Genomic DNA, 55254 nt, shown 5'->3' with positions numbered 1-55254 from the left:
TCGATCGCCCGCTCCGGGTTCTTGGTCAGCAGCTCCTCGTAGCCGACCGCCTTGAGACCACCCGGGTAACCCGAGTGACGGTAGGCGATCTTGGTCTGCCGCTTGTTGCCGGTCAGCGCCACCTTGCCGGCGTTGATGACGATGACGAAGTCGCCGGTGTCAACGTGCGGGGCGAACGTCGGCTTGTGCTTACCGCGCAGCAGCGTGGCGGCGTGCGTGGCCAGACGGCCGAGCACGACGTCCGACGCGTCGATCACGTGCCACACGCGCTCGATTTCACCCGGCTTCGGGCTGTACGTACCCACAGGTCTACCTTGTCTTCCACGTCGTCGGTTCTGGGGTGCGCTCTCATGGCGGCGCTAAAGGGGCGCACGACCACCTAGCGTACCCGAACAGTGGGGACGCCTTGTCATCGCACAACAGCGGTCCACGATACCGGGCCGCTGTTGTGCGAGTCAAAACGGCCTCAGACCCCTTCGAGGACCCCTCCGGGCCGGCCGGGTGACCTGCGGAGGTAGACGAACCATGTGACGGCGAAGCAGACCGCGTAGAAGGCGAGGAATGCGAGGTATGCGCCGTCGCCGGTCTTGTACGCGAGGAACGACTGCCGGAAGGCGAGGTTGACCAGCACGCCCCCGGCCGCGCCGATCGCGCCGGCGACGCCGATGAGCGCGGTGGCGAGCCGCCGGGACTGGTTCTCGTCCGTGGGGTACTTGGCGCGGAAGATCGCCGGGATCATCTTGTAGGTCGATCCGTTGCCGATGCCGCTGAAGACGAACAGCGCGATGAACCCGGTCAGGAACAGCGGCAGGGAGTGCTGCCGCGACGCGGTGAGCACCAGGGTGGCGCCGAGGGCCATGCCGACGAAGTTCCAGAAGGTGATCCTGGCGCCGCCGAAGCGGTCGGCGAGGGCGCCGCCGACGGGGCGGATGAGCGAGCCGAGCAGCGGGCCGAGGAACGTGAGATAGGCCGCCTTCACCGGGGTGTCGAAGTCGGACTTGAACTGCACGAGGAGCACCTGGCCGAACGCGAAGCCGAAGCCGATGAAGGAGCCGAAGGTGCCGATGTACAGCAGTGACATGATCCACGCGTGGCGGTCCTTGATGACGTCACGCATGGCGTGCCGGTCGTTCGCGGCGTGCGCGAGGTTGTCCATGTACAGCGCCGCGAGGGCCGCCGCGATCACGATGAGCGGCAGGTAGATCAGGACGATGAGGCGCGGGTGGGCGGCGCCGGCGGTGGCGAGGACGAGCAGGCCGACGAGCTGGACGGCGGGGACGCCGATGTTGCCGCCGCCGGCGTTGACGCCGAGCGCCCAGCCCTTGAGCCGCTGCGGGTAGAAGGCGTTGATGTTGGCCATCGAGGAGGCGAAGTTGCCGCCGCCGACGCCGGCGACCGACGCGACGATCAGCAGGGTGGTGAAGGAGACACCGGGCTCCAGGACGATGCCGGCCAGGACGCTCGGCACCAGCAGCATGAGGGCGCTGAAGATGGTCCAGTTGCGGCCGCCGAAGGTCGCGACGGCGAACGTGTAGGGCAGCCGCAGCACCGCGCCGACGAGGGTCGGGGCGCTGGTGAGCAGGAACTTCTGCGCCGGGTCGAAGCCGTACTTCGGGCCGAGGAAGAGCACGAAGACCGACCAGAGGCTCCAGATGGAGAAGCCGATGTGCTCCGACAGGATGGAGACGATGAGGTTGCGCCGGGCGATCTTCGCGCCGCCGTCCTCCCAGAAGGTGCGGTCTTCTGGCCGCCAGTCGGTGATCCAGCGGCCGCCGCGGCGGGGGGCCGGGGGCTGTGCGCCAGGCTCGGTGGTTTCCACGGCGAGAGTCATGACGGCGAAGTTACGAAGGCCACGTTTCCGTCGCGCGTACCGCTTCTTGTCCTCGCCGCAACGTTTCGCCCACGGCGGCGGTCCCGCGATTGTGAGAACCGCCGCCGCTGCGTCGCGTACAGGAGCGGCTATGCCTTCGTGAAGGTCCAGGTGCCGGTGTCGGGGCCGCCCTGGGGCGGGCCGAGCTTGAGGGTGGTGCCGCCCGAGCAGTCGTAGCTGCTCTTCTTCAGGACGGGCTGGGCGTCGACGGCGCCGCCGGTGTCCGCGGTGCCGGTGCCGGCGAAGTCGGCGATGGAGGCCTTGTCGGCCACCCGGACCGCGGCGGGGCTGGTCAGGTCGACGGTGACGGTGAGGGTGCTGAAGTCGACGGTGCCGACGGGCTCCCACGTGCCGGTCGCCGCCGACGGGGTCTTGACGGTGCCGTTGACCTTGCCGCCGTAGCCGAAGCTGCCCTTGACGTCGCCGCCGGAGACGGTGAACGCGAAGGTGACCGGCTTCATGGAGCCGAAGTCGACCGTGGCCTTGCCGGCGCTGTCGACGGTCAGCGTGGTGCCGCCACCGCCGGTGAAGGTCCCGGTGACGGGGCCGCTGAGCTTGCCGTCGAGCCCGGTCGCCTTCCAGGTGCCGACGAGGCACGGGGCCGCGGCGCCGGTCCCGGACGTGCCGCCCGGGGCTCCGGACGTGGCGCCGGACGAGCCGCCCGGAGCCGCCGAGGCACCGGCCGAGGTCTTGCCGCTGCTGCCGGCGCTGGGGGTGCCGGCGTTGCCGCTGCAGCCGGCGAGCCCGACGCCCAGCGCCGTCATGGCCACGATGGTGACCTTGGCGGTCGAGCGCATCTGGTTCCTCCTCATATCGGGGTCGGTTACTGTCTACCCCCGCGAGCAGATCGCCGAACCCTACCGTTGGACGATCCGGCACAGCCTTCACCAGACTGTGGCAGCGCCGTAACGTCCTGCTCAACGGTCTAGTGAGGCGCTCTTAGCAGGCGCGAAACATTCGGGACCCTGGAGCGAAACCGCCCGGCGTCAGCCTTTTGGCCATGAAGGTCGTCGTTGTCGGTCACGGCATGGTCGGGCACCGGTTCCTGGAGGCGCTACGCGCCCGGGACACCGGGAACACCTGGGAGATCACGGTGCTCGCCGAGGAGCGCCGCTCCGCGTACGACCGGGTGCGGCTGTCGGCGTTCTTCGACGGCGTGTCCGCCGAGGAGCTCACCTATGCCGTGCCGGACGGCGTCGACCTGCACCTCGGCGAGCCGGTCCTGGCGATCGACCGGGCCGCCCGCAAGGTCACCACCGCGCAGGCCATGTACTCCTACGACGCGCTGGTCCTGGCGACGGGCTCGTCGGCGTTCGTGCCGCCGATCACCGGCGTCGACCAGCCGGGCGTCTTCGTCTACCGCACCCTCGACGACCTGGAGGCGATCCGGGCGCACGCCCAGGGGCGTGAGGTCGGCGCGGTCATCGGCGGCGGCCTGCTCGGCCTGGAGGCGGCGAACGCGCTGCGCCTGCTGGGCCTGCGCACCCACGTGATCGAGTTCGCGCCGCGGCTGATGCCGGTGCAGGTCGACGAGGCCGGCGGCGCGGTCCTGCGCAAGTACGTGGAGGACCTCGGCGTCCGGGTGCACCTGGGTGCCGCGACCACCGCGATCCGCCAGACCCAGACGGTCAACGCGACGCTCGCGCTGACCCTGTCCGACGGCGCGCACATCCCGGCCGACATCGTCGTGGTGGCGGCCGGCATCCGGCCCCGCGACGAGCTGGCCCGCACGATGGGCCTCCCGACGGGGGCGCGCGGCGGGGTGGTCGTCGACGAGACGTGCCGCACCGAGGACCCGGCCGTGTACGCGATCGGCGAGTGCGCGGAGATCGACGGCCGCTGCTACGGCCTCGTCGCGCCCGGCTACGCGATGGCGGAGGTCGTCGCGGACCGGCTCCTCGGCGGCGAGGCGTCGTTCCCGGGCGCGGACACGTCGACGAAGCTGAAACTGCTCGGCGTCGACGTCGCCAGCTTCGGCGACGCGCTGCGCACCGACCTGCTCGACGTCGTCTACCTCGACCCGGCGAGCGGCACGTACGCGAAGCTGATCCTGTCCGACGACGCACAGACGCTGCTCGGCGGCATCCTCGTCGGCGACGCGAGCTCGTACCCGGCGCTGCGGGCCAGCGTCGGCGGTCCGCTGCCCGCGTCGCCCCTGGCGCTGCTCGCCGGTGACGCGCCCCGAGCGGCGCTGTCCGAGGACGCGCAGATCTGCTCCTGCAACGCCGTCACCAAGGGGCAGATCACCACGGCGATCCACGAGCAGGGCTGCACGGACGTGGCGGCGCTGAAGGCGTGCACCCGCGCCGGCACCAGCTGCGGCTCGTGCGTGCCGCTGCTGAAGCAGCTGCTCGCCGAGGGCGGCGTCGCGCCCAGCAAGGCGCTGTGCGAGCACTTCACCCAGTCGCGGGCGGAGCTCTTCGACATCATCCGGGTCCGCGGCATCCGCACGTTCTCGCAGCTCGTCGCCGAGCACGGCACGGGCCGCGGCTGCGACATCTGCAAGCCGACGGTCGCCTCGATCCTCGCGTCGCTGCACAACGACTACGTCCTGGACGGCGAGCAGGCGGCGCTGCAGGACACCAACGACCACTTCCTGGCCAACATCCAGCGCAACGGCACCTACTCGGTGGTCCCGCGGATCCCCGGCGGGGAGATCACGCCCGACAAGCTGATCGTCATCGGCGAGGTCGCCCGCGACTTCAACCTGTACACGAAGATCACCGGCGGGCAGCGGATCGACCTGCTCGGCGCCCGCGTCGAGCAGCTGCCGGCGATCTGGCACCGGCTCGTCGCCGCCGGCTTCGAGTCCGGGCACGCCTACGGCAAGGCGCTGCGGACCGTGAAGTCGTGCGTCGGGTCGACGTGGTGCCGGTACGGCGTGCAGGACTCCGTCGGGCTCGCCGTCGAGCTGGAGCTGCGGTACCGCGGGCTGCGCGCGCCGCACAAGCTGAAGTCGGCCGTGTCGGGCTGCGCGCGGGAGTGTGCGGAGGCGAAGGGCAAGGACTTCGGCATCATCGCCACCGACAACGGCTGGAACCTGTACGTCGGCGGCAACGGCGGCTTCCGGCCCCGCCACGCCGACCTGATCGCGAGCGACCTCACCACCGAGGAGCTGATCCGGCTCGTCGACCGGTTCCTGATGTTCTACATCCGCACCGCCGACCGGCTGCAGCGCACGTCGGCGTGGATCGAGGCGATGGACGGCGGCCTGGACTACCTGAAGGCCGTCATCGTCGAGGACTCCCTCGGCATCGCCGGCGAGCTCGAGTCGATGATGGCGCACCACGTCGGCTCCTACGTCGACGAGTGGCGGGCGACGATCGACGACCCTGAGCGGCTCGCCCGGTTCGTGTCGTTCGTCAACGCGCCGGACACCCCCGACCCGACGATCACGTTCGCTTCCGAACGCGGCCAGCCCGTCCCCGTCGTCCTTGGAGTGCGCTCATGAAGTGGACCGTCGTGTGCCCCTATCCGCGCCTGGAGCCCGAGCGTGGTGTCGCCGCGCTCGTCGGCGGTGCTCAGGTCGCGGTGTTCCGCGTGTACGACGGTGCCGTGCACGCGATCGGCAACCTGGACCCGATCAGCGGGGCCGCCGTGCTGTCGCGCGGGATCGTGGGCAGCCGCGGTGACGTGCCGACCGTCGCGTCGCCGATGCACAAGCAGGTGTTCGACCTGCGCAGCGGCGAATGCCTCGACCAGCCTGGGGTGCGCGTGCCCGTCTACCCGGTGCGCGTCCGCGACGGCCTCGTCGAAGTGGCCGCCCCCGAGCTCGCCACGGCCGAGGCGGTCACGTGAGCGGGGCGGAGCGCCGCGAACCATGGGCGCAGTGTCTTGGGTCAGGCCGGCGCTGGAGCGCAGCGGAGGCGACGGCATGACCGGGGCGGAGCGGAGTGGAGGGCCGCGAACCATGGGCGCAGTGCCTTGGGTCAGGCCGGCGCTGGAGCGCAGCGGAGGCGACGGCATGACCGGGGCGGAGCGGAGCGGAGCGCCGCGAACCATGGGCGCAGTGCTGGCTCAGGCCGGCGCCGGAGCGCCGGCGGAGGCGACGGCATGAGCGCAATGAGCACGCTGGAGGCCGAACCGATGTCGGGTGAGGATCTTCCGCTGGCGGGGTTCACGGTCGCGGTGACCGCCGACCGGCGGCGCGACGAGCTCAGCGCCCTGCTGGAGCGCCGCGGCGCCCGGGTCGTGATCGCGCCGGCGCTGCGGATCGTGCCGGTCGCCGACGACACCGAGCTGAAGGCCGCGACCGTGTCGTGCGTCGACGTCGCGCCGGAGATCGTGATCGCGACGACCGGCATCGGCCTGCGCGGCTGGCTCGAGGCCGCCGAGGGCTGGGGGCTCGCCGAGGCGCTGCGGACCCGGCTCAACAACGCGTTCCTCATCGCCCGCGGCCCCAAGGCGAAGGGCGCCGTCCGCGCCGCCGGCATGCTCGAGGCCTGGTCACCGGAGACGGAGAGCTGCGACGAGGTCCTCGACTTCCTCCTCGGCGGCGGGTTCCCGGGCGGGATCGCGGGCCGGCGGATCGCGCTGCAGCTGCACGGAGAGCCGCACCCCGAGTTCACGACCGCGTTGCGCGACGCCGGGGCGATCGTGGTGGAGATCCCGGTGTACCGGTGGGCCCCGCCCGTCGATCCGGCGCCGCTGCGGCGGCTCGTCGACCTGATCTGCTCGCGGCTGGTCGACTCGGTCACGTTCACGTCCGCGCCCGCCGTCAGCTCGCTGCTGCGGGTGGCCGGCACCGACGCCCCCGACGTCCTGGAGGCGCTGCGGACCGACGTCCTGGCCGCGTGCGTCGGCCCGGTCACCGCCGCGCCGCTGCAGCGCCTCGGCGTGCCGGTGGCCGCGCCGCAGCGGGCCCGCCTGGGCGCGCTCGTGCGCATCCTCGTCGACGAGCTGCCCAAGCGCGCCCCGACGCTGCACGTCGCGGGTGCCGCGGTCACGCTGCGCGGGCACGCCGCGATCATCGACGGCACGCTGAAGCCGCTCGCCCCCGGCCCCATGGCGGTGCTGCGGGCGCTCGCCGCGTCGCCCGGGCGGGTCCTGTCCCGGGCCGCGCTGCTGCGTGAGCTGCCCCGCGGCGCCGACGAGCACGCCGTCGAGATGGCCGTCGCCCGCCTGCGCGCCGCCCTCGGCGGCCCCGCGTTCGTGCAGACGGTCGTCAAACGCGGCTACCGCCTCCGCGTCGACTGAGGCGGACGGCCGGCGACAGCCCTCTACTGCAGGTAGTGCTCGACCTCTTCGACCGCGTGCGGCTCGACGTCGTCGGGGGCGACGCCCTGCAGCCTCGCCGCCCGGCGGCGGCGCAGCAGGTCCCACAGCTGGTCGAGCTGCTCCTCGATGGCGCGGAGCCGCTCGTGCTCCTCGTCCTCGGAGATCTTGCCCGCCTGCAGCTGGGTCCTCAGCTTGTGCTCGTCGTCCACAAGCGCCGAGATCTGGTGGATCAACGTCTTCTCGTCCATCCCGCCATCATGCCCGGTCGGGCCGGCGTCATCGGAGGGTGAGTGACGACCACCCGAACTGGTCGATGGGTCCGGTGCCGGCGCCGATCCGCCAGTCCGCGGCGTCGCTGATCGCCCTGCCGACGAAGCCCTTCGACCAGGTGATCGCCTCGACCGGGTCGTCGCCCATGGCGAGCCGCGCGGCGACCGCCGTCGCGAACGTCGCGCCGGAGCCGTCGGTGTTGCGGCTGGCGACCCGCGGGCTGTGCAGCAGCCGCGCCGCGCCGTCGGCCCACATCATGTCGACCGCGTCGTCGCCGACGGCGAAGTCACCCCCGGTGATCACCACGTACCGCGGACCACCCGACGACAGCTGCGCCGCCGCCTTCGCCATGTCGGCGGGCGTCACGACCGCCCAGCCGAGCAGCAGCGACGCCTCCTCCCGGTTGGGGGTGGCGACCATCGCGTGCGGCAGGAGCCGCTCCACCGCCGCGGCCAGGCCCTTCCTGGACCCGCCGCCGGCGGTCTCCAGGACCGGGTCGACGACGAGGTTCGGCAGCGCGCCCGACCGGGCCCGCGCGGCGACCGCGATCGCCGAGTCCGGGTTGGGGAACATGCCCGTCTTGACCGCCGCGACCGGCAGGTCCTCCAGGACGCTGGCGAGCTGCCCGGACACCACGGTCGTCGGCTGCGGGTACACGTCGGTGGTGCCGCGCGTGTTCCGCGACACCACCGCCGTCACGACCGACGCCCCGTGCATCCGCATCGCGGCGAGGGTGCGCAGGTCAGCCTGTATTCCGGAGCCGCCGGACGAGTCGGACGCGCCGACGGTGAGCACAACAGAGGGGTTCACCGGGACATGTGAGCACGCGGTGACCCAGCGCCACGGACAACGCGTCCGTCGGAACGTCAGCCGCGCCCCTCCCACACCGGCTCGGGCACCTCCACGACCTCACCGTCGGCCCGGAAGAGCACGAACCGGTCGAACGACCGGCTGAACCAGCGGTCGTGCGTCACGGCGATCACCGTCCCGTCGAAGGTGCGCAGCCCCTCCTCCAGGGCCTCGGCGCTGGCCAGGTCCAGGTTGTCCGTCGGCTCGTCGAGCAGCAGCAGCGTCGCCCCGGACAGCTCCAGCAGCAGCACCAGGAACCTGGCCTGCTGCCCACCTGACAGCGTGCCGAAGCGCTGGTCGGCCTGCGCCGCCAGCTCGTACCGCGACAGCGCCGGCATCGCCTGCGGCCTCGGCAGCCCGGTCCGCCAGTCGTCACCCCGCCACAGGATCTCCACGAGCGTCTTGTCGAGCAGCTCCGGACGGTCGTGCGTCTGCGAGAAGTGGCCCGGGCGCACCCGGGCGCCGAGCCGCACCTGCCCGCCGTGCGCGACCGGCGCGATCTGTACGCCGATCGGGGTCTGTGCCGGGTCCGGGTCGGTGCCGCCGCGGGCGAGCAGCCGCAGGAAGTGCGACTTGCCGGTGCCGTTGCCGCCGAGGACCGCGACCCGGTCGCCGTACCAGATCTCCAGGTCGAACGGGTACGTCAGGCCGTCCAGTTCGAGCTGCTCGCACATGACGGCGCGCTTGCCGGTACGCCCGCCGGACAGCCGCATGCGAATGTCCTGGTCCTTCGGCGGGGTCGGCGGCGGCCCCGCCTCCTCGAACTTCTTCAGCCGGGTCTGCGCCGCCTGGTACCGCGAGGCGAGCCCGTCGTTGTAGGCGGCCTTCGTCTTGTACATGAGGACCAGGTCCTTGAGCTTCTGGTGCTCCTCGTCCCAGCGGCGGCGCAGCTCGTCGAGGCGCTCGTGCCGGGCGACCCGCGCCTCGTGCCACGACGCGAACCCGCCCGGGTGCACCCACGCCGAGCCGCCCTCGACCGCGACGACCCGGTCCGCGGACCTGGCGAGCAGCTCACGGTCGTGCGACACGTAGAGGACGGACTTCGACGACTCGCGCAGCCGCTCCTCCAGCCAGCGTTTCCCCGGTACGTCCAGGAAGTTGTCGGGCTCGTCGAGCAGCAGCACCTCGTCGTCGCCGCGCAGCAGCAGCTCCAGGGCGAACCGCTTCTGCTGCCCGCCGGACAGGGTCCGCACCGGCCGGTCCCGGGTCTCGTCCCACGGCTTGTTCAACGCGGCGACACTCACCGTGTCGAAGAGGACCTCGGCGTCGTACCCACCGGCCTCACCCCACGCGGCGAGCGCGTTCGCGTACCGCAGCTGCGCCTTCTCGGTGCCCTCGGCGTGCATGGCAACCTCGGCGGTGTGCAGCCGCTCCCCCGCCGTGCGCAGGTGCACCGGCGCGAGTTGCAGCGCCAGGTCGTACAGGGTGCGGTCGTCGCCGATCATGCCGATGAACTGGCGCATCACGCCGAGCCCGCCGGAGCGCGCGATCGCGCCGGTCCGCACCGGCAGGTCACCGGCCACCATCTTCAGCAAAGTCGTCTTGCCCGCACCGTTCGGCCCGACGAGCGCGACCTTGGCGCCCTCACCGACCCTGAACGACACCTCGGCGAACAGCTCACGACCGTCCGCGAGCGTGTGCCCGACCCCTGCCACGTCCACGTATCCCACGAGTCAGGAATTCTGCGCCGCGCTCGCCGGTCCGTCGCCCGCTTTTCTGACTTCGAAGATCCGGAAGCCCTTGTGGTTGGCGTGCCGGACGGCGCTGAACCCCTGCTCCTCCAGCCACCGCTGGAGCGAGTCCGCGCCGAGGTTCTTGGCCACGACCAGCCACGCGACGCCGTCCGGGGCCAGCCTGGGCAGCCAGCGCAGCAGCAGCGCGTGCAGCTCCGGCTTGCCGATCCGGATCGGCGGGTTGGACCAGATCTGCGTGAATCCGACACTGTCCGGCACGTCGCCGGGCAGCGTGGTGATCACGTTCGGGCCCGTGTTCTCCCGCGCGAGCTCCAGGGCCCGCTGGTTGACGTCGACGGCGTAGATCGTCGCCCGCGGGGCGCGGCTGGACAGGACCGCGGCGATCGGGCCGTAGCCGCAGCCGAGATCCAGCAGCGGCCCGGTCTCCGCCGCGTCCGGCAGCGGGGCGCGCTGCAGCAGCACGGCGGTGCCCGGGTCCAGACGGTGCGCGGAGAACACCCCGGCCGACGCCACCAGGCGAAAGTCCTGGTCGTCGACGGTGAACTCGACGGTGTGCCGGGTCTCGGCGGCCGCCGGCTCCGCGGTGAAGTAGTGCTCGCCGGACACGATGCCCCTCCTTCGACCGGTGACGCAACGCATTGTCCCCAAGGAGGTGAACGGCCCTGCTCGCGACCCACTCGTTCGGATTGTGCGGCACATCGCCGACGCGCCACCTCCTTGGAGTCTCGGCTACCCTGTGCGACATGACTTCTGGGAACGAGCAGCGCCGGAAGCGGCGCTCCGACTCGTTCCGCCGGGACGAGGCGGACGAGGCCGACAACTGGTTGGCCGGTCTGCGCGGCAGCGGACCTGACCCGTTCACGGCGCCGCCACCGCCGTCGTTCGACGAGCCGGCCTTCGACGACCTCCGCGGTGGACGGGATGGTCGTTCGCGTCCGGACGATTCGCCGAGCGGGTCGTTCCGGGCACCGCGGGACGACTCCCCGAGCGGGTCGTTCCGCGCACCTCGCGACGACTCCCCCAGCGGGTCGTTCCGCGCACCCCGCGACTCCGGCGGCGGTCCGGTCCGTTCCCCTCGTGACGACTCTCCCAGCGGGGTCTTCCGGGCGTCTGCGGTGCCGCCGCCGGCTGGTCCCCGGGCTCCGGAGGGCGGGCGACGCCGGGCGCCGGGCGACGACTCCCCCAGCGGGACGTTCCGCGCACCCCGCGACTCCGGCGGAAGCCCGGCCCGCTCCCCTCGCGACGACTCGCCCAGCGGGTCCTTCCGCGCACCTCGCGACTCCGGCGGAGGCCCGGCCCGCTCCCCTCGCGACGACTCGCCGAGCGGGTCCTTCCGCACGCCCCGCGACGATTCACCCAGCGGGTCCTTCCGCGCACCCCGCGACGACTCGCCCAGCGGGTCCTTCCGCACGCCCCGCGACGATTCACCCAGCGGGACGTTCCGGGCATCTCGCGGCGAACCGTCGTCGTTCCGGCCGTTGCGTGACGACTCGGCCGGCGGGGCGTTCCGGCCGGTGCGTGACGAGCCCACCGGGCCGCGGGCCGGGCGCGGCGACTCGCCGAGCGGGGCGGTCCCCCGGCCGGCCACCGTGCCACCGCCGGCACGCGCCGCGATCGAGCCGCCACCCCCCGTGGAGAGCACCGAGTCGCGCGGCGGCCGGCGCCGGGCCCGCGCCGACGACGAGCCCGCCGGCCGGCGCGCCGCGGAGCGTCGCCCTTCGGAGTCGTACGAGCACGGGCCCGCCCTCGAGCCGATCATCAAGCCGCTCGCGGACTACACGCCGCCGCGGACCTCGACCGAGCCGCCGCCGCTCGTGCCGATCTTCCCGACGATGCGCCCCGACAGCAGCCCCACCAGCGGCTCCGGCGGCTCCCGTGGCCCGGTCAGCGGCCCCCCGAGCAGCCCGACCAGCGGCTCGGGTGGCGGCCGTCGTGCCCGCCGCGCCGCGGAGGAGGCCGAAGCGTCGACGGGCGCCCGCCGCCGGTTCGACGATCCGGACAGCACCGGCCGGCGCGCCGCCGGCGGGGTGGCAGAGCGCCCTGCTGCCGGTCGGCGGGCCAGGGACGGCGACCCCGAAACGACCGCGGGACGCCGGGGGGTCGACACCGGTACATCGGCCGCCGCGGCGATGGAGACCGGCCCTGGCCGGCGGTCCCGCGCCGCCGAGGACCCGGCCGCGTTCCGGCGCGACGACACCGGCACGTCCCGGCGGGGGCGCGGTGGCTTCGAGCCCACGGGCACCGAGCCCGGCGTCGGCCGGCAACGCTCCGGCCCGGGCGTCGTCGGCGGCCCGTCCACGGGGTCGGGCTACGGTCCCGGCTACACCGAGCCGGGCACCGGCACTGGCACTGGCACCGGCCGCCGCGGCGGCTTCTACACCGGCGCCCCCGTCGGCGCGGATCGTGACGACACCTCCGGCCTCCGCCGCGACGACACGGCCGGCCTCCGCCGCGACGAGACCTCCGGGTTCCGGCGCGACGACACGGCCGGCCTGCGGCGCGACGATGCGGCCGGGTTCCGGCGGGACGACACCGGCGTGCGGGGGCGTGGGTTCGACGACCTGCCGCCGCGGCGCGACGACACCGGCACCGCCCGGCGGCGCGGCTTCGAGCCCACCGGCCCCGGCTATGACCGGACCGGCACCGGCTACGAGCCGGCGAGCGCCGCGTTCGAGGCGAGCGGCACCGCGACCCGCCGCCGCCCCAGCGCCGACGAGGCACCGCACCAGCGCCGCCCGCTCGACGACGGCCTGCCGTTCGACGAGCCGTCGGGCGCCGGCCGCCGCGGCCGCGGTCCCGGCGGCCCGGACCGCGGGACGGGTGAGTACACCACCGGCGGCACCAAGCGGGCGCTGCGGGGGGAGCCACCCGGCAACCGGCCGGCGGGTCGCCCCGACAGCAGGCGCCCCGGCGGAGCCCGCTCCACCCCGGCCGAGCCGGCCCGCGGCGTCGAGCACCGCCCGCACCGCTGGATCGCCGCGCTGAGCGTCATCGGCGTGATCGTGCTGCTCGCCGCGTGCGGCCTGGGCTCCTGGTTCATCTTCAAGGACGAGAAGAACGGCCCCGAGTCGGCCCGCTCGACCGCCAACGCCGGCCCGAAGAAGCGCGACATCAGCAGCCGGCAGGTCGACCCCAACCCGCTGACCGAGGCCGAGGTCTTCCCGCAGAACAACATCATCGCGGTGCCGGACGAGCCGCCGTACCTGATCCTGAAGACCCAGGCATCCCCTGACTGCAAGACCGCGGCCACCGACCAGCTGGCGACCCTGCTCGCCGGCGCCGGCTGCTCCGAGGTCGTCCGGGCGACGATGAAGTCGCCCAACGAGGACTACCTGATCACCGCCGGCATCTTCAACCTCGACACCGAGAAGTCCGCCGCCACCGCCTTCGAGGGCGTCAAGCCCATCGTCGACGGGCAGAAGGGCCGCTTCGCCGGCATGAGCGTCGGCGCGGGGACCGGCACCGACGCGATCGTCCGCGCCCCCACCCAGCTCGGCTGGAACTACCGGGGGCACTTCATCGCCTTCGTCGTGATCGCCAGGGTCGACGGCAAGGACTTCGCGCCCGACGACCCGTACCCCAACCAGATCACGTACGACATCGTCGAGACCTACCTGGAGAACGGCATCATCGGCAACCGCGCCATCATCCAGCCGGAAGCCACCCCAGCCGCGTCCCTTCCCGCCTCGGCCCCGCCCCCGTCATGAGCGAGCAGCGGATCCGGTCGTGATGGCGACCAGACCCGCGATTCGATCACGATGCGACGGCCGGTCGTCGTCCTGCAGTCGGCGCTGCGGCGGTCAGTCGACGGTCATTCAGCGTCACGGCGGTCCGTCAACCGGACCGTCGGCGGCGTTCAGTCGGCGTCGCGGCGGCGGCGGGTCTGCTCCGAGCGCAGGCGTAGCTCCGACGGGTCGTCGGGGTACCTGACCTCGACCAGCGCCAGGCCGTGCGCCGGCGCGACCGTCACCTCGTCGGCGCGGACCCGCCGGCTGAGCAGCCCGGCGGGCCACGACGGGTCGCGGCGGCCGTCGCCCACGAAGAGCTGGGCGCCGACGAGGCTGCGCACCATCTGCTGGCAGAAGGCATCGGCCTGCACGGTCGCCACCAGGATGCCGTCCGGGTCGCGGCGCCAGTCGAGGCGGTTGACGGCCCGGATCGTCGTGGCGTGTTCCTTGCGGCGGCAGAACGCGGCGAAGTCGTGCTCGCCGACCAGGCCGGCGGCGGCGGCGTTCAGGGCGTCGAGGTCCAGCGGCCGGGGCCAGGCGACCGTATCGTGCCGGCGCAGCGGCTCGGCGCCCGCCACGGCGTCGGTGACGCGGTACTCGTACCGGCGCGACAGGGCCGAGAAGCGGGCGTCGAACTCCGGCGGGACCTCGGCGGCCGCGTGGACGCGCACGTCGAGCGGGAGCAGGCCGGCGAGCTTGCGCAGCAGCGTGGACGACAGGGCCGCCCAGCGCTCGGCGGGGACGTCGACGTGGCAGACCTGGCCGGTGGCGTGGACGCCGGCGTCGGTCCGGCCCGCGACCGTCAGCCCTTCGACCGTGCCGAAGAGGCGGGTCAGCACCGTGGTCAGCTCGCCGGCGACGGTGCGGCGGGTCGGCTGGACCGCCCAGCCGGAGAAGTCGGTCCCGTCATACGCCACGTCGAGGCGGACACGGATCAACGCACATCCTCCAAAAGAACCAGCCCGGCACCCCGTCGCGCGGGGTGCCGGGCCGTCGATTTCAGGCCGGTGGTTAGGCCTTCTTCTCGTCGTCCTCGTCCGCGGCCGGCTCGTCCGCCGACTCCGCCGCGGCGGACTCGTCGGAGGCGGTCGCCGACGCGGCCGCGGGGGCCTCGTCGGTGTCCTCGCCGGCCAGAACCGCGATCGAGTCGGCCTTGGCGGCCTTCCGGGCGGCGGCCTTGCGCGGCGCCGGCGCGGCGGCGACCTCGAGCTCCTCGACCAGCTCGATGATCGCCATGGGGGCGGCGTCACCCTTGCGCGGGCCGGTCTTCACGATCCGGGTGTAGCCACCCGGACGGGTCGCGAACCGCGGCGCGATCTGGTCGAACAGCTGGAACACCACGTCCTTGTCGCGCACCACGGCGAGCGCTTGACGGCGCGCGTGCAGATCGCCGCGCTTGGCCTTGGTGATGAGCTGCTCGGCGAGCGGGCGAAGCCGCTTGGCCTTCGTCTCGGTGGTCTGGATGCGACCGTGCTTGAACAGTGAGGTGGCGAGGTTCGCCAGCATCAGCCGCTCATGCGCGGGGCTGCCGCCGAGGCGGGGACCCTTGGTGGGCGTGGGCATTGGGGCTCCTCAATCAACAGCAGCTGGTTAGAGCTGCTCGGTCTCGCGGTAGTCGTCGGTGTCGTCGTAGGAAACATCGGCGAACGAGTCCACGACGTGTGCCGGGTCGAACGTCGGGGCGGAGTCCTTGAGACCCAGACCCATCCCGGCGAGCTTCATCTTGACCTCGTCGATCGACTTCTGACCGAAATTCCTTATATCGAGGAGGTCTGCTTCCGTGCGGCTGATCAGCTCCCCGACGGAGTTGATGCCCTCGCGCTTGAGGCAGTTGTACGAGCGGACGGTGAGGTCGAGCTCCTCGATCGGCAGTGCCAGGTCGGCAGCGAGCTGCGCGTCCTGCGGCGACGGGCCGATGTCGATGCCTTCGGCGTCCGTGTCGAGCTCACGGGCGAGGCCGAAGAGTTCGACGAGGGTCGAGCCGGCCGAGGCCAGCGCGGTGCGGGGAGTCAGCGACGCCTTGGTCTCGACGTCGATGATGAGCCGGTCGAAGTCGGTGCGCTGCTCGACGCGGGTGGCTTCGACGCGGTACGTGACCTTCAGCACCGGGGAGTAGATGGAGTCGATCGGGATACGACCGATCTCCTGGCCCTGCTGCTTGTTCTGGTTCGCGGTCACGTAGCCGCGACCCCGCTCGACGGTCAGCTCCATGTCGAGCCGGCCCTTGCCGTTGAGCGTGGCCAGCTTCAGGTCGGGGTTGTGCACGGAGACGCCGGCCGGGGGCTGGATGTCGCCCGCCGTGACGTCACCGGGGCCCTGCTTGCGCAGGTACATCGAGACCGGCTCGTCGTGCTCGGAGCTGACGCAGAGCTCCTTGACGTTCATGACGAGCTCGACGACGTCCTCTTTGACACCGGGGATCGTGGTGAACTCGTGGAGCACACCGTCGATCTTGATGCTGGTCACCGCGGCACCCGGGATGGAGCTGAGCAGGGTGCGGCGCAGTGAGTTGCCGAGGGTGTAGCCGAAGCCGGGCTCGAGCGGCTCGATGGTGAACTTGGACCGGGTCTCGCTGATCAGTTCTTCGGCGAGGCTCGGACGCTGGGAGATGAGCACTTCTGGTTCCTCCAGTTCGTTGCGCGCCCGCTATTTGACGCGCTCCGAGAAGCGCACACTGTCCGGTGCGCTTCGAGGAGGCGGAGCGACGCCCCGCCTCCGCGACATGCTGCTTACTTGCTGTAGAGCTCGACGATCAGCTGCTCCTGGACCTGGGTGTCGATGACCTGCCGCGCGGGCAGGCTGTGCACCAGGACCTTGAGCTCGCTGGGGATGAACTCGAGCCACGCCGGGACGGTCTTGCTGCCCGCGAGGCCCTGCGCGATCTGGAACGGGGTGAGCTCCCGCGACTTCTGCCGCACCTGCACGATGTCGTGCTCGCGGAGCCGGTACGACGGGATGTCGACCTTCTTGCCGTTGACCTGGATGTGGCCGTGGCTCACCAGCTGGCGGGCCGCGTCACGCGAGGTGGCGAGGCCGGCGCGGTAGACCACGTTGTCGAGGCGCGACTCAAGGATCTTGAGCAGCTCCTCACCGGTCTTGCCGGGCTTGGCCACAGCCTCGTCGAAGTAGCCGGCGAACTGCCGCTCGAGGACGCCGTAGATGCGGCGGGCCTTCTGCTTCTCGCGCAGCTGGAGCAGGTACTCGGTCTCCTTCGGCCGGCCGCGGCCGTGCTGGCCGGGCGGGAAGGGACGCGACTCGAACGGGCACTTCGGCCCGTCGCACTTGCTGCCCTTGAGGAACAGCTTCATCTTCTCGCGACGGCAGCGGCGGCAGTCAGCCCCGGTGTAACGAGCCATCGTCAGACCCTCCTGCGCTTCGGCGGACGGCAACCGTTGTGCGGCTGCGGCGTGACGTCACTGATCTGCCCGACCTCGAGGCCGACGGCCTGCAGGGAGCGGATCGCGGTTTCCCGGCCGGAGCCGGGGCCCTTGACGAACACGTCGACCTTCCGCATGCCGTGCTCCATCGCGCGGCGAGCGGCGGCCTCGGCGGCCAGCTGCGCGGCGAACGGAGTCGACTTGCGGGAGCCCTTGAAGCCCACCTGGCCGGCGGAGGCCCAGGAGATGACAGCACCGGTCGGGTCGGTGATCGACACGATGGTGTTGTTGAAGGTGCTCTTGATGTGCGCCTGCCCGTGGGCGACGTTCTTGCGTTCCTTGCGCCGGACCTTCTTGACAGCGGTCGCGCCGGCGCGAGCCTTCGGCGGCATTCTCTATGCGCTCCTAGATTGTTTTCTCTACCGACCAGCTACTACTTCTTGCCCGGCTTCTTCTTGCCGGCGACCGTGCGCTTCGGACCCTTGCGGGTGCGGGCGTTGGTCCGGGTGCGCTGACCGCGCACGGGCAGGCCCTTGCGGTGCCGGATGCCCTGGTAGCAGCCGATCTCGACCTTGCGGCGGATGTCCGCGGCGACCTCGCGGCGCAGGTCACCCTCAACCTTGAAGTTGGCCTCGATGTAGTCGCGCAGCTGCACGATCTCTTCATCGGTGAGGTCACGAGCCCGCTTGTTGCCGTCGATACCGGTGGCGGCGAGCAGCTCGATGGATCGGGTGCGCCCGATGCCATAGATGTAGGTGAGTGCGATCTCGGTGCGCTTCTCGCGCGGGAGATCAACACCAACGAGACGTGCCATAGGTGGGCGTGCTCCTTGCGTGTGCGGAGGTCTGAGCCCGCTCCACTCCCGTCTGCCCACAGACGGGCCCCGGCCTCCGACCGGGGGTGCAGCCCACGCGCTCCGCACGCATCGCGCGCGGTGGCCCGGGGCTGGAACGGGCTAAAACATGGTGGTGCAGTGGATCCGCGGCGCTGGGACTCAGCCCTGGCGCTGCTTGTGGCGCGGGTCAGTGCTGCAGATGACCATGACCCGGCCATGCCGCCGGATGATCCGGCAGTTGTTGCAGATCCGCTTGACGCTCGGCTTGACCTTCACGGTTTGCCTAACTCTCGCTGCGCACCCCTACATGGGAGCGACAGTCCCGACCGTTTCCTGGGAACCGACACCGATTTACTTGTAGCGGTAGACGATGCGCCCGCGAGTCAGGTCATAGGGCGACAGCTCGACGACCACTCGGTCCTCGGGCAGGATGCGGATGTAGTGCTGCCGCATCTTCCCGCTGATGTGCGCCAAGACCTTGTGGCCATTGGCGAGCTCCACCCGGAACATCGCGTTCGGGAGTGGCTCGATCACTCGGCCCTCGATCTCGATGGCCCCGTCTTTCTTCGGCATGTCCTCCGCTACCTGACGATCGGGTTGGGTGTCGACGCTCGCATCCTTTTCACGGGCCCTGTTGGAGGACCCGCGCCAGCCGCGGCTCAGGCCTGCCACTAGAAGCGCGTGGGGGCATGCCTGAGTGGACGCTTTGCGCCAATGGGCGAGTCTACGCGCGGTGAGCGCGATGCACCAAATCGGGGTCTCAATCCCCGCGCCGCTGCCGCCTTCGCTCCCGCTTCAGCTCCCGGGCGGCGTCCGGCCCGCCCGCGAGATAGGTGCTCACCGACGTCGCGAGCAGCACCGCGCCGAGCGGCCCGGCGACCCACATCGGCCAGAAGTACACCGCGTCGCCCTTGGAGATGCTGACCAGCGCCCAGATCACCACGTTGACGGTGACGGCGATCAGCCACCCGCTCCAGATCCCGAGCAGCCAGTGCGGCTGCCGCCCGAACTGGCCCTTGGTCCCGGACCCGGCCGGCGCGGGCGCCGCCGCATACCCGCTCGACGGCGCCACCGCGCTGCTGTCCACGGGCCGGAAGCCGGGCAGGTCGCTGAGGATCACGTCGAGGTCGCCATACGTCCGCGCGGCATAGGTGTCCTTCAGCCGCTCGTCGTATTCGCCGAGGGACAGCCGCCCCTCGTCGACCGCGGCCTTGAGCCGCTCGGCCACGAACTGCCGGTCGACGTCGGCCGCGCGCAGGTGCTCCCGCCGGTCCACCGCCATTGCCACCCTCCCCGAGACGCGTTCCCCGGGAAGAAGCATCCCATCCGCGCACGCCGTTCTTCCACCCTGGGCCGCCACGGTACGACTGCCGCTCACCCTCGCCGTCTCCGTGATCCGGAAGACTTGTTGCTGCTCTGGCGACAAGAAGTCTTCCGGATCATGAGAGACCCGACGGCTAGGCGCTGACCTGCTGGCGGGCGGTGACGAGCTCGCCGAGGCGGGAGCGGCCGCCGTCGGGGGCGGTGAGGACCCAGACGCCGTCGTCGCAGATGGCCATCGTGTGCTCGACGTGGGCGGCGATGGAGCCGTCGACCGTCACCACGGTCCAGCCGTCGTCGAGCTCGGCGACCTTCGGCTTGCCCTTCGTGATCATCGGCTCGATGGCCAGGGCCATGCCGGGGCGCAGCGCGGGGCCCTTGCCGGGGCGGCCCGAGTTCTCCACGAAGGGGTCCTGGTGCATGGCGCTGCCGATGCCGTGGCCGCCGTAGCCGTCGACGATGCCGTAGCGGCCGGCCTTGCGGACGGCGGACTGGATCGCGAAGGAGATGTCGGTCAGGCGGCCCTTGCCGGAGCGGACGCCGCGGGCGGCGGCGGCGATGCCGGCCCACATCGCGTCCTCGGCGACGGTGACGAGCCGGCGCAGGTCGTTGCTGATCTCGCCGACGCCGACCGTGATGGCCGCGTCGCCGTGCCAGCCGTCCAGCTCGGCGCCGCAGTCGATCGAGATCAGGTCGCCGGCCCGCAGGATCTGCCGGGCGCTGGGGATGGCGTGGACCACCTGGTCGTTGACCGAGGAGCAGATCGAGGCCGGGTAGCCGTGGTAGCCCTTGAAGGACGGGATGGCGCCGGCGGCCCGGATCGTCTCCTCCGCGATCGCGTCCAGGTCGGCGGTGCTGACGCCGGGCGCGACCGCGGCCCGCATGCGGGCCAGGGCGTCGGCGACGACGAGACCCGCGCGGCGCATGTGGCCGATCTGCTCAGGGGTCTTGAGCTCGATCTCGACCTGGTGCGCCACGGGTCAGCCGCCGTAGGAGCGCAGAGCGTCGATCGCGCGGACCGTGATGTCCTCGACCGGCCCGGTGGCGTCGATGCCCACCAGCTTGCCCTGCGCGCCGTAGTAGTCGACGAGGGGCGAGGTGTCCCGGGCGTAGACCTTCAGCCGCTCGGCGATCGTCTCGGCCTTGTCGTCGTCGCGCTGGAAGAGCTCGCCGCCGCACCGGTCGCACACGCCCTCGTGGGTCGGCGCGTCGAACTCGACGTGCCAGATCTTGCCGCAGCCGCGGCAGGTCCGGCGGCCGGAGAGCCGCCGGATGACCTCTTCGTTCTCCACGACGAGCTCGAGCACGATGTCGAGCCCGGTGCCGAGGTCGGCGAGGAGCTTGTCGAGGGCGTTGGCCTGCGGGACGGTGCGCGGGAAGCCGTCGAGGAGGAAGCCGTCGGCAGCGTCGCCCTCCGACAGGCGGTCGGACACCATGTTGATGGTGACCTCGTCGGGGACGAGCTGGCCGGCGTCCATGTAGCGCTTCGCCTCGACGCCGAGCGGGGTGCCCTGCCCGACGTTGGCCCGGAAGATGTCGCCGGTCGAGATTTTGGGCACGGCGAGGTGCGCGGCGATGAACTCGGCCTGGGTCCCCTTGCCCGCCCCGGGGGGACCTACCAGCACCAGCCTCACTACCGGAGGAACCCTTCGTAGTTGCGCTGCATGAGCTGGCTCTCGATCTGCTTCACCGTTTCGAGGCCCACACCAACAATAATGAGCACCGCGGTGCCGCCGAACGGGAAGTTCTGCAGAGCCTGTCCGCCACCGACGACCCCGATGAGCAGGTTGGGCAGGATCGAGATGATGCCCAGGTAGAGCGCGCCGGGGAGGGTGATGCGGCTGAGGATGAAGTCAAGGTACTCGGCGGTCGGCTTGCCCGGCCGGATGCCGGGGACGAATCCGCCGTACTTGCGCATGTTGTCCGCGACCTCGGTGGGGTTGAACGTGATCGACACGTAGAAGTACGTGAAGAAGATGATCAACAGGAAGTAGAGGATGATGTGCGCCGGCTTGTCCTGGGCGACGATGTTGCGCTGGATCCACAGGACGGTCTTGTTGGTCGTGTCCGCCCCGGCGAACCTGGTGATCAGGTCCGGCAGGTAGAGCAGCGACGAGGCGAAGATGACCGGGATGACGCCCGCCTGGTTGACCTTCAGCGGGATGTAGGTCGACGTCCCGCCGTACATGCGGCGGCCGATCATGCGCTTCGCGTATTGCACCGGGATGCGACGCTGAGCCTGCTCCAGGAAGACGACGAAGGCGATGACGACGACCGCGAGGCCCACGATGACGAAGAACGTGGTCTTGTCGTCCTGGAAGATCGAGAGGCCCTCGTTGGGGAGCCGGGCGGCGATCGAGGTGAAGATCAGGACGGACATGCCGTTGCCGACGCCGCGGTCGGTGACCAGCTCGCCGAACCACATGACCATGCCGGTGCCGGCGGTCATCGTGATGACCAGCGCGGTCAGGATCAGCCAGTGCGGGATCTTGCCGGTGTCCGGGATGACCGGGAACTGGGTCTGGTCGCACGCGCCGTTGAAGAGCTGGCCCGACTGCGCCAGGGCGATGATCGCCGAGGCCTGCAGGACACCGAGCCCGAGGGTGAGGTAGCGCGTGTACTGGGTGATCTTCGCCTGGCCGGACTGGCCTTCCTTGCGCAGCTGCTCCAGGCGCGGGATCACGACCGTCAGCAGCTGCAGGATGATGCTCGCGGTGATGTACGGCATGATGCCGAGCGCGAAGACTGAAAGTTGCAGCAGCGCGCCACCGGAGAACAGGTTGAGCAGCGTCGCCACGTTGCTCTTGTCACCGCTCTCGACGATGTCGAGGCACTTCTGCACGTTGCCGAACGACACGCCGGGGCTGGGGAGCGTGGCACCCACCCGGTACAGCGCGATCATGAGCAATGTGAACAAGATTTTGTTGCGCAGGTCAGGCGTGCGAAACGCGCTGGCAAAGGCGGAGAGCAACGTTCTTCCTCCTGCGCAAGGCGGCCGGTCGGCCGACGAGGTGGGGTCCTGGTGGTGCGTTTGGTGCGAGTGGTGCGACTGAACGGCTGAGCAGAGTGTGGTACTGCGCAACGGACTCTAACAGGATGCCCGCAGCACATCACGCCCCGGCGATCCCTCAGCTTTTCAGGTGGTCCTTCGGGTGGTGCTCCGGCTGCCCTTGAGGCGCCGCGTGGCGCCCACCAAAAATGCTCCGGTGGACGCCACGGTAGCTCGTTCTCTACTCCGCTGCGGAACCGCCGAGCAGCGTGGCCGATCCGCCCGCCGCTTCCAGCTTCTCCTTGGCAGTCGCACTGAACTTGTGCGCACTGACCTGCAGCTTTACTCCGCCGAGCTCCCCGTCGCCGAGGACCTTGACCAGCTCGCCCTTGCGGACGGCGCCAGCGTCGACGAGCTCGTCGACCCCGATGGTGCCGCCCTTCGGGAACAGCTCCGCGAGGCGGGCCAGGTTGACGACCTGGAACTCGATGCGGTTGCGGTTCTTGAAGCCCTTGAGCTTCGGCAGGCGCATGTGGAGGGGCATCTGCCCACCCTCGAACGCCGCCGAGATGTTCTTGCGGGCCTTGGAGCCCTTGGTGCCACGACCGGCGGTCTTACCCTTGGAGCCCTCACCGCGACCCACACGGGTCTTCGCGGTCTTGGCGCCCGGGGCGGGCCGCAGGTGGTGCAGTTTGATCGTCATCGGATTACTCCACCTCTTCCACGGTGACCAGGTGCGTCACGGTGTGGATCATGCCGCGGATCTCCGGACGGTCTTCCTTGACGACGACGTCGCGGATCCGCTTCAGGCCGAGCGAACGCAGCGTGTCCCGCTGGTTCTGCTTGGTGCCGATCTCGGACCGGATCTGGGTGACCTTCAGACGCGCCATGGTCATGCACCGACCCCGGCCCGCTGGGCCAGCATGGCCGCCGGAGCGACGTCCTCGACCGGCAGACCGCGACGGGCGGCCACGGCCTCCGGCGCCTCGAGCTTCTTCAGCGCCGCCACCGTCGCGTGGACGATGTTGATCGCGTTCGAGGAGCCGAGGCTCTTGGAGAGCACGTCGTGGATGCCCGCGCACTCCAGGACGGCACGCACCGGGCCACCGGCGATGACGCCGGTACCGGCGGAGGCCGGCTTGAGCAGCACGACGCCCGCGGCGTCCTCGCCGATCACCGGGTGCGGGATCGAGGCCGCGATCCGCGGCACCTTGAAGAAGTGCTTCTTGGCCTCCTCGACGCCCTTGGCGATGGCCGCGGGCACCTCCTTGGCCTTTCCGTATCCGACGCCGACGGTGCCGTCGCCGTCACCGACGATGACGAGGGCGGTGAAGCTGAAGCGACGACCACCCTTCACGACCTTGGCGACACGGTTGATCGCGACGACCCGCTCGAGGTGCGGGGTCTTCTCGGCGGGCGCGTTGCCGCGGCCGCCTCCTTCGCGACGATTCTCGCGACGGCCGCCACCTTCGGTGTTCCCACCGGACCCGCCGCCCCTGCGCTGAGGACCAGGCATGAACGTTCCCTTTCCTAGAATTCGAGTCCGGCTTCGCGGGCGGCGTCAGCCAGGGCCGCGATGCGGCCGGCGTAACGGTTTCCGCCACGGTCGAAGACGACCTTGCCGACACCCGCGGCCTTCGCCCGCTCGGCGAGGAGGGTGCCGACCTTGGTGGCCAGCGCCTTCTTGTCACCGTCGGTGCCGCGGATGCTCGCGTCGAGCGTCGAGGCCGAGGCCAGCGTGTGGCCCTTGAGGTCGTCGACGATCTGCGCCGTGATGTTCCGCAGCGAACGGGTGACGACCAGGCGCGGACGCTCGGCGGTGCCACTGACGTGCTTGCGGATGCGGAAGTGCCGGCGTGCGCGCCCGACTCGGCGCGCCGCGGCGGTGCCGCCTGCGTTGCGGCGCTTGAGCAGCGTGGCGCTCACTTCTTGCCTGCCTTTCCAGCCTTACGGCGGATGACCTCGCCCTGGTACTTCACGCCCTTGCCCTTGTACGGCTCCGGCGGGCGGATCTTGCGGATGTTGGCGGCGACCTCGCCCACCTGCTGCTTGTCGATGCCGGCGATGTGGAACAGCGTCGGCTTCTCGACGGTGAACGTGATGCCCGGAGGGGGCGTCACGAGCACGGGGTGGGAGAACCCGAGCGCGAACTCCAGGTCGGCGCCCTTCGCGGTGACGCGGTAACCGGTGCCGGCGATCTCGAGGCTCTTGCGGTAGCCCTCGGTGACGCCGGTGACCATGTTCGCGATGAGCGTGCGGGTCAGGCCGTGCAGCTCCTTGGCCTTGCGCTCGTCGTTGGGGCGAACGACGGTGAAGGAGCCGTCGTCGGCCTTCTCCAGCGTGATGGGGTCGGCGATCGTGTGGTTCAGCTCGCCCTTGGGTCCCTTGACGGTGACGACCTGACCGTCGACCCGCAGGTCAACGCCGGCGGGCACCGCGATGGGCTTACGTCCGATTCGAGACATTGAAGGCTCTCCCTTACCAGACGTAGGCGAGGACTTCCCCGCCCACCCCTCGCTTGCGGGCCTGCCGGTCGGTGAGCAGCCCTTGGGACGTCGAGATGATGGCCACACCCAGGCCACCGAGCACGCGCGGCATCTCCACCGACTTCGCGTACACCCGGAGACCGGGCTTCGAGACGCGGCGGATGCCGGCGAGGCTGCGCTCGCGGCTCTGGCCGTACTTGAGTTCAACGATCAGCGTCTTGCCGACCTTGCCCTCTTCCGGCTCCTGAACCTGCCACGAGGACACGTAGCCCTCGGACTTGAGCACCTCGGCGATGTTCGCCTTGATCTTCGAGTAGGGCATCGACACCCGGTCGTGGTACGCCTGGTTGGCGTTGCGCAGACGCGTCAGCATGTCTGCGATCGGGTCGGTCATGGTCATTGCTTTGTCAGCCTTTCTCGCCGCGGTTCCTCGCCGCTGTGGGCGGGCCTACGGCGAAGGAGGTTTACCAGGAGGCCTTGGAGACGCCGGGCAGCTCGCCGCGGTGCGCCATCTCACGGATGCACACGCGGCACAGCCCGAACTTCCGGTACACGGCCTTGGGCCGGCCGCAGCGCTGGCAGCGGGTGTAAGCGCGGACCGCGAACTTGGGCTTCGCGGCGGCCTTGAGAATGAGGGCCTTCTTCGCCATTGGTCAGTTCTCCCTAGTTCTCACGGAAGGGGAAGCCGAGCAGCTTGAGCAGCGCGCGACCTTCCTCGTCCGTGCGAGCGGTGGTGACCACGGTGATGTCCATCCCTCGCGGCCGGTCGATGCGGTCCTGGTCGATCTCGTGGAACACCGACTGCTCGGTGAGACCGAAGGTGTAGTTGCCGTTGCCGTCGAGCTTGCGCCCGTCCAGACCGCGGAAGTCGCGGATACGCGGCAGCGCGATCGACAGCAGCCGGTCGAGGAACTCCCACATGCGGTCGTTGCGGAGGGTGACCTTCGCACCGATCGGCATGCCCTCACGCAGCTTGAACTGCGCGATGGACTTGGTCGCACGACGGATCTGCGGCTTCTGGCCGGTGATCGTGGCCAGGTCGCGGACCGCACCGTCGATCAGCTTCGAGTCGCGAGCCGCCTCGCCGACGCCCATGTTGACGACGACCTTGACGACCCCCGGGATCTGCATCACGTTGGCGTACTTGAACTGCTCCTGCAGCTTGCCGGCGATCTCGTCGCGGTAGCGCTGCTTGAGGCGCGGGTTCACCTTGTCGACCGTCGTCATCACAGATCCTTACCGGAGCGACGCGACGTGCGGGTCTTGACGCCGTCCTCGTCGATGCGGGCACCGACGCGGGTCGGCTTGTTGTCCGAGTCGATCACCATCACGTTGGAGACGTGGATGGCGGCTTCCTGGGTCACGATGCCACCGGTCTTCGAGCCACGCTGGGTGGTGCGGATCCGGGTGTGCTTCTTGACGCGGTTCACGCCCTCGACGATGACCTTGTCCTCGCGCGGGAGGGCGGTGAGGACCTTGCCCCGGGTGCCCTTGTCCTTGCCCGCGATGACCAGGACGGTGTCGCCCTTTTTGACCTTCATGGTTACAACACCTCCGGCGCGAGCGAGATGATCTTCATGAAACGCTTGTCCCGGAGCTCACGCCCGACCGGGCCGAAGATGCGGGTACCACGGGGGTCACCGCCGTCCTTGATGATCACGGCGGCGTTCTCGTCGAACCGGATGTAGGACCCGTCCGGCCGGCGCCGTTCCTTGGTGGTCCGGACGACGACGGCCTTGACCACGTCACCCTTCTTCACGCCGGCGCCCGGGATGGCGTCCTTCACGGTGGCCACGATGATGTCGCCGATGCCTGCATAGCGGCGACCCGAGCCACCGAGCACACGGATGCACAGGATCTCCCGGGCACCCGTGTTGTCGGCGACGCGCAGCCGCGACTCCTGCTGAATCACGCTTGTCTCCTAATGTCTGCCAGTTCTCGGCACCGGCGCTTCGAGGGCCGGTGCCGAGCTTGGCGGAACGACGGCCTTACTTGGCCTTTTCGAGGATCTCCACGACCCGCCAGCGCTTGGTGGCGGACAGCGGCCGGGTCTCCATGAGCAGCACCCGGTCGCCGATGCCACACGCGTTCTGCTCGTCGTGCGCCTTGAGCTTGTTGGTGCGGCGCATGACCTTGCCGTACAGCGGGTGCTTGACCTGGTCCTCGACCGCCACGACGACGGTCTTGTTCATCTTGTCGCTGACCACCAGGCCCTCGCGGACCTTGCGGCGGCCGCGCACCTCGGTGCTCTCGGTCGTCTGCTCGCTCATGCTCATGCCACCTCAGCCACAGCGTCGGGCGCGGCTGAGAGACCCAGCTCGCGCTCGCGCATGATCGTGTAGATCCGGGCGATGTCCTTGCGGATGATCTGCAACCGCCCGTGGTTGTCCAGCTGGCCGGTGGCCGACTGGACGCGGAGGTTGAACAGCTCCGCCTTCGCTTCCCGAAGCTTCTCGACCAGGCTCTCGTCGGACAGCTCGCGCAGCTCGGTCGCCTTGATTCCGGCGGCCATCAGACATCAGCCCCTTCACGCGTGACGATCCGGCACTTCAGCGGAAGCTTGTGGATCGCGCGGCGCATTGCCTCGCGGGCGATCTGCTCGTTCGGGAACGACATCTCGAACAGGATCCGGCCCGGCTTGATGTTGGCCACCCACCACTCGGGGGAGCCCTTACCGGAGCCCATGCGGGTCTCGGCCGGCTTCTTGGTGATGGAGCGGTCCGGGAAGATCGTGATCCAGACCTTGCCGCCACGACGGATGTGCCGGGTCATGGCGATACGGGCCGACTCGATCTGGCGGTTCGTGATGTACGCGGGCTCGAGGGCCTGGATACCGAACTCGCCGAAGACCACGCGGGTGCCGCCCTTGGCCGGGCCGTGACGGTCCGGGTGGTGCGGCTTGCGGAAGCCCTTCGGGGGCTTACGAGGGATCAGCATTCGTCAGCCCTCCTGGGACGTCTCTGCCGGTGCTTGCTCCACCGGGGCGGCCTCGGGGGTCACCTCGGCGGCCTGGGCCGCGGCTGCGGCACGGCCGGCCTCGGTGCCACCGGCCGTCGTGCCGGAGGAACCGGAGCGCCCGCGACGCGGCCGCTCGGGCCGGTCGGTGCGCTCGCGACGGCCACCGCGCGGAGCGGCGGCCTCGGCCGGCGCCTCGCGACCCGGAACGGCGTCGCCCTTGTAGATCCAGACCTTCACGCCGATGCGGCCGAAGGTGGTACGGGCCTCGAAGAAGCCGTACTCGATGTTGGCCCGCAGCGAGTGCAGCGGCACGCGACCCTCACGGTAGAACTCCGTGCGGCTCATCTCCGCGCCGCCGAGGCGGCCGGAGACCTGCACCCGGATGCCCTTGACGAGCGTGTTCTTCATCGCGGACTGCATCGCCTTGCGCATCGCGCGGCGGAAGCTGACCCGGCTGGACAGCTGCTCGGCCACGCCCTGCGCGACGAGCTGCGCGTCCGACTCGGGGCTCTTCACCTCGAGGATGTTGAGCTGCACCTGCTTGCCGGTGAGCTTCTCGAGCTCGTTGCGGATGCGGTCGGCCTCGGCGCCCTTGCGGCCGATGACGATGCCCGGGCGGGCCGTGTGGATGTCCACGCGGACCCGGTCGCGGGTGCGCTCGATGTCGACCTTGGCGATGCCGGCGCGCTCCAGGCCCTTGGACATCATCCGGCGGATGCGGACATCCTCGGCGATGTAGTCCTTGTAGAGCTTGTCGGCGTACCAGCGGGACTTCCAGTCGGTGCTGATGCCGAGCCGGAACCCGTGCGGGTGAACCTTCTGACCCATTACTCGGTCCCTTCCTCGGCGTCAGCCTTCGGCGTCGCCTTCGTGGCCTTCTTCGCCGGAGCGGCCTTCTTCGCCGCGGGCGCCTTGACCTCGTCGGTCTCGTCGGTCTCCGGCGTCACGGCCTTCGCCGCCCTGGTCGCCTTCGCCACGCCGGCCTTGGCCGCGCGGGCCTGGCTCGCGGGGACGCTCTCGACCACGATGGTGATGTGGCTGGTCCGCTTGCGGATCCGGTACGCGCGACCCTGCGCCCGCGGACGGAACCGCTTGAGCGTCGGGCCCTCGTCGACGTACGCCTCGGCGACCAGGAGCGAGTCCGGGTCGAGCCGCTCGTTGTTCTCTGCGTTGGCGATGGCGCTCGCCAGCACCTTGTACACCGGCTCGCTCGCCGACTGCGGGGCGAACTGCAGCACCGTGAGTGCGTCGCGCGCGGGCAGGCCGCGGACGAGGTTCACCACCCGGCGGGCCTTCATGGGCGACACGCGCACATGGCGCGCGATCGCCCGGGCACCGGGCAGCGCCGCCGCTGCTTTTGTTGACATCGGGAAATCCCCTTTAGTTGGCTGCCTTAGCGGCGGCGGCTCTTCCGGTCGTCCTTCTCGTGACCCTTGAACGTGCGGGTCAGCGCGAACTCGCCGAGCTTGTGCCCGACCATCGCCTCCGTCACGAAGACGGGAACGTGCTTACGCCCGTCGTGGACGGCGATCGTGTGCCCGAGCATGTCGGGGATGATCGTCGACCGGCGCGACCAGGTCTTGATGACGTTCTTGGAGTTCTTGGCGTTCTGGACTTCCACCTTCTTGATGAGGTGGTCGTCGACGAACGGGCCCTTCTTGAGGCTGCGAGGCATTGCTCAGGCTCCTTAGCCGCGCTTCCGGGTGGCGTAACGCCTACGGACGATGAGTCGGTCGCTCGGCTGGCCCTTGCGCCGCGTGCGGCCCTCCGGCTTGCCCTTCGGGTTGACCGGGTGGCGACCACCCGAGGTCTTACCCTCACCACCACCGTGCGGGTGGTCGATGGGGTTCATGGCGACACCACGGACGGTCGGGCGCTTGCCCTTCCAGCGCATGCGGCCGGCCTTGCCCCAGTTGATGTTCGACTGGTCGGCGTTGCCGATCTCGCCGATCGTGGCCCGGCAGGCCACCTCGACGCGCCGGATCTCGCCCGACGGCATGCGCAGCGTCGCGTACTGGCCCTCACGGCCGAGCAGCTGGATGCCCACGCCGGCCGAGCGGGCCAGCTTCGCGCCGCCGCCCGGGCGCAGCTCCACCGCGTGCACGGTGGTGCCGACCGGGATGTTGCGCAGCGGCAGGTTGTTGCCCGGCTTGATGTCGGCGCCGACACCGGCCTCGACCCGGTCGCCCTGCTTCAGGTCCTTCGGCGCGATGATGTACCGCTTCTCGCCGTCGGCGTAGTGCAGCAGCGCGATCCGCGCGGTGCGGTTGGGGTCGTACTCGATGTGCGCGACCTTGGCGGGGATGCCGTCCTTGTCCGCACGACGGAAGTCGATCAACCGGTACTGGCGCTTGTGGCCGCCGCCCTGGTGGCGCGCGGTGACGCGGCCGTGGACGTTGCGGCCGCCCTTGCTCGGCAGCGGGACGAGGAGCGACTTCTCGGGCGTCGATCGGGTGATCTCGGCGAAGTCGGCGACGCTCGAACCACGACGACCCGGGGTCGTCGGCTTGTACTTACGGATAGCCATCGTCTATACCCCTCAGCTGACCGGTCCGCCGAAGGCTTCGATCCGGTCACCCTCGGCGAGCTTGACCATGGCCCGCTTCGTGTCCTTGCGCTTGCCCCAGCCCGTGCGGGTCCGCTTGCGCTTGCCTTCGCGGTTGATGGTGTTGACCGACAGGACGCGGACGTTGAAGATCTGCTGAATCGCGATCTTGATCTCGGTCTTGTTCGCGTCCGGGTGCACCAGGAACGTGTACCAGTTGCGGTTGAGCTCGCTGTAGCTCTTCTCGGAGACCACCGGCTGGATGATCACGTCGCGTGGATCGGCGATCGTCGCCATGATCAGGCCTCCTCGGTGGTCTCGGCGGCGTCGGCAGCGCCGGCGGCCGGCACGCCGAGGAACTCGTCCAGCGCCGCGGTCGTGAAGATGACCTGGTCGGCGAGGAGCACGTCGTGCGTGTTGAGCTGGTCGGCGACCAGGAGGTGCACCGACGGCTCGTTGCGCAGGCTCAGCCAGTTGGCCTCGTCGTCGCGCGGGAGGACCACGAGGACCCGGCGCGCGTCGGTGATGCCGCGCAGCACCTTCAGGGCGTCCTTGGTCTTCGGGGTGTCGCCGTCGATGAAGTTCTCCACGACGTGGATGCGACCCTCGCGGGCCCGGTCGGAGAGCGCGCCACGCAGGGCGGCGGCCTTCATCTTCTTGTTCACCCGCTGGGTGTAGTCACGCGGCACGGGGCCGTGCGTGACGCCACCGCCGGTGAACTGCGGCGCGCGGATCGAGCCCTGACGGGCACGGCCGGTGCCCTTCTGCTTGTAGGGCTTCTTGCCGCCGCCGGACACCTCCCCGCGGGTCTTGACCTTGTGCGTGCCCTGGCGGGCCGCGGCGAGCTGCGCGACGACGACCTGGTGCAGCAGCGGGATGCTGGCCTGCGCGTCGAAGATGTCGTCCGGCAGCTCGACGGTGCCGTTGGTGGCGCCGTCGGCCGTCTTGATGTCAACGGTGGTCACTTGGTGATCCCACCTTTCTGCGCCTTCACCGCGACCTTGGCGGCGCTCCGCAGCAGCACGAGGCTGCCCTTCGGACCGGGGACCGCACCCTTGATGAGGATCAGGCCCTGCTCCAGCTCGACCGCCTGGACGGTCAGGTTCTGCACGGTGAAGCGCGCCCCACCCATGCGGCCGGCCATCTTCACGCCCTTGAAGACGCGACCCGGGGTCGCGCAGGCGCCGATGGAGCCGGGCGAGCGGTGCTTGCGCTCGACACCGTGGCTCGCGCGGAGGCCGTGGAAGCCGTGCCGCTTCATGACACCGGCGTAGCCCTTGCCCTTGGTCCGGCCGGTGACGTCGATCCGCTGGCCGGCGGCGAAGAGGTCGGCGGTGATCTCCTGGCCGAGCGAGTACTCGCCGGCGTCGGTGGTCCGCAGCTCGACGATGTGCCGGCGGGGTGCGACGTCCGCCTTGGCGAAGTGGCCCGACCGCGGCTTGTTGACCTTGCGCGGGTCGATCTGGCCCCACGCGAGCTGGACCGCGGAGTAGCCGTCGTTGTCAGCCGTGCGCACCTGGGTCACGACGCACGGGCCGGCCTGCACCACAGTCACCGGGACGACCTTGCCGTTGTCCCAGATCTGGGTCATGCCGAGCTTCTCACCCAGGATGCCCTTGACTTGCCTGTCCATAAGTCCGGTCCCTACAGCTTGATCTCGATGTCGACACCAGCCGGCAGGTCGAGCCGCATGAGCGAGTCAACCGTCTTCGGGGTCGGGTCGATGATGTCGATCAGACGCTTGTGCGTGCGCATCTCGAAGTGCTCGCGCGAGTCCTTGTACTTGTGCGGCGAGCGGATCACGCAGTAGCGGTTGATCTCAGTGGGCAGCGGCACCGGCCCAGCGACCTGAGCCCCGGTGCGCGTGACCGTCTCGACGATCTTCCGCGCCGAGGAGTCGACGACCTCGTGGTCGTAGGCCTTGAGCCGGATGCGGATCTTCTGTCCCGCCATGGTGGCTTCAGTTCCCTCTCTCATGCGAGGTCTCTCGACCTCGCGGAACCCCGAAGGGTCCGGTGCCGCCTATTTGGTTTGTCCGACCCCCGCGGTCGGGCGTGTCGCGGCCAAGGGCCAGGCTCCGCCGCCGACGTCCTTCACAGGACCGCTGGTGGCTCAGGAGACCTACCCCAGGGCGTGCCACGCCCAAAACGCGGAGGTGAGCGCCGGTCGTAAGACTGACGCCGCGCGGAAGCGGTCGAGACTTCTCATTGAGCAGTCTCGACCGCCCCGCGACGCAACCCGACCATTATGCCGCATGACTTGCGACAAAGTGAAATCGGGGTGCCTCAGGTTGTTACTTGAGGATCTTCGTCACACGGCCGGCGCCGACGGTGCGGCCACCCTCGCGGATCGCGAAGCGGAGGTTCTCCTCCATGGCGATCGGCTGGATGAGCTGCACGGTCATGCCGGTGTTGTCGCCCGGCATGACCATCTCGGTGCCCTCGGGCAGCGTGACGACGCCGGTGACGTCCGTGGTGCGGAAGTAGAACTGCGGACGGTAGTTCTGGAAGAACGGGGTGTGCCGGCCACCCTCCTCCTTGGAGAGGATGTAGACGGTCGCCTCGAACTCGGTGTGCGGGGTGTTGCTACCCGGCTTCACCACGACCATGCCGCGCTCGACGTCCTCGCGCTTGATACCACGCAGGAGCAGGCCGACGTTCTCACCGGCGCGCGCCTCGTCGAGGATCTTGCGGAACATCTCGATGGCGGTGCAGGTGGTCTTCATCGACTTGGCCTTGATGCCGACGATCTCGACTTCCTCGTTCGGCTTGAGGATGCCACGCTCGACACGACCGGTGACGACGGTGCCACGACCGGTGATCGTGAAGACGTCCTCGACGGGCATGAGGAACGGCTTCTCGGTCTCACGCTCGGGCTGCGGGATCGCACTGTCCACGGCGCCCATGAGCTCCATGAGGGCGTCCGACCACTTCGGGTCGCCCTCGAGGGCCTTCAGGGCCGAGACGCGCACGACCGGCGCGTCGTCGCCGGGGAACTCCTGGCTCGACAGGAGCTCACGGACCTCGAGCTCGACGAGCTCCAGGAGCTCCTCGTCCTCGACCATGTCGCTCTTGTTCAGCGCCACCACGATGTAGGGGACGCCGACCTGGCGGGCCAGCAGCACGTGCTCGCGGGTCTGCGGCATCGGGCCGTCGGTCGCCGCGACCACCAGGATCGCGCCGTCCATCTGCGCGGCACCGGTGATCATGTTCTTGATGTAGTCGGCGTGACCCGGGCAGTCAACGTGGGCGTAGTGCCGGTTCTCGGTCTGGTACTCGACGTGCGCGATCGAGATCGTGATGCCGCGGGCCTTCTCCTCCGGCGCCTTGTCGATCTCGTCGAACGGGGTGTAGGGGTTCACGTCCGGCATGCGGTCGTGCAGCACCTTGGTAATGGCCGCCGTCAGCGTCGTCTTCCCGTGGTCGATGTGACCGATGGTGCCGATGTTGACGTGCGGCTTAGTCCGCTCGAACTTCGCCTTCGCCACTGGTGTCCTCCTGTGGACTTCTGGTTCGCGGTGCGTCGACGCCTGAAGCGTCGACGCACCCTGTCGACTTGGGTCTGGCGGCTGAAGCCTTCAGGCCCGCTGATGCAGCCTCGCGGCCGCGGACCGGAAACTACTCCCCGGTCGCCTTCGCGATGATCTCCTTGGCGACGTTCGCGGGAACCTCGGCGTAGGAGTCGAACTGCATCGAGTAGCTCGCCCGGCCCTGGGTCTTCGACCGCAGGTCGCCGACGTAGCCGAACATCTCCGACAACGGCACCGTGGCGCGGACGACACGGGCACCGCCGCGCTCCTCCATCGCCTGGATGGTGCCACGCCGGGAGTTGAGGTCGCCGATGACGTCACCCATGTTCTCTTCCGGGGTGGTGACCTCGACGGCCATCAACGGCTCGAGGAGGGCCGGAGAGGCCTTGCGGGCCGCCTCCTTCATCACCATCGAACCAGCGATCTTGAACGCCATTTCTGACGAGTCGACCTCGTGGTACTGGCCGTCGAGCAGCGTCAGCTTCACGCCCACCATCGGGTAGCCGGCGAGCACGCCGTACTGCATCGCGTCCTGCGCGCCGGCGTCGACCGAAGGGATGAACTCCTTCGGGATGCGACCGCCGGAGACCTCGTTGACGAACTCGTAGGTCGGGCCGTCGGCCGTCATCTCGAGCGGCTCGAGCTTGACGATGACCTTCGCGTACTGACCCGAGCCACCGGTCTGCTTCTTGTGCACGTAGTCGATCTTGTCGACGACGCCCTTGATGGTCTCGCGGTAGGCCACCTGCGGCTTGCCGATGTTGGCCTCGACGCTGAACTCGCGGCGCATCCGGTCGACCAGGATGTCCAGGTGCAGCTCGCCCATGCCGGCGATGATGGTCTGCCCGGTCTCCTCGTCGTTCTTGACGCGGAAGGTCGGGTCCTCCTCGGCCAGCCGCTGGATGGCGGTGCCCAGCTTCTCCTGGTCGGCCTTGCTCTTCGGCTCGATGGCGACCTGGATGACCGGCTCCGGGAAGGTCATCGACTCGAGGATGACCGGGTGGGCCGGGTCGCAGAGGGTGTCACCCGTGGTGGTCTGCTTGAGACCCTGCACGGCGATGATGTCACCCGCCTGAGCGCTTGGGCGCTCCTCACGCTTGTTCGCGTGCATCTGGTAGATCTTGCCGATCCGCTCCTTGCGGTCCTTGGTGGAGTTGACCACCTGGGAGCCGGACTCGAGCGTGCCGGAGTAGATGCGCACGTAGGTGAGCTTGCCGAGGTGCTTGTCCGTCTGGATCTTGAAGGCCAGAGCGGAGAACGGCTCGCTGTTGGACGGCTTGCGCTGCAGGGGCGTCTCACCGTCGGTGGCCACACCCTCGACCGCCGGGATGTCCAGCGGCGACGGCAGGAACTCCACGACGGCGTCGAGCATGGGCTGCACGCCCTTGTTCTTGAACGCCGAGCCGCACACGACCGGGTTGAGCTTGCCGGCGATGGTGGCCTTGCGGATCGCGGCCTTGAGCTCCTTGACGTCGAACGTGTCGCCGTCGAGGTAGCGGACCATGATCTCGTCGTCGGACTCGGACAGCGTCTCCAGGAGCTTGTCCCGGTACTCGTTTGCCTGGTCGACGAGGTCCGCGGGGATCTCCTCGATGGCGTAGTCCTCGCCCTTCTGGGTCTCGCCACGCCACGTCAGGGCGCGCATCTCCAGCAGGTCGACGACGCCGATGTGGTCGCCTTCCAGGCCGATCGGGATCTGCAGCACCAGCGGCGTCGCGTTGAGCCGGTCGACCATCATCTGCACGCAGCGGAAGAAGTCGGCACCGGTGCGGTCCAGCTTGTTGACGAAGCACATACGCGGGACGTTGTACTTGTCGGCCTGCCGCCAGACGTTCTCCGTCTGCGGCTCCACGCCGGCGACACCGTCGTACACGGCGACGGCGCCGTCCAGGACCCGCAGCGACCGCTCGACCTCGACCGTGAAGTCGACGTGGCCGGGCGTGTCGATGATCTGGATGACGTGGCCCTTCCACTCGCACTTCGTGGCGGCGGAGGTGATGGTGATGCCCCGCTCCTGCTCCTGCTCCATCCAGTCCATGACGGCGGCGCCCTCGTGGACTTCACCGATCTTGTACGTGATGCCGGTGTAGAAGAGGATGCGCTCGGTCGTCGTCGTCTTACCGGCGTCGATGTGCGCCATGATGCCGATATTGCGGACCTTGGCGAGGGCAGCGTCTACGGCAGCCACTTCGAATCCCTACTTCGCTCTCGTCGGATTGCTGGAAAAGCGTCGCTTACCAGCGGTAGTGCGCGAAGGCCTTGTTGGACTCCGCCATCTTGTGGGTGTCCTCCCGGCGCTTCACCGAAGCACCGAGCCCGTTGCTGGCGTCGAGCAGCTCGTTCATGAGCCGCTCCACCATGGTCTTCTCACGACGGGCGCGCGAGTAGGTGACCAGCCAGCGCAGGCCCAGCGTCGTCGCCCGGGGAGGGCGCACCTCGACCGGCACCTGGTAGGTCGCGCCACCGACGCGGCGGCTGCGGACCTCGAGGGTCGGCTTGACGTTGTCCATCGCGCGCTTCAGCGTGACGACGGGGTCCGTGCCCGACTTCTCCCGGCAACCCTCGAGGGCGCTGTACACAACGCGCTCGGCGAGCTGGCGCTTGCCCTCGACCAGGATCTTGTTGATCAGCTGGGTGACGAGCAGGGAGTTGTAGACCGGGTCCGCCACCAGGGGCCGGCGCGGCGCGGGGCCTTTACGCGGCATGTCAGCTCTTCTCCTTCTTCGCGCCGTACCGGCTGCGAGCCTGCTTGCGGTTGCGAACACCCTGGGTGTCCAGCGAACCACGGATGATCTTGTACCGGACGCCGGGGAGGTCCTTCACACGGCCACCACGGACCAGCACGATCGAGTGCTCCTGAAGGTTGTGACCGACACCGGGGATGTAGGCCGTCACCTCGATACCGTTGCTCAGTCGCACGCGGGCCACCTTGCGCAGGGCCGAGTTCGGCTTCTTCGGCGTGGTGGTGTACACACGCGTGCAGACGCCACGCCGCTGCGGGCTGCCCTTGAGCGCCGGCGTCTTGGTCTTGCTCAGCTTCGCCTGGCGGCCCTTGCGGACCAGCTGCTGGATCGTAGGCACTGGGCCTGTCTCCCTTCGGCCTCGCGGCCGCACGTCTTCTTCTTCGCTGTCTCCACGGCGTGACCGGCACCCGCGGTCGGGCGTGTCGCCCGCCGCGCGAACCCGGTCCGAGAAGTGCCAACCGGGTTTCGCGGTTTGCGTCCACCCTCAACCCGCGGAGGCGGGCCGTTGTGGACGCACGCACGAGTTGCCCGGCAAAGCCGGGCACGAGGGGAAAGAGTACCCACCGTGAGGACGCTGGTCAAAATCGACGGCTCGGCCCCATGACGGAACACTCTTCACACCAAGAGTACCTGGTGTCTGATCCGTCCGTCCCGGGGGTCGCTTTCTCGGCGTCCGCGCCGCTCAGGGGGCTGGTCCGGGCCGTTTCAGGGGCTGGTGCTGGTGGCCGCGATCACGAAGGCGAGCAGCAGCGACAGCACGCCGATCCCCGCGCCGGTGGAGCCCAGCACCACCCCGGTGATCGCCGTCCCACGCCCGGTGACCAGCCGGCCCGAGCGGCGGACCTGGCGCATGCCGAAGACCCCCAGGCCGATCGCGCCGAGGCCGAGGAACAGCGCCAGCACGGTGAACGCGCCGCCGGCGAGCGGGCCCCACCCCTCGGACCCACCGAGCAGGCCGAGGCAGCCCACGAACAGGCCGACGAGGACCGATGCGATGCCGGCGACGAGGCTGCCGATGGCGGGGCCGCTCGGGGTCGCCTGGACGAGGGGGTAGGCCACCCCGAAGGGGGTCCCCTGGACGAGGTCGATCCGCATGCCCTGCTGCGGGACGGGCTGCTGGTGCTGGTACGGGTAGGTCACGTCAGTTCACCAGCGGGTCGAAGTCCGTGCCGCGGCCACGGGCATAGGCCAGCAGGCCCAGGATCGCCAGGACGACCAGCGTGGCGATCGACAGCACGATGCCGGTCCAGGCGAGCCGCACGCCGTTGCGGAGCCTCTTGGCGCCCAACAGGAAGCCGTCCGCGGCCACCAGCTCCCGGTGCGACTGCCGGGCCAGCAGCAGCGCCAGGGTCGCCGGGATCGCCCCACCGAGGAACGGCCCGGTCACCACCGACAGCAGGCCCAGCCCGAACACGGCCGAGGCCTTGGTGGCACGGACCGGGTCGGGGTCGAGCGGATGGCGCGTCGCAGACGTCACCACCCGAGCCTAGCCGGTGCACGGGAAGAGGGCGGGGCCCCGTGGGTCCCCGCCCTCTTCGTCGTCCGGTGGTGCTTACCGGAAGGAGCCCAGGTCGAAGTCGTCCAGGGGGACCGCCTGCCCGCTGGCCGGGCCGAAGCCGTAGTCGGCCTCCGGGTAGCCGGTCATCGAGTAGACCTTCGCCTTCGCCTCCTCGGTCGGCTCGACCCGGATGCTGCGGTACTTGCTGATGCCCGTACCGGCCGGGATGAGCTTGCCGATGATGACGTTCTCCTTCAGACCGATCAGCGAGTCGCTGCGCGCGTGGATCGCCGCGTCGGTCAGCACCCGGGTCGTCTCCTGGAACGAGGCCGCGGACAGCCACGACTCCGTCGCCAGCGACGCCTTGGTGATACCCATGAGCACGGGACGGCCGGCCGCCGGCTCGCCGCCCTCGGCGACGACGCGACGGTTCTCCGCCTCGAACAGCGCACGGTCGACCAGCACACCGGGCAGGAACTCGGTGGAGCCGGAGTCGATGACCGTGACCCGCTTGAGCATCTGCCGGATGATGATCTCGATGTGCTTGTCGTGGATGAGCACGCCCTGCGAGCGGTACACCTCCTGGACCTCGGAGGTCAGGTGGACCTGGACCGCCCGGGGACCCATGATGCGCAGCAGCTCGTGCGGGTCGATCGTGCCCTCGGTGAGCTTCTCGCCGACCTCGACGTGCTCGCCGTCCTGGTAGCGCAGCTTGACGCGCCGGCTGAGCTTGTCGTGGACGATCTCCTCGCTGCCGTCGTCCGGCACGATGATGATCTTCCGCATCCGCTCGCCGTCCTCGATGCGCACGCGACCGGGGGTGTCGGCGATGGGCGCCTTACCCTTCGGCACGCGGGCCTCGAAGATCTCCTGCACACGGGGCAGACCCTGGGTGATGTCCTCACCCGCGACGCCACCGGTGTGGAAGGTACGCATAGTCAGCTGCGTGCCCGGCTCACCGATCGACTGGGCGGCGATGATGCCGACCGCCTCGCCGACGTCGACGGTCTTGCCCGTAGGCAGCGACCGGCCGTAGCAGGCGCCGCAGACGCCGAGCTTCGACTCGCAGGTGAGCACGCTGCGGACGCGGACGGTCTCGGTCCCGGCGGCGACCAGCAGGTCGACCGTGATCGAGTTGATGTCCGTGCCGCGCTCGGCGACGAGCTTGCCGTCCTTGTCGCGGACGTCGTCGGCGAGGGTACGGGCGTGCACGCCCGTCTCCGCGTGCTGGTGGATGCGCATGACGCCGTCGTGCAGCTCGCCGACCGTCATCGGGATGGCGCGGTCGGTGCCGCAGTCCTCCTCGCGGATGATGACGTCCTGCGACACGTCGACCAGACGACGGGTCAGGTAACCCGAGTCGGCGGTCCGCAGCGCGGTGTCGGCCAGACCCTTCCGGGCACCGTGCGTGGAGATGAAGTACTCCAGCACGGACAGACCCTCCCGGTAGCTGGCCTTGATCGGCCGCGGGATGATCTCGCCCTTCGGGTTGGCCACCAGGCCACGGATCGCGGCGATCTGGCGGAGCTGGAGCAGGTTACCGCGGGCACCCGAGTTGATCATCTTCCACAGCGGGTTCTCCTGCGGCAGCGCGCTTTCCATCTCCTTGGCGACCTCGCCGGTCGCCTTGGTCCAGATCTCGATGAGCTCGCCGCGGCGCTCCTCGGCCGTCATGAGACCGCGCTGGTACTGCTTGTCGATCCGCTCGGCCTCCCTCTCGTAGCGCTCGAGGATCTCGCGCTTGCGAGGCGGCTGGATGACGTCCTCCATGCCGATGGTGACGCCGGACCAGGTGGCCCAGTGGAAGCCGGCCAGCTTGAGCGCGTCCAGGGTCGCCGCGAGGGAGACCTTCGGGAAGCGCTCGGCGAGGTCGTTGACGATCGCCGACAGCTGACCCTTGCGGATCTCATAGTTGACGAAGCGGTACCCCACCGGGAGCGTCTCGTTGAAGAGCACCCGGCCGAGGGTCGTCTCGACCGTGACCGTGTCGCCGGACTGCCAGCCCTCGGGGGCCTCCCACGGCTGGCCGGCGGCGCCGTTGTCGACCCCGACGATGCCCCGGAGCCGGATCTTCACCGGTGCCTGGAGGTGCAGCTCGCCGTTGTCGAACGCCATCCGCGCCTCGGCGTCGGAGCTGAAGGTGCGCCCCTCGCCCGTCAGGCCCTTCTGGATGTGCGTCAGGTGGTACAGGCCGATGACCATGTCCTGGGTGGGCATGGTGACCGGCTTGCCGTCGGCCGGCTTGAGGATGTTGTTGCTGGACAGCATGAGGATGCGGGCCTCGGCCTGCGCCTCCGCGGACAGCGGCACGTGCACGGCCATCTGGTCGCCGTCGAAGTCGGCGTTGAAGGCGGTGCAGACGAGCGGGTGGATCTGGATGGCCTTGCCCTCGACCAGCTGCGGCTCGAAGGCCTGGATGCCCAGGCGGTGCAGGGTCGGCGCGCGGTTGAGCAGCACCGGGTGCTCCGCGATGACCTCCTCCAGCACGTCCCACACGACCGGGCGCTGACGCTCGACCATGCGCTTGGCCGACTTGATGTTCTGCGCGTGGTTGAGGTCCACCAGGCGCTTCATCACGAACGGCTTGAACAGCTCCAGCGCCATCTGCTTCGGCAGGCCGCACTGGTGCAGCTTGAGCTGCGGGCCGACGACGATGACCGAACGGCCGGAGTAGTCGACGCGCTTGCCCAGCAGGTTCTGACGGAAGCGACCCTGCTTGCCCTTGAGCATGTCGGACAGCGACTTCAGCGGCCGGTTGCCCGGGCCGGTGACGGGACGACCGCGGCGGCCGTTGTCGAACAGCGCGTCGACGGCCTCCTGCAGCATCCGCTTCTCGTTGTTGACGATGATCTCTGGGGCACCCAGGTCGATCAGGCGCTTGAGCCGGTTGTTGCGGTTGATCACGCGTCGGTACAGGTCGTTGAGGTCGCTGGTGGCGAACCGGCCACCGTCGAGCTGCACCATCGGACGCAGGTCCGGCGGGATGACCGGGACGCAGTCCAGGACCATGCCCAGCGGCGAGTTGGCGGTGTTGAGGAACGCCGCGACGACCTTCAGCCGCTTGAGGGCCCGGATCTTGCGCTGGCCCTTGCCGCTGCGGATGGTCTCGCGCAGCGACTCGGCCTCGTCGTCGAGGTCCAGGTTCTCCAGCAGCGCCTTGATCGCCTCGGCACCCATGGCGCCGGTGAAGTACTCACCGAACCGGTCGCGCAGCTCGCGGTAGAGCAGCTCGTCGGTGATGAGGTTCTTGCGGTCCAGCTTGCGGAACGTGTCCATGACCTCGTCGAGACGGTCGATCTCACGCTGCGCGCGGTCCCGCATCTGGCGCATCTCGCGCTCGCCGGACTCCTTGACCTTGCGGCGCACGTCGGCCTTCGCACCCTCGGCCTCGAGCTCGGCCAGGTCCTGCTCCAGCTTGGCGGCGCGCTTCTCGATCTCCGAGTCGCGGGCGTTCTCCGCCTGGCGCTTCTCCGCCGAGACCTCGTTCTCGAGGGTGGCGAGGTCGCGGTGGCGGGCCTCCTTGTCGACGCTGGTGATCACGTACGACGCGAAGTAGATGATCTTCTCGAGGTCCTTCGGCGCCAGGTCGAGCAGGTAGCCGAGCCGGCTGGGCACGCCCTTGAAGTACCAGATGTGCGTGACCGGGGCGGCGAGCTCGATGTGGCCCATGCGCTCGCGGCGGACCTTGGCACGGGTCACCTCGACGCCGCAGCGCTCACAGATGATGCCCTTGAACCGGACCCGCTTGTACTTGCCGCAGTAGCACTCCCAGTCCCGGGTCGGACCGAAGATCTTCTCGCAGAAGAGCCCGTCCTTCTCCGGCTTCAGGGTGCGGTAGTTGATCGTCTCGGGCTTCTTGACCTCGCCGTGCGACCACTGGCGGATGTCGTCGGCAGTGGCCAGACCGATGCGCAGTTCGTCGAAGTAGTTGACGTCGAGCACTTCGTCTATGTCCTCACGATTCAGTTGCTCGGGTAATTGCTGGGTCGCGGGAGGGCGCCCTTACGGGCGCCCGCCCACGGATCAAACTTCCTCGACGCTGCTCGGCTCACGCCGGGAGAGGTCGATGCCGAGTTCCTCGGCGGCGCGGAACACCTCGTCGTCCGTCTCGCGCATCTCGAGGGCCACGCCGTCGCTGGAGAGCACCTCGACGTTCAGGCACAGCGACTGCAGCTCCTTGAGGAGCACCTTGAAGGACTCCGGGATGCCCGGCTCCGGGATGTTCTCGCCCTTGACGATCGCCTCGTAGACCTTGACGCGTCCGAGGACGTCGTCGGACTTGATCGTCAGCAGCTCCTGCAGCGCGTAGGCCGCGCCGTAGGCCTGCATGGCCCAGCACTCCATCTCACCGAAGCGCTGGCCACCGAACTGCGCCTTACCACCCAGCGGCTGCTGCGTGATCATCGAGTACGGGCCGGTGGAGCGAGCGTGGATCTTGTCGTCGACCAGGTGGTTGAGCTTGAGGATGTAGATGTAGCCCACCGCGATCGGGTCCGGCAGCGGCTCACCGGAGCGGCCGTCGAACAGCCGCGCCTTGCCGCTGGCGCCGATGAGCTGGTGGCCGTCCCGGTTGGGCAGCGTGCTGCTCATCAGGCCGGCGATCTCTTCCTCCTTGGCGCCGTCGAAGACCGGGGTCGCGACGTTGGTGTCCGGCTCGGACTCCCCCGCGTTGATGGCCTTCAGCGCCCGCTTCCACTCGGTGTCGTCACCGTCGATCTTCCAGCCTGTCTTGGCCACCCACCCCAGGTGGGTCTCCAGGACCTGGCCGATGTTCATCCGGCTCGGCACACCGAGCGGGTTGAGCACGATGTCGACCGGGGTGCCGTCCTCGAGGAACGGCATGTCCTCGACCGGGAGGATCTTCGAGATGACGCCCTTGTTGCCGTGGCGGCCGGCGAGCTTGTCGCCGTCCTGGATCTTCCGCTTCTGGGCCACGTAGACGCGCACCAGCTCGTTGACGCCCGGGGACAGCTCGTCGCCGTCCTCCCGGCTGAACGTGCGCACGCCGATGACCGTGCCGGTCTCGCCGTGCGGCACCTTGAGGCTGGTGTCGCGCACCTCGCGGGCCTTCTCACCGAAGATCGCGCGGAGCAGGCGCTCCTCCGGGGTCAGCTCGGTCTCACCCTTGGGGGTGACCTTGCCGACCAGGATGTCGCCGGTCACGACCTCGGCGCCGATCCGGATGATCCCCCGCTCGTCGAGGTCGGCGAGCATCTCCTCGCTGACGTTCGGGATGTCGCGGGTGATCTCCTCCGGCCCCAGCTTGGTGTCGCGCGCGTCGACCTCGTGCTCCTCGATGTGGATCGAGGTGAGGACGTCGTTCTGCACCAGCTTCTGGGACAGGATGATGGCGTCTTCGTAGTTGTGACCCTCCCAGGGCATGAACGCCACGAGCAGGTTGCGCCCGAGCGCCATCTCGCCCTCGTCGGTGCACGGACCGTCGGCGATGACCTGCCCCGCCTCGACCCGGTCGCCCTCGAAGATCACCGGCTTCTGGTTGACGCAGGAGCCGGAGTTGGAGCGGCGGAACTTGTGCAGCAGGTAGGTCCGGCGGTGGCCGTCGTCCTGGTGGATCGTGATGTAGTCGGCGCACATGTCCTCGACCACGCCGGCGACCTCGGCCACGACCACGTCACCGGCGTCGACGGCGGCACGGTACTCCATGCCGGTGCCGACGAGCGGAGCCTCGGCCTTGACCAGCGGCACCGCCTGGCGCTGCATGTTGGCGCCCATGAGTGCACGGTTGGCGTCGTCGTGCTCGAGGAACGGGATCATCGCGGTGGCGACCGAGGTCATCTGCCGCGGCGACACGTCCATGTAGTCGACCTGGTCGGCGGGGACGTTGTCGACCTCACCGCCCTTCCGGCGGACGAGGATGCGGTCCTCGGCGAAGTTGCCGTCGCTCTTGAGCGGAGCGTTGGCCTGCGCCTTGACGAACCGGTCCTCCTCGTCGGCGGTCAGGTAGTCGATCTGGTCGGTGACCCGGCCGTCGACGACCTTCCGGTACGGCGTCTCGACGAAGCCGAACGGGTTGACCCGCGCGAACGTCGACAGCGCGCCGATGAGACCGATGTTGGGGCCTTCAGGGGTCTCGATCGGGCACATGCGGCCGTAGTGCGACGGGTGCACGTCCCGGACCTCGAAGCCGGCCCGCTCACGCGACAGACCACCCGGGCCGAGCGCGCTCAGCCGGCGCCGGTGGGTAAGACCGGCGAGCGGGTTGGTCTGGTCCATGAACTGCGACAGCTGCGACGTGCCGAAGAACTCCTTGATCGCCGCCACGACGGGGCGGATGTTGATCAGGGTCTGCGGCGTGATCGCCTCGACGTCCTGCGTCGTCATGCGCTCGCGGACGACGCGCTCCATCCGGGACAGGCCCACGCGGACCTGGTTCTGGATGAGCTCGCCGACCGTGCGCAGGCGCCGGTTGCCGAAGTGGTCGATGTCGTCGGCCTCGTAGCCCTCCTCGCCCGTGTGCAGGCGGCAGAGGTACTCGACCGTGGCGACGATGTCCTCTTCGGTCAGCACACCCTGGTTGATCGGGAGGTCCAACTCGAGCTTCTTGTTGAACTTGTATCGACCGACCTTGGCGACGTCGTATCGCTTCGGGTTGAAGAAGAGGTTGTCGAGGAGGGTCTGCGCGTTCTCACGCGTCGGGGGCTCGCCCGGACGGAGCTTGCGGTAGATGTCGAGCAGGGCCTCGTCCTGGCCGGCGATGTGGTCCTTCTCGAGCGTCGTCATCATGAGCTCGGACCAGCCGAACTTCTCACGGATGCGCTCGGCGGACCAACCGATGGCCTTGAGCAGGACGGAGACGGCCTGCCGGCGCTTGCGGTCGATGCGGACACCGACGGTGTCGCGCTTGTCGATGTCGAACTCCAGCCAGGCACCCCGGCTCGGGATGACCTTGACGCTGGTGAGGTCGCGGTCGGAGGTCTTGTCCGGCTGCTTGTCGAAGTACACGCCCGGCGACCGGACGAGCTGGCTGACCACGACGCGCTCGGTGCCGTTGATGATGAAGGTGCCCTTGGGCGTCATCATCGGGAAGTCGCCCATGAACACCGTCTGGCTCTTGATCTCGCCAGTGGTGTGGTTGGTGAACTCCGCCGTCACGAACAGCGGCGCGCAGTAGGTGAGGTCCTTCTCCTTGCACTCCTCCATGGGAGCCTTGACCTCGTCGAAGCGGGGCGCGGAGAACGACAGGGACATCGTGCCGGAGAAGTCCTCAATAGGACTGATTTCATCGAGGATCTCCGCCAGCCCGGAACGGGCGTGCGGATCACCGGCCGAGCGGCTCTGCCACTTCTCGTTGCCAACCAACCAGTCGAACGAGTCGGTTTGGATGGCAAGGAGGTTGGGAACCTCAAGGTGTTCGGTGATCCTGCCGAAGGAGACCCGGCGGGGAGCGTATGCGCTCGAACTGGTCTTCGCAGGGCGGGAAGCTGCCAAGATGCGTCCTTCCGAGGACCGGTGGTGCAGACAGGCCGTTTCGCGTGCAGCCTGACAACCCCCGATGCGAAGTGCCCACGAAGAGGCACTCCACGCCAGAGGTGAAGTCAGAAGACAGCGCAAACTAGCAGTGTAGCCGAAAGGCTAACCGCTGTCGAGCGGCCCCGTGCACGATGTTTCAACGATCTTTTTGAAGATCGCTGTTCCACCGGCCGAGCCGCTCGCGTCGGTCGAGGCCTGGGGCTCACCGGGCGATGTGCGCTGAGCCAGACCCAAGAAGGATCGGGGCACATCTGTCGGGCCACCGGCCGCCGCGTCCGCGGAAAGGCAGTGCCTGATTAGCGTGCCTGCCACCAGGTCATCGCGTCAAGGGTTCCCACGCGCGTCGGGCAACCGTGACGGAAATCTCGCACTCTGATCACAAGGTGTTGTGGTGGCCACCCCTAGATCTTGGGTCCTTACATGCTCCCGTGCTCCCCATGTGAAAGGGCGGCCGCCGGTTTCCCGGCGGCCGCCCTTCCGTGGCCTTGCGCTTGGAGCGGTCCTACTTGAGGGTGACCTTGGCGCCTTCGCCCTCGAGCTTGGCCTTGGCCTTGTCGGCCGTGTCCTTGTTGACCTTCTCGAGGACGGCCTTCGGCGCGGCCTCGACGAGGTCCTTGGCCTCCTTCAGGCCCAGGCCGGTCAGCTCGCGCACGACCTTGATGACCTGGATCTTCTTGCCACCGTCACCCTCGAGGACGACGTCGAACTCCGACTGCTCCTCCTTCTCCTCGACCGGAGCGGCGGCGCCGCCACCGGCGGCGATCGCGACCGGAGCGGCAGCGGTGACGTCGAACGTGGTCTCGAACTCCTTCACGAACTCGGAGAGCTCGATCAGGGTCATCTCCTTGAACGCGTCGAGGAGCTCGGAGGTGCTCAGCTTCGCCATGTTGGCGTTCCTTTCGAAAAAGTGGTGTGGAGCACGGGCCTACTCGGCGGCCGCGCTACCGGATTCCTCTGCGCGCTTGTCGGCCAGGGCCTGGACCGTGCGGGCCGTCTTCGACAGCGGCGCCTGGAACAGCGCGGCGGCCTTGGACATGGTGCCCTTCATGGCGCCGGCCAGCTTGGCCAGCAGCACCTCACGGGACTCCAGGTCGGCCAGGCGACGGACCTCGTCCGCGCTGATGGCCTTGCCCTCGAAAACGCCGCCCTTGATGACGAGCAGCGGGTGGGCCTTCGCGAACTCGCGGAGGCTCTTCGCCGCCTCGACCGGGTCGCCGGAGACGAAAGCGAGCGCGGTAGGACCGGAGAACAAATCGTCGAGCCCGCTGATGCCCGCGTCCGTCGCGGCACGCTTCGCGAGCGTGTTCTTCGCGACGGCGTACGTGGTCTCGCGGCCCAGGCTGCGGCGCAGGGTCTTGAGCTGCGCCACGGTCAGGCCGCGGTACTCGGTCAGCACGGTGGCCGTCGCGCCCCGGAAGCTCTCGGTGAGCTCCGCGACCGCGGTGGCCTTGTCGTCTCGAACCGGCTTGTCCGCCATGTCCCTCCTCTCTCTTGCTACGGTGCTGGCCACGCTCTCGGGCGCACTCGCGGCAACGAAAAACGCCCCGGGCGCAGGGGCGCACGGGGCGGAGCGACATCATGTCGGCAACGCTTTGTCCGGCCCTGCGCGGGTCGCCTGCGTTGACACAGGGCCTTCGATGTCCGCTCACGCGGACATGACCAGCGGTCTTCGGGTTTCGCTGAAACTGTACTTGACCGCTCGTCCGTCACCAAATCGCGGCGTTTCGTCTACGGGCGGCTGCGGCGCAGGTGAGCGTAGAGCGCGACGGCGCCGGCCGCCCAGGCCACGCCCCAGCCGGTCGTCACGGCGACGGTCGCCAGGCCGGCGCCGCCGACGGTGTCGCGGGCGGCGGTCATCAGGGGCGGGGCCAGCCAGGGCGCCGGCGAGTGCTTCAGGCCGAGGACGATCGCCATGACCACACCGCCGACGAGGATCGCCAGGCCGCGGGCCGCCTGACCGGACGCCGCACGGCTGGCCAGGGCGCCGAGGCCGACCGCCGGCAGGAGCAGCAGCAGGTGCGCCCACAGGCCGAGCGCGATCCCCTCCGGCAGCGGCGGGTCGCCGGCCTCCGGCGTGGTGACGCCACCGACGAGCCAGGGCAGGATCATCGCGACCAGGATCACCGGCTGGGCGGCGACCAGCGCCGCGACGATCCCGACAGCGGTCTCGCGGCCGGCGCCGACCGCGACCCGGCCGATCCGCCGCTGCACGTCGGGCTCCACGTCGAGCAGGAGCTTCGTCTGCCAGGCCAGGACCGCGAACAGCACCGCCGCCGACACCCCGTAGGCCTCGCCGGCCTGCGACTGGCCCCCGCCGTACAGGACGGACAGCACGACCAGGGCGGTCAGCAGCGGGGCCGCGGCCCTGCCGGTCTGCACGAACCCCGCGAGCCGCATCCTGACCAGTGCGGTCACCGCTCCTCCCGGACACCCAGCACGTCGAAGCCGTCGGCGCGCAGCCGCGCCACGGCCCGGTCGGCGTGCGCCGCCTTCACCGCGAGCTCGATGATCCGCCGGCCCGCCGGGCGTTCACCCCGGGGCCCGGTCGCGCCCTGCCGGCGGTCTTCGCTCACCCGGCCGTCGCGGACGTGCCAGCGGCGGGCGTCCGGCAGGCGGGAGACCTCGCCGAGGTGGTCGCTGATCAGCACGGCGCCGCCGCGGGCGACGACGTCGGCGACGATGGCCGGCACGTGGTCGCGGGTCCTGGCGTCCAGGCCCTCCCACGGCTCGTCCAGCACCAGCAGGCCGGGTGGCTCCAGCAGCGCCTGCACGAGGCCCACCTTCTGGGCGGAGCCCTTGGAGAGGTTGCTCAGGCGTACGTCGAGGAATCCCGCGAAGTCGAGCCGCTCCGCCCACTCGTCGATGGCCGCGGCCGGCGCCTTCCGGATCGCCGCCATGTGTCGCAGATGGGCCCGGGCCGTGAAGGGCTGGTCGGCGGGGAACCGCTCCGGGACCCAGCCCACGACCGGCGGCCTGCCGGAGATGCTGCCCCGCACCGGGCGGAGCACCCCCGCGGCGAGCTGGAGGAGGGTCGACTTGCCGGAGCCGTTGGGGCCGAGCACGACCGCGGTCTCGCCGGGGCCGAGCTCCAGGTCGACGTGCTGCAGGGTCCACGCCGCCTTGCGGGCGTACCGGAACCAGACGTCGTGGAACTGCACGCCCCCGAACATAGACGACGGCGGGCACCCTCGGATGCCCGCCGTCGTCGTGCTGCCGTGCTTACTCCGCTGCTGCCGCGTCGTCCTCGAGGAGGTTGCGCGTGCGGTTCGGGTCGACCGGGATGCCGGGGCCCATGGTGGTGGTGATGAAGATCTTCTTCAGGTACTTGCCCTTGGCCGCGCTCGGCTTGGCCCGGTTGACCTCGTCGAGGACCGCCGCGTAGTTCTCCACCAGCTGCTGCTCGGTGAAGCTCGCCTTGCCGATGATCAGGTGGAGGTTGGAGTGCTTGTCCACCCGGTAGGTGATCTTGCCGCCCTTGATCTCGTTGACCGCCTTGGTGACGTCCATCGTGACCGTGCCCGTCTTCGGGTTCGGCATCAGGCCGCGCGGGCCCAGGATCCGCGCGATCCGGCCGATCTTGGCCATCTGGTCGGGGGTGGCGATCGCCGCGTCGAAGTCCAGCCAGCCTTCCTGGATCCGGGCGACGAGGTCGTCGGTGCCCACCGCGTCGGCGCCGGCGGCCTCGGCCTCGGCGGCCTTCGGGCCCTGCGCGAAGACGATGACGCGGGCGGTCTTACCGGTGCCGTGCGGCAGGTTGACCGTGCCACGGACCATCTGGTCGGCCTTGCGGGGGTCGACGCCCAGCCGCATGGCCACCTCGACGGTGGGGTCGAACTTGACGGTGCTGGTCTGCTTGGCCAGCTTCACGGCAGCGATGGGGCTGTACAGCGCGCTGCGGTCGACAAGGTCCGAGACCTTGCGGTAGTTCTTGCCGTGCTGCGACATGTCGCTTTACTCCTGTGGTGATCGTGCGGGCACCGCCATCCGGGCGCCCTCCCACGTGGTGATCAGGTCTGTTGCCCGGCCTCGGTTGGTCCGCCTCGGCCGGTCTCGGGCCTCGTCAGTCCTTGACGACGATGCCCATGGAGCGGGCGGTGCCGGCAATGATCTTCTCGGCCTGCTCGATGTCGTTGGCGTTGAGGTCGGCCATCTTCTTCTCGGCGACCTCGCGCAGCTGGGCCTTGGTGATCGAGCCGACCTTGTCCTTCTGCGGCACGCCCGAGCCCTTCGGCACGCCGGCGGCCTTGAGCAGCAGGCGGGCGGCGGGCGGGGTCTTGAGGATGAACGTGAACGTCCGGTCCTCGTAGACGCTGATCTGCGCGGGGATGATGTCGCCGCGCTGGGACTCCGTCTGGGCGTTGTACGCCTTGACGAACTCCATGATGTTCACACCGTGCTGACCGAGCGCGGGGCCGACCGGCGGCGCCGGAGTGGCCTGGCCGCCCGGCAACTGAAGCGTGAAGGTCTTGACGAGCTTCTTCTTCGGAGGCATGGCTGCTTTCGTCTTCCTGGGCTGGAATGATTCGTGCTTCGCTTCTCGGCTGGCGCCGCAGCGGTCTTCGCGCACGACTGAGCGTCCGGCACATGGCCGGACGCTCAAGCGTACCGCAGGCGAATTAGATCTTCGTGACCTGGTTGAAGTTGAGCTCCACCGGGGTCTCCCGGCCGAAGATCGAGACCAGGACCTTGAGCTTCTGCTGATCGGCGTTGATCTCGCTGATCGTGGCCTGCAGCGAGGCGAACGCGCCGTCGGTGACGGTGACCGAGTCGCCGACCTCGAAGTCGAGGACCTTGACCTCGGGCTTGCCGGCCTTCTTGCCCTCCTGCTGCACCACCGGCGCGAGCCACTTGAGGACCTCGTCCAGCGACAGCGGCGCCGGCCGGTCGGCCCGGTCGGTCGCGCCGACGAAGCCGGTCACGCCCGGCGTGTTGCGCACGCACGAGTAGGACTCCGCCGTCAGCTCCATCCGGACGAGGATGTAGCCGGGGAAGACCTTGTTCTGCACCTGGGTGCGCTTGCCGTTCTTGATCTCGACCTCTTCACGAGTCGGGACCTCGACCTGGTAGATGAACTCTTCCATGTCGAGGCTCGTGATACGGGTCTCGAGATTCGTCTTGACCTTGTTCTCGTAACCGGCGTAGGAGTGCACCACATACCAGTCACCGGGCGCGAAGCGCAGTGCGGCACGCAACTCGGCGACGGGGTCCTCGGCGTCGGTCGCCGCCGATGCAGGCTCGGGGGCCGTGCTCGGCGTGGCGGCCGTCATCACCGTCGACGTTTCCTCGCGCTGCTCGTCGTCGGTCCCGGCGGTCTCGTCGAATTCCTGCACGCTGCTCACTTCCGTCTGTCAAGTCTTCGCGTCTGCGGCCGGTCCGCTGTGGACTACTCCGCTTTGTTGCCGAAGGCCCAGAGGACGCCCTTGGCGAGCAGGTAGTCGAGGCCACCCACGATCGTCAGCATCACGATCACGAACACGACGACAACAACCGTGTAAGTGGTCAGCTCCTTGCGAGTCGGCCAGATCACCTTACGCAGTTCGGCGACAACCTCGCGGACGAAGTTGATGAGCCGCGCGAAGATGTTGTTCGAGCCGTCCTCTTTGACCTTGGTCTTCTTCTTGTCCGCCGCTTTGACGTCCTTGGACTTCGCCTTCGCGTCCTTGGACTTCGTCAGGACCGTCTTGCCGTCCGCGTCATCGGCGTCCACGTCATCGTCAAGCTCGTCGTCGAGCTCATCGAGCTCGTCGGCGAACTCTTCCTCGATGGCCGCGTCCTCGGCGCTGAGCTCCTCGTCACGGCGATCGTCGGCGGGGTCGGTCCCGCGTCGCCTGCGTTCGGCCACTTTCGCCCTCTTCCGTGATCTCGCGAGTGCTCGGTCCGATGAGTGGCCCGCGGATCTGCCCGACCAGGGCCACCGGCGATGAGCCGGCGGCACTCGGCGGGACCAACCCGTGACCGCTGGAGGTCCGACCCGATCGGCGGATCGGGCACCCCAGACCCAGGTCAGGCCTTCGGCGCAGGGGCGACAGGACTTGAACCTGCAACCTGCGGTTTTGGAGACCGCTGCGCTGCCAATTGCGCCACACCCCTTCGTGGTGATCGCCCCTCTTGGCCCCGACGAATCGGGTGCCGAGAGGTTGCTCACCCCACGGGCGACCAGTGTACGGGTTCGGGTGGGATATCCCAACCACCCCCCTCTCCTGTGCCGCCTATCAGCCCCTGACCAGGGCTTTTGCGGCGCCAAGAATCTTGTCGCCGTTACACGTGGCGGTGATGTCGATCTGCGCGACACCATCTTCCGCTACCCGCTTCACGACCCCGCTCACCACGATCTCGGTGCCTTTGTCGTCGTCCGGGACCACCACCGGGTTGGCGAACCGGGTGGAGTACTCGACGATCGACGCGGTGCCACCCACCCAACAGGCAACCGCCTGCCCGGCCAGGGCCATCGTCAGCATGCCGTGTGCGATGACACCCGGCAGCCCGACCGACGTCGCGACGCGGTCGCTCCAGTGGATCGGGTTGAAGTCGCCGGAGGCCCCCGCATAGCGCACCAGATCGGCGCGGGTCACCTGGAACGTCTGCGGCGGGAATACGGTGCCGACCTGCATCTCAGCCCTCCCCACGGACCACGAGGCGGGTCCAGATCGTCACGACGAGCTCGCCCTCGACCGTCGACACCTGGTGCCGGGTCGTCAGGAACGCGTGCCCTGCGCGGCTGCTGATCTCCTCCACCGCCATCACCGTCACCAGGTGATCGCCGGCGACGATCGGCCGCTCGTAGCGGAACGTCTGCCCGCCGTGCACCACCCGGCTGTAGTCCAACCCGAACGCCTGGTCCTCGACCAGCTGCTGCCCGGCGTTCTGACTCAGGATGATCGCGAACGTGGGCGGGGCGATCACATCCTTGTAGCCCTTGGCGCGCGCCTCGGCGAGATCCCGGTGCACCGGGTCGCTGGCGCTCACCGCGTCGGCGAACTCCCGGATCTTCTCCCGGGCGACCTCGTAAGGCGGGGTCGGCGGAAACACCCGGCCCATGTACGACTGATCCAACGGCATGGTGTGCAACTTACCGTTCGCACTTCCGATGAACGCGAGACGCCCCGGCCGCTTGGCCGGGGCGTCGTCGTCAGGATCGGGTTATCGCGTCTCGCGGTGCACGGTGTGCTTGCCGTCCCGGGGGCAGAACTTCTTCAGCTCGATGCGGTCCGGGTCGTTGCGGCGGTTCTTCTTGGTGATGTAGTTCCGCTCTTTGCACTCCGTGCACGCCAGCGTGATCTTCGGACGAACGTCGGTCGCCTTGGCCATGGCGAAGTGCCTTCCTTCAGAGCGGGGTTCAGGTCCAGCGAACGAGCATAGCGGCTCACACTGGCAGTCGCCGAATCGGCGACCTCTGTGGTGCTTCTGTAGCGGTGGCCGGACTTGAACCGGCGACACAGCGATTATGAGCCGCTTGCTCTGCCATCTGAGCTACACCGCCGCGGCGGACTCGATGTCTCAAGCCCGGTCTCTCGAGCCCCCTTACGGAATCGAACCGTAGACCTTCTCCTTACCATGGAGACGCTCTGCCGACTGAGCTAAGGGGGCGCATCACGTGCGATCCCGCACATGCGCTCGCTAAGCGTACACGGCCCTCGCCGTGGCACGAAATCGACTTCCCCGAACCGGCATCATCGCAGCTCAGAAGGCCTACCTCGGCGTGTCCGGCCACGGCGGCCGCGCCCGTCCCCCGCCGCGCCACCGACGCCGCGGTGGCGGCGCGCCCTCCACTCCGGGGCGTGCTGATCCTCCCCCGCTTCGATGCATCACCCGCTTTGTGCCGTGTACGGGGTGTGGCGCCCCTTGGGGAACGCGGTGCCGGCCCTGCCCCGCTTCGCCGCAGCCGGGACCGCCGCCACGGCCCGCCGGCCGCTCCGGCTTGTCCGGGACGCGGTCGGCGTCCATCCAGCCGCAGTGCGCGGCACCCCGGCGATTCGGCGCACCTGGGCGCCGGCCGGGGTTACGGGACGGCGCGCAGCCAGCGAACCTGGCCGGCGGGCGCCTCGGTGGGGTCGGCGTCGGCCTGGACCTGCAGCCAGGACTCGAAGCGCTCGTACGGCAGCGCCCGGCTGAACAGGAACCCCTGGCCCATGTCGCACTGCATGTCCTCGAGCAGCCCGAGTGTGAGCTCGCTCTCAACGCCCTCGGCGACCACCGCGAGGCCGAAGTGCCGGGCCATGTCGACGACGGTCCGCACGATCGCCAGGTCGCCGGCCCCGGTGGCGATCCCCTGCACGAACGTCCGGTCGATCTTGACCTCCTGGACCGGCAGCCGGCTCAGGTCCGCGAACGAGGATCGCCCCGCCCCGAAGTCGTCCACCGACAGCAGCACCCCGAGGTCGCGCAGCCGCTTCAGGGCCGGGACGGCGCGCCCACTGTCGAGCAGCTCCGCCTCCGACAGCTCCAGGATGATCCGGTCGGCGGGCACGCCGTGCTCCTGAAGCAGCTCCGAAACCTGCAGCGGGAAGTCTGCGTCGTTCAGCGTCCGGACCGAGATGTTGACCGCAACGGTGAGCGAACGCCCGGCGTCGGCCCACTGACGGGCCCTGCGGATACCTTCGCGGAGGACCACCCCATTGAGCCGGGAGAGCTGGCCGGTGTGCTCCGCGACCGCGACGAAGTCCGGCGGGGCGACCTGGCCGTGCACCGGGTGCTCCCAGCGGGCCAGGCACTCCACGCCGACGAGCCGGCGGTCCGTGAGTGCGACCTTGGGCTGGAAGTAGACCTCGAGCTCGCCGGTGTTGAGCGCGGCCTCCAGGTCCGCCGCGAGCCCGACGCGCCGTACCGAGCGCGACTGCAGGCCCGCGTTGAACACCTGGACGATCCCGCGGGACTTGGCCACCGAGGTGGCCACGACGGCCCGCTGCAGCAGCGCCCCGGGCTCCGAGCCGTGGTCGGGGTAGATCGACACCCCGACGTTGGTGTCGACGTCGATCGTGAGCGAGTCGATGACCATCCGGTCGCGGAGCCCCGCCCGCAGCGTGTCGGCGACCGCCGTGGCCGCCTCGGCGCTGGCGGTGCGCAGCTCGACCGCGAACTCGTCGCCGCCGACCCGGGCCACCAGCGCCCCCTGCGGCGCCAGCCCGCGCAGCCGCTTGGCGACCTGGATCAGCACCTGGTCGCCCGCGTCGTGCCCCAGCGACTCGTTCACGCCGCGCAGCGCGACGACGTCGAACAGCAGCACGGCGACGACCTCGCGCGGGCCACGGCCGGTCATCGCCTCGCCCAGCGCGGTGAGCATCCGCCGCCGGTTGGCCAGGCCGGTGAGCGCGTCGTGGTTGGCATCGAACTGGAGCCGGTCAACCAGCCGGCTGTTCTCCACCGCCGCGCCGACCTGGACGGACAGCGTCTCGAGCAGCTGCACGTTCTCCTTGCCGAACTGGACCTTTTCGCCGAGGCGGCCGGCGACTTCCAGAGTGCCGATGGCGACGCCGCTGGAGCGCAGCGGCACGACGATGACGTCCTTGACGCCTGCCTTCTGCAACGCGGACTGCAGCTCCGGCGCGCCGGACTTGGGCCCGGCGACGACGGTCTGCCCGGTGCGCATCGCCAGCTGCCGGAACAGGTCCGGTGTCGTGGCGCTGTCCAGCAGCCCGGGGTAGTCGAACCGGGCGGACAGCAGCATCTCGTGGTGACGCCCGTGCTCGGGTAGCCAGAGGGTGGCCGAGTCCGCGATCAGCAGCGCCCGCACCCGTCTGAGCAGCACGTCGGGCAGCGTGCCGTCGTGGTTGGTCGCGGCGATGTCGCGGGTCAGCGTGTACATCTCGGTGAGGTTGCGGTGCTGGCGGAAGAACTGCGCATACGAGCGGTAGAGG

63 protein-coding genes, 3 tRNA genes and 1 pseudogene (1 of these 67 cut by a window edge) are annotated in these 55254 nt (G+C 69.5%); 4 read left to right on the top strand and 63 right to left on the bottom strand.

Going from position 1 to position 55254, the window contains the following annotated elements; translation table 11 throughout:
- The 3 genes from rplM to ACFY3L_RS26190 form a co-directional block, all read right to left on the bottom strand.
- A protein-coding gene (gene rplM / locus ACFY3L_RS26200) for a 50S ribosomal protein L13 (protein WP_354776596.1) crosses the window boundary here: on the bottom strand, positions 1 to 305 show its 5' portion. The gene continues 139 nt to the left of window position 1, outside the view; the window shows 305 of its 444 coding nt (coding positions 1-305); it begins with the start codon at positions 303 to 305; the stop codon falls past the left edge of the window.
- A 161-nt stretch (positions 306 to 466) separates the two neighbouring features.
- Positions 467 to 1831 (bottom strand): nitrate/nitrite transporter, encoded by a 1365-nt coding sequence (locus ACFY3L_RS26195; protein ID WP_389329146.1) that lies wholly within the window; start codon positions 1829 to 1831, stop codon positions 467 to 469.
- A gap of 128 nt (positions 1832 to 1959) precedes the next feature.
- Positions 1960 to 2667, bottom strand: coding sequence for a hypothetical protein (locus ACFY3L_RS26190; RefSeq protein ID WP_389329143.1), 708 nt, complete (start codon positions 2665 to 2667; stop codon positions 1960 to 1962).
- A gap of 203 nt (positions 2668 to 2870) precedes the next feature.
- On the opposite strand from ACFY3L_RS26190, the gene nirB reads away from it, so the two are divergent.
- The 3 genes from nirB (at position 2871) to ACFY3L_RS26175 (ending at position 7066) form a co-directional block, all read left to right on the top strand.
- A complete protein-coding gene (gene nirB, locus ACFY3L_RS26185; RefSeq protein WP_389329140.1) occupies positions 2871 to 5321 on the top strand; it encodes a nitrite reductase large subunit NirB in 2451 nt (816 codons plus the stop codon).
- Positions 5318 to 5668, top strand: coding sequence for a nitrite reductase small subunit NirD (nirD, locus tag ACFY3L_RS26180; RefSeq protein WP_389329137.1), 351 nt, complete (start codon positions 5318 to 5320; stop codon positions 5666 to 5668). Before nirB ends, nirD begins: the two co-directional genes overlap by 4 nt.
- 264 nt (positions 5669 to 5932) lie before the next feature.
- Complete coding sequence (locus ACFY3L_RS26175; RefSeq protein ID WP_389330084.1) at positions 5933 to 7066, top strand: uroporphyrinogen-III synthase; 1134 nt, start codon at positions 5933 to 5935, stop codon at positions 7064 to 7066.
- 23 nt (positions 7067 to 7089) lie between these two features.
- Here ACFY3L_RS26175 and ACFY3L_RS26170 read toward each other — a convergent pair whose 3' ends face one another.
- Genes ACFY3L_RS26170 through ACFY3L_RS26155 form a run of 4 tightly spaced genes read right to left on the bottom strand, consistent with a single transcriptional unit; the run spans position 7090 to position 10506 of the window.
- A complete protein-coding gene (locus ACFY3L_RS26170) occupies positions 7090 to 7335 on the bottom strand; it encodes a DUF2630 family protein (RefSeq protein WP_389329134.1) in 246 nt (81 codons plus the stop codon).
- A gap of 28 nt (positions 7336 to 7363) precedes the next feature.
- On the bottom strand, positions 7364 to 8167 hold the full coding sequence (gene thiD, locus ACFY3L_RS26165; protein ID WP_389329131.1) for a bifunctional hydroxymethylpyrimidine kinase/phosphomethylpyrimidine kinase: 804 nt from the start codon (positions 8165 to 8167) through the stop codon (positions 7364 to 7366).
- A gap of 56 nt (positions 8168 to 8223) precedes the next feature.
- On the bottom strand, positions 8224 to 9876 hold the full coding sequence (locus tag ACFY3L_RS26160) for an ABC-F family ATP-binding cassette domain-containing protein (protein WP_389329128.1): 1653 nt from the start codon (positions 9874 to 9876) through the stop codon (positions 8224 to 8226).
- A 3-nt stretch (positions 9877 to 9879) separates the two neighbouring features.
- Positions 9880 to 10506, bottom strand: a complete 627-nt coding sequence (locus tag ACFY3L_RS26155) for a class I SAM-dependent methyltransferase (protein ID WP_389329125.1) — start codon at positions 10504 to 10506, stop codon at positions 9880 to 9882.
- A 137-nt stretch (positions 10507 to 10643) separates the two neighbouring features.
- Between ACFY3L_RS26155 and ACFY3L_RS26150 the strand changes: the two genes are divergently transcribed.
- Complete coding sequence (locus ACFY3L_RS26150; RefSeq protein WP_389329122.1) at positions 10644 to 13607, top strand: hypothetical protein; 2964 nt, start codon at positions 10644 to 10646, stop codon at positions 13605 to 13607.
- A gap of 149 nt (positions 13608 to 13756) precedes the next feature.
- Here ACFY3L_RS26150 and truA read toward each other — a convergent pair whose 3' ends face one another.
- The 56 genes and pseudogenes from truA to ACFY3L_RS25870 all read right to left on the bottom strand — a co-directional run.
- Entirely contained in the window at positions 13757 to 14563 is an 807-nt protein-coding gene (truA, locus tag ACFY3L_RS26145) for a tRNA pseudouridine(38-40) synthase TruA (protein WP_389330081.1), read from the bottom strand.
- Positions 14564 to 14639: 76 nt separating this feature from the next.
- Positions 14640 to 15191 carry a 50S ribosomal protein L17 gene (gene rplQ, locus ACFY3L_RS26140; RefSeq protein WP_389329119.1) on the bottom strand — a complete coding sequence of 184 codons (552 nt, stop codon included), beginning with the start codon at positions 15189 to 15191 and terminating at the stop codon, positions 14640 to 14642.
- A 27-nt stretch (positions 15192 to 15218) separates the two neighbouring features.
- A complete protein-coding gene (locus ACFY3L_RS26135; protein WP_389329116.1) occupies positions 15219 to 16244 on the bottom strand; it encodes a DNA-directed RNA polymerase subunit alpha in 1026 nt (341 codons plus the stop codon).
- A gap of 113 nt (positions 16245 to 16357) precedes the next feature.
- Entirely contained in the window at positions 16358 to 16984 is a 627-nt protein-coding gene (gene rpsD, locus ACFY3L_RS26130; RefSeq protein WP_033357645.1) for a 30S ribosomal protein S4, read from the bottom strand.
- Between the two features lie 2 nt (positions 16985 to 16986).
- On the bottom strand, positions 16987 to 17397 hold the full coding sequence (rpsK, locus tag ACFY3L_RS26125; RefSeq protein ID WP_033357646.1) for a 30S ribosomal protein S11: 411 nt from the start codon (positions 17395 to 17397) through the stop codon (positions 16987 to 16989).
- A 41-nt stretch (positions 17398 to 17438) separates the two neighbouring features.
- Entirely contained in the window at positions 17439 to 17819 is a 381-nt protein-coding gene (gene rpsM / locus ACFY3L_RS26120; RefSeq protein ID WP_033357647.1) for a 30S ribosomal protein S13, read from the bottom strand.
- Positions 17820 to 17999: 180 nt separating this feature from the next.
- A complete protein-coding gene (rpmJ, locus tag ACFY3L_RS26115; RefSeq protein ID WP_014687778.1) occupies positions 18000 to 18116 on the bottom strand; it encodes a 50S ribosomal protein L36 in 117 nt (38 codons plus the stop codon).
- 75 nt (positions 18117 to 18191) lie between these two features.
- Positions 18192 to 18413: a translation initiation factor IF-1 gene (gene infA / locus ACFY3L_RS26110; RefSeq protein WP_007073013.1), complete on the bottom strand. Its 222-nt coding sequence runs from the start codon at positions 18411 to 18413 to the stop codon at positions 18192 to 18194.
- A gap of 187 nt (positions 18414 to 18600) precedes the next feature.
- On the bottom strand, positions 18601 to 19122 hold the full coding sequence (locus ACFY3L_RS26105) for a DUF1707 domain-containing protein (protein WP_389329113.1): 522 nt from the start codon (positions 19120 to 19122) through the stop codon (positions 18601 to 18603).
- A gap of 175 nt (positions 19123 to 19297) precedes the next feature.
- The gene (gene map / locus ACFY3L_RS26100; protein WP_389329110.1) at positions 19298 to 20137 is read right to left on the bottom strand and encodes a type I methionyl aminopeptidase; all 840 of its coding nucleotides are present in this window, start codon (positions 20135 to 20137) and stop codon (positions 19298 to 19300) included.
- Positions 20138 to 20140: 3 nt separating this feature from the next.
- Complete coding sequence (locus ACFY3L_RS26095; RefSeq protein WP_344501825.1) at positions 20141 to 20794, bottom strand: adenylate kinase; 654 nt, start codon at positions 20792 to 20794, stop codon at positions 20141 to 20143.
- Positions 20794 to 22131, bottom strand: coding sequence for a preprotein translocase subunit SecY (gene secY / locus ACFY3L_RS26090; RefSeq protein ID WP_389329106.1), 1338 nt, complete (start codon positions 22129 to 22131; stop codon positions 20794 to 20796). Before secY ends, ACFY3L_RS26095 begins: the two co-directional genes overlap by 1 nt.
- Positions 22132 to 22390: 259 nt before the next feature.
- Positions 22391 to 22852, bottom strand: coding sequence for a 50S ribosomal protein L15 (gene rplO / locus ACFY3L_RS26085; RefSeq protein WP_344501827.1), 462 nt, complete (start codon positions 22850 to 22852; stop codon positions 22391 to 22393).
- Between the two features lie 4 nt (positions 22853 to 22856).
- Complete coding sequence (gene rpmD / locus ACFY3L_RS26080) at positions 22857 to 23039, bottom strand: 50S ribosomal protein L30 (RefSeq protein WP_033357651.1); 183 nt, start codon at positions 23037 to 23039, stop codon at positions 22857 to 22859.
- A 2-nt stretch (positions 23040 to 23041) separates the two neighbouring features.
- The gene (rpsE, locus tag ACFY3L_RS26075) at positions 23042 to 23665 is read right to left on the bottom strand and encodes a 30S ribosomal protein S5 (RefSeq protein WP_344501828.1); all 624 of its coding nucleotides are present in this window, start codon (positions 23663 to 23665) and stop codon (positions 23042 to 23044) included.
- 14 nt (positions 23666 to 23679) lie between these two features.
- Positions 23680 to 24063, bottom strand: a complete 384-nt coding sequence (rplR, locus tag ACFY3L_RS26070) for a 50S ribosomal protein L18 (RefSeq protein ID WP_363397606.1) — start codon at positions 24061 to 24063, stop codon at positions 23680 to 23682.
- Between the two features lie 8 nt (positions 24064 to 24071).
- On the bottom strand, positions 24072 to 24614 hold the full coding sequence (gene rplF / locus ACFY3L_RS26065; protein WP_389329102.1) for a 50S ribosomal protein L6: 543 nt from the start codon (positions 24612 to 24614) through the stop codon (positions 24072 to 24074).
- A gap of 13 nt (positions 24615 to 24627) precedes the next feature.
- Positions 24628 to 25035 carry a 30S ribosomal protein S8 gene (gene rpsH, locus ACFY3L_RS26060; RefSeq protein WP_033357654.1) on the bottom strand — a complete coding sequence of 136 codons (408 nt, stop codon included), beginning with the start codon at positions 25033 to 25035 and terminating at the stop codon, positions 24628 to 24630.
- Positions 25036 to 25099: 64 nt separating this feature from the next.
- Positions 25100 to 25285 (bottom strand): type Z 30S ribosomal protein S14, encoded by a 186-nt coding sequence (locus ACFY3L_RS26055; protein ID WP_033342853.1) that lies wholly within the window; start codon positions 25283 to 25285, stop codon positions 25100 to 25102.
- A 13-nt stretch (positions 25286 to 25298) separates the two neighbouring features.
- On the bottom strand, positions 25299 to 25862 hold the full coding sequence (gene rplE, locus ACFY3L_RS26050) for a 50S ribosomal protein L5 (protein ID WP_344501831.1): 564 nt from the start codon (positions 25860 to 25862) through the stop codon (positions 25299 to 25301).
- Entirely contained in the window at positions 25862 to 26176 is a 315-nt protein-coding gene (rplX, locus tag ACFY3L_RS26045) for a 50S ribosomal protein L24 (RefSeq protein ID WP_033357656.1), read from the bottom strand. Before rplX ends, rplE begins: the two co-directional genes overlap by 1 nt.
- Positions 26177 to 26178: 2 nt before the next feature.
- Positions 26179 to 26547, bottom strand: a complete 369-nt coding sequence (gene rplN / locus ACFY3L_RS26040; protein ID WP_033357657.1) for a 50S ribosomal protein L14 — start codon at positions 26545 to 26547, stop codon at positions 26179 to 26181.
- Positions 26548 to 26623: 76 nt separating this feature from the next.
- Positions 26624 to 26905 (bottom strand): 30S ribosomal protein S17, encoded by a 282-nt coding sequence (gene rpsQ / locus ACFY3L_RS26035; protein ID WP_033357658.1) that lies wholly within the window; start codon positions 26903 to 26905, stop codon positions 26624 to 26626.
- Positions 26906 to 26907: 2 nt separating this feature from the next.
- A complete protein-coding gene (gene rpmC, locus ACFY3L_RS26030; RefSeq protein WP_344501832.1) occupies positions 26908 to 27147 on the bottom strand; it encodes a 50S ribosomal protein L29 in 240 nt (79 codons plus the stop codon).
- Complete coding sequence (gene rplP / locus ACFY3L_RS26025; protein WP_360086137.1) at positions 27147 to 27572, bottom strand: 50S ribosomal protein L16; 426 nt, start codon at positions 27570 to 27572, stop codon at positions 27147 to 27149. Before rplP ends, rpmC begins: the two co-directional genes overlap by 1 nt.
- 3 nt (positions 27573 to 27575) lie before the next feature.
- The gene (rpsC, locus tag ACFY3L_RS26020; RefSeq protein ID WP_389329098.1) at positions 27576 to 28421 is read right to left on the bottom strand and encodes a 30S ribosomal protein S3; all 846 of its coding nucleotides are present in this window, start codon (positions 28419 to 28421) and stop codon (positions 27576 to 27578) included.
- An 89-nt stretch (positions 28422 to 28510) separates the two neighbouring features.
- Positions 28511 to 28960 (bottom strand): annotated as a pseudogene (gene rplV / locus ACFY3L_RS26015) (50S ribosomal protein L22); the annotation flags it as partial.
- Positions 28961 to 28986: 26 nt separating this feature from the next.
- A complete protein-coding gene (rpsS, locus tag ACFY3L_RS26010; RefSeq protein WP_203845081.1) occupies positions 28987 to 29268 on the bottom strand; it encodes a 30S ribosomal protein S19 in 282 nt (93 codons plus the stop codon).
- A gap of 12 nt (positions 29269 to 29280) precedes the next feature.
- Positions 29281 to 30120: a 50S ribosomal protein L2 gene (rplB, locus tag ACFY3L_RS26005; protein WP_389329095.1), complete on the bottom strand. Its 840-nt coding sequence runs from the start codon at positions 30118 to 30120 to the stop codon at positions 29281 to 29283.
- 12 nt (positions 30121 to 30132) lie between these two features.
- On the bottom strand, positions 30133 to 30435 hold the full coding sequence (rplW, locus tag ACFY3L_RS26000; protein ID WP_033357665.1) for a 50S ribosomal protein L23: 303 nt from the start codon (positions 30433 to 30435) through the stop codon (positions 30133 to 30135).
- A 2-nt stretch (positions 30436 to 30437) separates the two neighbouring features.
- Entirely contained in the window at positions 30438 to 31103 is a 666-nt protein-coding gene (rplD, locus tag ACFY3L_RS25995) for a 50S ribosomal protein L4 (protein ID WP_389329092.1), read from the bottom strand.
- Positions 31100 to 31771 carry a 50S ribosomal protein L3 gene (gene rplC / locus ACFY3L_RS25990; RefSeq protein WP_389329089.1) on the bottom strand — a complete coding sequence of 224 codons (672 nt, stop codon included), beginning with the start codon at positions 31769 to 31771 and terminating at the stop codon, positions 31100 to 31102. Before rplC ends, rplD begins: the two co-directional genes overlap by 4 nt.
- An 11-nt stretch (positions 31772 to 31782) precedes the next feature.
- Positions 31783 to 32091, bottom strand: coding sequence for a 30S ribosomal protein S10 (gene rpsJ, locus ACFY3L_RS25985; RefSeq protein WP_018347762.1), 309 nt, complete (start codon positions 32089 to 32091; stop codon positions 31783 to 31785).
- A 340-nt stretch (positions 32092 to 32431) separates the two neighbouring features.
- Entirely contained in the window at positions 32432 to 33625 is a 1194-nt protein-coding gene (gene tuf, locus ACFY3L_RS25980) for an elongation factor Tu (RefSeq protein WP_389329086.1), read from the bottom strand.
- A gap of 130 nt (positions 33626 to 33755) precedes the next feature.
- Positions 33756 to 35855, bottom strand: coding sequence for an elongation factor G (gene fusA, locus ACFY3L_RS25975; protein WP_389329084.1), 2100 nt, complete (start codon positions 35853 to 35855; stop codon positions 33756 to 33758).
- 46 nt (positions 35856 to 35901) lie between these two features.
- Positions 35902 to 36372: a 30S ribosomal protein S7 gene (rpsG, locus tag ACFY3L_RS25970; RefSeq protein ID WP_033357670.1), complete on the bottom strand. Its 471-nt coding sequence runs from the start codon at positions 36370 to 36372 to the stop codon at positions 35902 to 35904.
- A 1-nt stretch (position 36373) separates the two neighbouring features.
- Positions 36374 to 36748, bottom strand: a complete 375-nt coding sequence (rpsL, locus tag ACFY3L_RS25965) for a 30S ribosomal protein S12 (protein WP_033357671.1) — start codon at positions 36746 to 36748, stop codon at positions 36374 to 36376.
- Positions 36749 to 37116: 368 nt separating this feature from the next.
- A complete protein-coding gene (locus ACFY3L_RS25960) occupies positions 37117 to 37551 on the bottom strand; it encodes a hypothetical protein (RefSeq protein ID WP_389329081.1) in 435 nt (144 codons plus the stop codon).
- Position 37552: 1 nt separating this feature from the next.
- A complete protein-coding gene (locus ACFY3L_RS25955) occupies positions 37553 to 37891 on the bottom strand; it encodes a hypothetical protein (RefSeq protein WP_389329078.1) in 339 nt (112 codons plus the stop codon).
- Positions 37892 to 37963: 72 nt separating this feature from the next.
- Positions 37964 to 41851, bottom strand: a complete 3888-nt coding sequence (locus tag ACFY3L_RS25950; protein WP_389329075.1) for a DNA-directed RNA polymerase subunit beta' — start codon at positions 41849 to 41851, stop codon at positions 37964 to 37966.
- A gap of 81 nt (positions 41852 to 41932) precedes the next feature.
- Entirely contained in the window at positions 41933 to 45358 is a 3426-nt protein-coding gene (locus tag ACFY3L_RS25945; protein WP_389329072.1) for a DNA-directed RNA polymerase subunit beta, read from the bottom strand.
- 544 nt (positions 45359 to 45902) lie between these two features.
- Positions 45903 to 46286 carry a 50S ribosomal protein L7/L12 gene (rplL, locus tag ACFY3L_RS25940; protein ID WP_389329069.1) on the bottom strand — a complete coding sequence of 128 codons (384 nt, stop codon included), beginning with the start codon at positions 46284 to 46286 and terminating at the stop codon, positions 45903 to 45905.
- Between the two features lie 39 nt (positions 46287 to 46325).
- A complete protein-coding gene (gene rplJ, locus ACFY3L_RS25935) occupies positions 46326 to 46877 on the bottom strand; it encodes a 50S ribosomal protein L10 (protein ID WP_389329066.1) in 552 nt (183 codons plus the stop codon).
- A gap of 251 nt (positions 46878 to 47128) precedes the next feature.
- On the bottom strand, positions 47129 to 47815 hold the full coding sequence (locus ACFY3L_RS25930) for a hypothetical protein (protein WP_389329064.1): 687 nt from the start codon (positions 47813 to 47815) through the stop codon (positions 47129 to 47131).
- On the bottom strand, positions 47812 to 48558 hold the full coding sequence (locus tag ACFY3L_RS25925; protein WP_389329061.1) for an ATP-binding cassette domain-containing protein: 747 nt from the start codon (positions 48556 to 48558) through the stop codon (positions 47812 to 47814). The genes ACFY3L_RS25930 and ACFY3L_RS25925 overlap by 4 nt, the downstream gene beginning before the upstream one ends.
- A 61-nt stretch (positions 48559 to 48619) precedes the next feature.
- Complete coding sequence (gene rplA / locus ACFY3L_RS25920) at positions 48620 to 49345, bottom strand: 50S ribosomal protein L1 (protein WP_389329058.1); 726 nt, start codon at positions 49343 to 49345, stop codon at positions 48620 to 48622.
- 115 nt (positions 49346 to 49460) lie between these two features.
- Positions 49461 to 49892, bottom strand: coding sequence for a 50S ribosomal protein L11 (rplK, locus tag ACFY3L_RS25915; RefSeq protein WP_033357679.1), 432 nt, complete (start codon positions 49890 to 49892; stop codon positions 49461 to 49463).
- A 124-nt stretch (positions 49893 to 50016) separates the two neighbouring features.
- The gene (gene nusG / locus ACFY3L_RS25910; protein ID WP_389329055.1) at positions 50017 to 50730 is read right to left on the bottom strand and encodes a transcription termination/antitermination protein NusG; all 714 of its coding nucleotides are present in this window, start codon (positions 50728 to 50730) and stop codon (positions 50017 to 50019) included.
- Between the two features lie 53 nt (positions 50731 to 50783).
- Positions 50784 to 51242, bottom strand: a complete 459-nt coding sequence (gene secE / locus ACFY3L_RS25905; RefSeq protein WP_389329052.1) for a preprotein translocase subunit SecE — start codon at positions 51240 to 51242, stop codon at positions 50784 to 50786.
- A gap of 175 nt (positions 51243 to 51417) precedes the next feature.
- Positions 51418 to 51490, bottom strand: a tRNA-Trp gene (locus ACFY3L_RS25900).
- Positions 51491 to 51612: 122 nt separating this feature from the next.
- A complete protein-coding gene (locus ACFY3L_RS25895) occupies positions 51613 to 52011 on the bottom strand; it encodes a MaoC family dehydratase (RefSeq protein ID WP_389329049.1) in 399 nt (132 codons plus the stop codon).
- Between the two features lies 1 nt (position 52012).
- Entirely contained in the window at positions 52013 to 52459 is a 447-nt protein-coding gene (locus ACFY3L_RS25890) for a MaoC family dehydratase N-terminal domain-containing protein (RefSeq protein WP_389329046.1), read from the bottom strand.
- 81 nt (positions 52460 to 52540) lie between these two features.
- On the bottom strand, positions 52541 to 52708 hold the full coding sequence (rpmG, locus tag ACFY3L_RS25885) for a 50S ribosomal protein L33 (RefSeq protein WP_033357682.1): 168 nt from the start codon (positions 52706 to 52708) through the stop codon (positions 52541 to 52543).
- A gap of 99 nt (positions 52709 to 52807) precedes the next feature.
- Positions 52808 to 52880: transfer RNA gene (locus ACFY3L_RS25880), tRNA-Met, on the bottom strand.
- Between the two features lie 34 nt (positions 52881 to 52914).
- Positions 52915 to 52987: transfer RNA gene (locus ACFY3L_RS25875), tRNA-Thr, on the bottom strand.
- A 412-nt stretch (positions 52988 to 53399) separates the two neighbouring features.
- A partial coding sequence (locus ACFY3L_RS25870; RefSeq protein WP_389329043.1) for a putative bifunctional diguanylate cyclase/phosphodiesterase occupies positions 53400 to 55254 on the bottom strand: 1855 nt, incomplete at its 5' end.

This window comes from Dactylosporangium sp. NPDC000521 (assembly GCF_042898305.1).
Lineage (GTDB): Bacteria > Actinomycetota > Actinomycetes > Mycobacteriales > Micromonosporaceae > Dactylosporangium.
The sequence above is the reverse complement of the archived record's forward strand: the minus strand, read 5'-3'. Positions and strand labels throughout refer to the sequence as shown.

What these genes read in the sequence shown, in the direction of transcription:
- rpsD (WP_033357645.1), bottom strand. Translation starts at nt 16,984, where the DNA reads ATGGCTCGTTACACCGGGGCTGACTGCCGCCGCTGCCGTCGCGAGAAG.
- rplO (WP_344501827.1), bottom strand. Translation starts at nt 22,852, where the DNA reads ATGACGATCAAACTGCACCACCTGCGGCCCGCCCCGGGCGCCAAGACC.
- rplA (WP_389329058.1), bottom strand. Translation starts at nt 49,345, where the DNA reads ATGTCGCAGCACGGCAAGAACTACCGCAAGGTCTCGGACCTTGTCGAC.
- ACFY3L_RS26055 (WP_033342853.1), bottom strand. Translation starts at nt 25,285, where the DNA reads ATGGCGAAGAAGGCCCTCATTCTCAAGGCCGCCGCGAAGCCCAAGTTC.
- rplP (WP_360086137.1), bottom strand. Translation starts at nt 27,572, where the DNA reads ATGCTGATCCCTCGTAAGCCCCCGAAGGGCTTCCGCAAGCCGCACCAC.
- infA (WP_007073013.1), bottom strand. Translation starts at nt 18,413, where the DNA reads ATGCCGAAGAAAGACGGGGCCATCGAGATCGAGGGCCGAGTGATCGAG.
- ACFY3L_RS26195 (WP_389329146.1), bottom strand. Translation starts at nt 1,831, where the DNA reads ATGACTCTCGCCGTGGAAACCACCGAGCCTGGCGCACAGCCCCCGGCC.
- rpsJ (WP_018347762.1), bottom strand. Translation starts at nt 32,091, where the DNA reads ATGGCGGGACAGAAGATCCGCATCCGGCTCAAGGCCTACGACCACGAG.
- ACFY3L_RS26175 (WP_389330084.1), top strand. Translation starts at nt 5,933, where the DNA reads ATGAGCACGCTGGAGGCCGAACCGATGTCGGGTGAGGATCTTCCGCTG.
- rpsS (WP_203845081.1), bottom strand. Translation starts at nt 29,268, where the DNA reads ATGCCTCGCAGCCTCAAGAAGGGCCCGTTCGTCGACGACCACCTCATC.
- rplF (WP_389329102.1), bottom strand. Translation starts at nt 24,614, where the DNA reads ATGTCTCGAATCGGACGTAAGCCCATCGCGGTGCCCGCCGGCGTTGAC.
- rpsQ (WP_033357658.1), bottom strand. Translation starts at nt 26,905, where the DNA reads ATGAGCGAGCAGACGACCGAGAGCACCGAGGTGCGCGGCCGCCGCAAG.
- rpsH (WP_033357654.1), bottom strand. Translation starts at nt 25,035, where the DNA reads ATGACCATGACCGACCCGATCGCAGACATGCTGACGCGTCTGCGCAAC.
- nirD (WP_389329137.1), top strand. Translation starts at nt 5,318, where the DNA reads ATGAAGTGGACCGTCGTGTGCCCCTATCCGCGCCTGGAGCCCGAGCGT.
- rplE (WP_344501831.1), bottom strand. Translation starts at nt 25,862, where the DNA reads ATGACGACGGTCGACAAGGTGAACCCGCGCCTCAAGCAGCGCTACCGC.
- rplJ (WP_389329066.1), bottom strand. Translation starts at nt 46,877, where the DNA reads ATGGCGGACAAGCCGGTTCGAGACGACAAGGCCACCGCGGTCGCGGAG.
- rpmC (WP_344501832.1), bottom strand. Translation starts at nt 27,147, where the DNA reads ATGGCCGCCGGAATCAAGGCGACCGAGCTGCGCGAGCTGTCCGACGAG.
- ACFY3L_RS26170 (WP_389329134.1), bottom strand. Translation starts at nt 7,335, where the DNA reads ATGGACGAGAAGACGTTGATCCACCAGATCTCGGCGCTTGTGGACGAC.
- rplK (WP_033357679.1), bottom strand. Translation starts at nt 49,892, where the DNA reads ATGCCTCCGAAGAAGAAGCTCGTCAAGACCTTCACGCTTCAGTTGCCG.
- rpsC (WP_389329098.1), bottom strand. Translation starts at nt 28,421, where the DNA reads ATGGGTCAGAAGGTTCACCCGCACGGGTTCCGGCTCGGCATCAGCACC.
- rplQ (WP_389329119.1), bottom strand. Translation starts at nt 15,191, where the DNA reads ATGCCCACGCCCACCAAGGGTCCCCGCCTCGGCGGCAGCCCCGCGCAT.
- rpsM (WP_033357647.1), bottom strand. Translation starts at nt 17,819, where the DNA reads ATGGCACGTCTCGTTGGTGTTGATCTCCCGCGCGAGAAGCGCACCGAG.
- rplL (WP_389329069.1), bottom strand. Translation starts at nt 46,286, where the DNA reads ATGGCGAAGCTGAGCACCTCCGAGCTCCTCGACGCGTTCAAGGAGATG.
- ACFY3L_RS26150 (WP_389329122.1), top strand. Translation starts at nt 10,644, where the DNA reads ATGACTTCTGGGAACGAGCAGCGCCGGAAGCGGCGCTCCGACTCGTTC.
- rpsG (WP_033357670.1), bottom strand. Translation starts at nt 36,372, where the DNA reads ATGCCGCGTAAAGGCCCCGCGCCGCGCCGGCCCCTGGTGGCGGACCCG.
- ACFY3L_RS25890 (WP_389329046.1), bottom strand. Translation starts at nt 52,459, where the DNA reads ATGCCGTTGGATCAGTCGTACATGGGCCGGGTGTTTCCGCCGACCCCG.
- rpsK (WP_033357646.1), bottom strand. Translation starts at nt 17,397, where the DNA reads ATGCCGCCGAAGGCTCGCGCCGGCGCGACCGCTGTCAAGAAGGTCCGG.
- rpmD (WP_033357651.1), bottom strand. Translation starts at nt 23,039, where the DNA reads ATGGCGCGTCTGAAGGTCACCCAGATCCGGTCCGAGATCGGCACCAAG.
- ACFY3L_RS26105 (WP_389329113.1), bottom strand. Translation starts at nt 19,122, where the DNA reads ATGGCGGTGGACCGGCGGGAGCACCTGCGCGCGGCCGACGTCGACCGG.
- rplC (WP_389329089.1), bottom strand. Translation starts at nt 31,771, where the DNA reads ATGGACAGGCAAGTCAAGGGCATCCTGGGTGAGAAGCTCGGCATGACC.
- nirB (WP_389329140.1), top strand. Translation starts at nt 2,871, where the DNA reads ATGAAGGTCGTCGTTGTCGGTCACGGCATGGTCGGGCACCGGTTCCTG.
- rplB (WP_389329095.1), bottom strand. Translation starts at nt 30,120, where the DNA reads ATGGCTATCCGTAAGTACAAGCCGACGACCCCGGGTCGTCGTGGTTCG.
- rpsE (WP_344501828.1), bottom strand. Translation starts at nt 23,665, where the DNA reads ATGCCTGGTCCTCAGCGCAGGGGCGGCGGGTCCGGTGGGAACACCGAA.
- ACFY3L_RS26190 (WP_389329143.1), bottom strand. Translation starts at nt 2,667, where the DNA reads ATGCGCTCGACCGCCAAGGTCACCATCGTGGCCATGACGGCGCTGGGC.
- ACFY3L_RS25895 (WP_389329049.1), bottom strand. Translation starts at nt 52,011, where the DNA reads ATGCAGGTCGGCACCGTATTCCCGCCGCAGACGTTCCAGGTGACCCGC.
- rpmG (WP_033357682.1), bottom strand. Translation starts at nt 52,708, where the DNA reads ATGGCCAAGGCGACCGACGTTCGTCCGAAGATCACGCTGGCGTGCACG.
- rplW (WP_033357665.1), bottom strand. Translation starts at nt 30,435, where the DNA reads ATGGCGACGATCGCCGATCCACGCGACGTGATCATCCAGCCGGTGGTC.
- rplX (WP_033357656.1), bottom strand. Translation starts at nt 26,176, where the DNA reads ATGAAGGTCAAAAAGGGCGACACCGTCCTGGTCATCGCGGGCAAGGAC.